This is a genomic window from Klebsiella sp. M041, assembly GCF_059759695.1.
Map to the genome: position 1 here is coordinate 1 of NZ_JCAXWU010000026.1, position 46,098 is coordinate 46,098.

A 46,098-nucleotide genomic window follows, 5' to 3' on the forward strand; every position below is an offset into this window, starting at 1 on the left:
CACGGTTGATGAGGGCTTTATTGTAGGTGGGCCAGTTGGTGATTTTGAACTTTTGCTTTGCCACGGAACGGTCTGCGTTGTCGGGAAGATGCGTGATCTGATCCTTCAACTTAGCAAAAGTTCGATTTATTCAACAAAGCCATGTTAATGGCCAGTTTTTACTGATTACCTGAGGTGAATGAGTAGCAATTATAACTTTTTCATACTCATTTATTTTTTGAATTTTCTTCAAAGAATCCAAAAATGTTTGCTGCCAAGCGACGTGCAAAGATATTTCGGGCTCATCGATTAGAATCACTTTTTGAGTGGCTAGATCAAAAATCAAATTGAATAGAAGAACTATTTGGTTTTGTTCACCTGATGAAAGCGAGTTTCGCTCAACCACATCTCCACTTAAGCTTCTAAAATAAAAACCGTTTTCTCTATCAATAACAACATTTTTAAAAGCAAGTATTTTCTCTTTAAGAATTGATTCAAAAAGATCAATTTTCTGATGCAAAATTTGAAAAGGCGAAAGCTTACCTAATGCATCTTCTATATAAAGATCAAGAACCCCTAAGTATTCATTGCTACTATTTAGCGAAGTGCTTTTATCTGGCATTAAATTATCTTCAGAATGAATCAATCCATAATGCATATAATTACGCCGTTTATCTTGAATACCGCTCAAACGTGCTTGAATATTTGTAGAGGAAAATCTTTTTTGTTGTTCCAGACGTTCAAAAAGTCTAATGGGGAATGTAGCGTCTAATTTTTGACTTAATGCTGCAGATTCATCCTGAGCAGTTTCCATTAGATTTTTAAGTTTAGAGGCACATGAATCTATAACACTGTCATTCCCTTCTTCCGCCTGGAGTCTATCAGCACGGATAAAAGAGACAATTTCATCTGATGTTAAAAAACTTAAAATTTCAGAACTTAGTTGCTTTTCTTTTACGTTTTTATAGGTCCGTTTAGTCTCTTCAGAGCTCCATTGAAAAATAACCAAATCATTATTTTTAACTAATTCTGTTTCCAACTCTAGATTTTCAACAGCGAAAACATTTGAATCACTATCGTAATGTTCTAAATTCAGGGCATTATCCTTATCACCATGCTGAATAGATACACCACCTCCCTGAAAATGTAAAAAAATACTTTCGAACTTTAACTTACATAATATATTAAGCTTATTTGACAAAATACTGTTAATAATCTTAAGAATCATTGTCTTACCATAACCGTTAGGACCGGTAAGCATGGTTATTTCATCTTTATCCAATGGGAGTTCATAATCAAGAAGCCCAAAAAGTTTATGTATTTCCAATTTAATTAAATTCATTTGCTTCCCTTAAAAGGATGATCATTAAAGAATTATAGTATTTCAGAAGCTACCATGGAAGAGTTTTAGTGGGACAGTAAGTTGCTCATGCCAAACTCGGCTCTCCCCTTTACAGCATCGAACAAGCTGTTCCGATATCTCAACATCATTCACAATCACTTTTTATAAGCCCTTGGAAGACTGAGGACAGTTATTGCCACAAGTCCAAGGGCGACGGGGTCGCCCTTGGCGGCGCTTTCAGCGCCTAGGTTAGCGAGAGCCTTTTTCGCCATCTTCCATGTGTGAACGTGGTTGCATATTTTGTTTTCCTTGCCGGTGATTGGTGACCAAATGCAATAAATACAGATCCCGTGCTCACCATAGGTTCCTGGTTTCATTGTCGACTCGTCGGCGGTATGAATGAGGTAATTAGTACAACGCTCTGCTTCATGATGTAGGTTGCAAAACAGCCAACATCAGCGGCAAGCACAGCATCCAGTTTTGGAGCCATAAGTACCGGAGCACCCGGTTTGCTGGTTTTCGTTGCACGAGTAGCCTGCGATGCGAACAATCGTAACTCGCGGTACGCCTGGCGGCCTGGAACCCTAAAAAACGGAATTGTTAAACACGGTGCAACGATGCCCACGCAGTGACGTTCTCGGCACTATAGCGTAGTGATTTCCTTGTCTCCTTACTGACGGTGCCACCCAGTCCACGCCCATCGATGTTTTGACTGACGTGCTTTGCAATATAGCTGGCCGGAGTCCCCTTTCGCGGGTCTATCAGCTTTGATTTGAAACGAGCGCCAGTGTTATTACCTAGTTCGGCGCGATCTTCTAGGATAGCGAAACGACGCAGCATCTCTGTGATTGCACGTCGATGTTTTTTGCGCAAAAAACACAACAAACGCCAGTGCACGGTACCGTCATGGTACGGCTCAGCGACACGAACGCCATACAGCGCAGCTCCTTTTATGCATCGCTATGCGGAAAGTGGCTAACATATCAATCCGATAACCGCTACTCTCCCTGACCGTCGAGTGATTCCATAATACTGGCCATCATCTCATTACAGCGTTGTGCTGGGTTGCTACGACACCACAGTTCGCGGCGCATTTTATAATTAATGGGGGAAGCATCATTATCATCACGTTGAAATCCACGGTTTCCTGAGTGATCTCCCTTCGACGGGGCTTTTTTTCCCGCCGTGTCGACAAGTATTCCCCAGACAGATGTGATAAATTTAAAAATATCACTGTTTACTCGACGCTGATGTCCGTTTGCAGCCCAATATGCTGGGGTGACGTTTGGCGTGCTGGAGCTGTATTATTCATGTCAGATTTTATTCTTGCCCGGGTGTCGCAAACCCTCGCTACGGAACAGTCCCTGGAAACCCTGGTGCGCCAGCTGCTGGAGATGCTGGAGGCGGTGACGCGAATGGAGTCCACCTACCTTACCCGCATCGATATTAACGCCCAGCGGCAGCAGATCATGTTCGCCCACAACAGCAGCGAAATGCAGATCCCGGAAGGATTTTCCGTCCCCTGGGATGAATCTCTGTGCAAACGCGCCCTTGAGGATCAGTGTACGTTTAGCAATGACGTCGCCCGTCGCTGGCACTCCTGCATCGCCGCCCAGGAGCTGGGGATCGCCACCTTTTTAAGCATTCCTGTGCGCCTGGCCGACGGCTCTCTGTTCGGCACCCTCTGCGCCACCAGCCGGCAACAACAGCCTTATAATCTTGAAGGTGAACAGGTCATGGGCCTGTTCGCGAAGCTCATTTCCCACTACGTGGAAAAAGACACCCTGGTGCAACAGCTGCAGGCGGCAAACGTCGCGCTGGAGCTGCACTCATCTACCGATGAGCTCACCCAGCTCCCTAATCGCCGCGCGCTGTTTAAGCAGCTGGCGCTACGCTTTGCCTCCGCCCGCGCTCAGCAGCAACAGGTCGCGCTCATTTTTATCGATCTCGACGGTTTCAAAGCCATTAACGATCGGTTCGGCCATCCGTGCGGCGACAGCTTTCTGGTGCAGGTCGGCGAACGACTCACCGCCGTCGCGCGCCGTGAAGATATCGTTGGCCGCCTTGGCGGCGATGAGTTTTTGATCGTCGGTAGCGCCCAGCCGCCCGCGGCGCAGCAGGCGTATGTCACCACCCTGCGCCAGGCCCTGTGCGGCGTCTTCTTCCTCGGCGAACAGCGTATCAACTATGAGGGCGCCAGCTTCGGGGTGGTCATCTGCGATCCGCAGAGTATCGATGTTGAAGCGGCCTTACGCGCTGCCGATGAGGCGATGTATCAGGATAAGAAGTCTCGCCGGCAGGAGAATTTTATTCATATTGACTAAAGTCACGCGATATCCAGTATCATGCTGGGCATCATTCGTGGGTACAGGGACACTATCATGAAATTGGGTATTCTTTTCCCGGTGGCGATCTTTATCGTCGCCGTCGTCTTTCTCAGCTGGTTTTTTGTCGGCGGCTATGCGGCGCCGGGCGGGGCATAATGAAAAAAAGCACCATTATTATGCTGGTTGTCGCCATCGTGGCGGTGGCCGGCGCCCAGTTCGGCTGGTGGTGATCGCCGCGGCGATATTGCGGAGTTGTCCTATCCCATCAATAAGTTAACGCTTTACACTCACGTTATCCGCCGCGGCATTCTCGGCCCCGGGGAAAGAAAAATAGCGGGAGAAGTAAGGATGAAAAAACCGATCGTGTTACCGTTGATCATTGCGCTGTGCACGCTGTTATCGGGATGCATTGTTGACGATGGCCATCACCACCATCGCCATCACCACCATCATCACTATCATGACGATGATTAATGCTTCACGCTGTTGATGAGCCGATAAAACAGGGCGAACTTTGGTTCGCCCATTGACGCTTAATCCTGACGCTCGTCGCCGAGGAAAATAAAGCCGAGCGGAATAGCGAAGAGCGCGGTAAAGACGATGCTGTAAACCGTCACCATCGCCCCCTGCAGGAAGAACATGGACGTCGTCCACTCCGAGTACGGCATATTGTACTCGCTCACCACGCCGCCAAAGGTCGCCCGTCCTACCACCGCCAGCGCGATAGCAAACACCGTCGCGAGCGACAGACAGTATTTTTTGCAGTTTTTATTGCTGAGGAGTTTTTGCAGAATCATCCGGGCTTCCTTTTTGCTGAGCGATAAACGGCTGTATATGTAACACCAATGCAATAAAAAATGAAGGGTTTTTGTTACAGAGCAGAATAAGAGGCGGCGGGCCGGTCTGTGGGTAACCGGCCCGTGGGGATCAGGACTGCAGGGTAGCCAAGCGCGCGGCGAACCCAACGAAAACCAGGCCAATCAGGCTGTTGCCAAGTTTGGCCAGCTTCTTGCGGGTTTTGACGTAGCGGGTGACAAACGAGCCGGAGAGGATCAAAAAGCTCATATAGCAGAAGCTTATCACCTCGAGGGTCAGCGCCAGAATAAAGAACGCCACCCCGGGAGCTTTGGCGTTGACGTCGATAAACTGCACGAAAAACGACACATAAAACAGAATCGCTTTCGGGTTGGTCAGGCTCAGGGTCAGGGAGCGTTTGAGGATCGCGCTCGCCGGCTCTGCGCTGGCGTCGGCCTGGCCGTCACGCTGGGTCAGCACCGCATAGAGCATTTTGCCCCCCAGCCACAACAGGTAAATCGCCCCGAGGTAACGGACGACGTTAAACAGCACCGGCGTGGTCTTAATCAGCGTCGCCACGCCGGCAAAGGCCAGAAACATCAGCACCGCGTCGCCAATAAAGACGCCCGCCGCCGCCAGATAGCCTTTCTTTACGCCGTGGGCAATGCCCGTCTTCAGCACAAAAAACGTATTAGGGCCAGGGACGAGGATGATAAACACCGCCCCGACCAGGTAGGTCAAATAATTCAGAACACCAAACTCAGCGAACACTCTGCACTCCTTCGCGCACGACTAAAACATGATCCGGCTCACGTTACCCCAACTGTCGGGATTTTGAAAGCGCAGCCTGTGCGGGAAGGTTAATAGACGGAGGGTTCACCCAGCGGGCGGGTTTTAAAACGGCGATGCACCCACAGATACTGCTCGGGGGCACGCAGGATCTCGCGCTCAATCACCTTGTTGATATAGCCGGCGGCAATCTGCTTATCCTCACCCGGATAGTCATTCATCACTTCGCTAATGTGCAGGCTGTAGCCCTGGCGATCCAGCTTGCGCACCATGCTGATGCTCAGCATTTTCGCCCCTGATAAACGGGAAAGCACATAGGTGCCGTTGGTGGTAGCCGCCTGCGGGACGGAGAAAAACGGCGCAAACACGCTGCCCTTGGGGCCGTAATCCTGGTCCGGAGCAAACCATACCGCTTCGCCTGATTTTAAGGCATGTACCAGGCCAGTCAGATTGTTGCGATCGATCATCGCTTTGTTCGAGCGCAGGCGACCGCGGGTTTGCACCCACTCCATCAGCGGACTGTTGTGCGGACGATAGGTGGCCATCATTGGACGACACAGCCCCATGGCGCGTCCGCCCAGCTCCAGCGACATAAAGTGTACGCCGACGACCATCACCCCTTTCCCGCCGCTAAGCGCATGATTAAGGTTGGCAAAGCCCTCGACATCAAACCATTTTTTAACCCGCTCATCGCTCCAGAACCAGGCCATGCCGGTTTCAATCAGTCCCATTCCCAGCGACATAAAGTTTTGATCGATGAGGGTCTCGCGCGCCGCCGGCGACATCTCCGGGAAGCAGAGCTCAATATTGCGCCGGGCGATATGTTCGCGGCGTTTGAGAAAGCGTCGGGAAAGACGACCCGCGCTGGTGCCGATAAAATGCAGCAGCGGATAAGGCAGTTGCACGATCAACCAGAGAATGCCGAGCCCGAACCAGGTCAGCCAGTTGCGCGGGTGTAAAAGTTGTTTATGAAATACGCAGGCCATGATTTTTCCTGTAAACATTAATTATGTGGTAACGCTTAAGGAAAACAGAGTCCATTTATCATCATTAGGCGGTACGTACAGCAAGTTCGACAATACTAATCCGGCGAAATTCCTTCCGGCAAGTAAAAAACTGCGTGCTGACAAAAAAACATAATTGCGGCACAAATGTTACTAAATGTAAACTTAAATCTTGCGGCCCTTTTAATATATTCATCATGTATATCATTTTCACGCTAATCATCCGCGTTACTAGCAGAAAAAACCGAATTCTTCATCGGGAGCGCCCTGCCTGCGGGGAGATGTCGTCCGCTAAGCCGCGCGGCCAGCGGCGTGGCGCATCGCGTCGCATCGTCATTTGTGGGCGTGATAATTAAAGCGCGCGCGCCGTGGAATGCATCATGTTTAATCTATCAGCATAAGGAAGATTAAATTCGCCTTAAGACAATAATTAAGAATAGGCTTATTTAAGCCTGCTTTAAAAATACTCGTCTTTCCCTGCGGAGGCATTTTAATGGCGCCCTCGCCGGCTGCTAAAAAAATATTTCTTTACGCCTCGCGCATAAAAACAGGCGGGGGTGAATGACGGACAATGATCCGCCGCCGGTTTGCACTCGCGTCGGGTCATTGAGAGAACAACGCGGCCAGGGCGCGAACCACGCCCTGGACGTAGAGGATCAATAGGTGTGGAAGTATTGCTGGATCAGCTGCGGATTTTTCGTCTGCGTCAGCGCCGTCATCAGCAGAATACGCGCTTTCGCCGGGTTGAGGGAATCGGCCACCAGCCCTGGCTGGCTGTCGTCCGGGGGCACCACGCCGCTGCCGGTGCGGGAGGCGCGCACCACTACAATGCCCGCCTGCTGCGCTTTTTTAATACCAGCAGCGCTACGTACCGATACAGAACCCGCCCCCGTGCCGGCGTAAATAATACCGTCGGCATGATGGGCGATCGCCGCATCGTACATATACTCCGGGTCGTCCTGGTAACCATAGATGATCACCACTTTCGGCAGAGCCTTCAGCTGACGCACATCGAAGACCGAGCGCAGGGTATGAATTTTATCCACCCGCGTTTCAAACTGGGGTTTTCCCCCCACCACGACGCCAAGATAACCCTCCTCCGGCGCCCGGAAAGTATCCAGCGAGGTGGCATTGGTTTTGGTGACGAAGCGCGCCGCGCCGATGCGGTCGTTAAGCACCACCATGACCCCGCGCCCACGGGCATCCGGGTCGGCGGCGACGGTGACGGCTTCCAGCAGGTTCATCGGCCCGTCGGCGCTGATCGCCGTCGCCGGACGCATCGCGGCGGTAAAGACCACCGGTTTATTGCTTTTCACCGTCAGATTGAGGAAATAAGGGGTTTCATCGAGGGTGTCGGTGCCATGAGTGATCACCACGCCATCGACATCATCCCGGGCTAATAACGCATTCACCCGCTTCGAGAGCTGCAGAATAATATCGCTGGTCATATTCTCACTGCCGATATTCGCCACCTGCTCACCTTCGACGTGGGCGATTTTACTTATTTCCGGCACGGCGCTAATCAGCGTCTGCACGCCAATTGCCCCGGCCTTATAGCCCGTCGTCTGGGTATTGCTGGCCGCCGAGCCGGCAATCGTCCCGCCGGTGGCTAAAATGACAATATGCGGTAAGCGCGTCTCGCTAAACGCCAGGCTGCTCATCGTCAGTAACGCAATGGCAAGTAATGCTCTAAAATTCATACAAGTCACTCCCTTCATAGACATTAATCAAACTTACGCTTGCTTAATGCAAAGGGCTTGCCAGAATTGATATCTTTTACGGGGGGTAAATGGTTAACTATCAGACAATAATAAGGTTCTCGCATCAACATCGCCCAAATCTGGTGCATGACTGGATCTGAACCGGGCAGGCGCCATGAACCCATACATTATGAGTTTTTACCCTTTCAGCAACACACAACACGCATTGGGATCAGATTATCGACACTTCCGGCACCCCCGAGGTCATTTATGCCCGCCGGGTGACGCGAACGGAGAACAGAAATGCGTATTGCCCTGAAGTCGGCCCTGATGCTGACCACCAACGTCATTCAGATCATTAACCCTGATCTGCACCGGCATATGCAACGAACGGCCTTAATCGCCCTGACGCTGGCGCAAAGGCTGGGCTTGCCTGCCGAGCGGCAGCAGACCATCTTTTGCGCCGCGCTGCTGCACGATATCGGCGTACTGGGTGATAGACGCACCATTCATTCGCTGGATGCCATCGATAATATCCATGATCCGCATCAGCGCCAGGGGGCGGCGATGCTCGAGGGGTTAGCAACCTTCCGGCCCATCGTCCCCTTGATTCGCGACCACCACTTTAGCCCGGAGCACCGCGGCAGCCGCGAACAGCATATTGTCTATTTCGCCGATGCCTTTGAACGGCTGCTGCCGGCGGATAGCCGCGTGACCGCCTGGCCCACGCGGGCAGTGGTGGAGCAGTTCGTCACCCTGCACCGGGAGATCGATCCGTTACTCTGCGATACCCTGTGCGAGGTCGCTGAAAATGCGAACTTCTGGCAGCACCTGCATCCCGGGCATATTCAACGGCTGCTGGAAATTATTGCCCCCATCAACACGCTGTATCTGGATATTGACGGTCTGAAAGATGTCTGCCTGCTGATTGCCAAAATTGTCGACACCTACAGCAGCTTTACCGCCAGCCACAGTATTATGGTGGGGGAAATCGCCCGCCAGCTTGCCCACTGGATGCAGCTGCCGGAGCCCATCTGCCAGCAAATACAGGTTGCCGGCTATCTGCACGACATTGGTAAGGTTTATATCCCTCTTTCTATTCTGGAAAAAGAGGGGGAGCTGGATGACGACGAGCTGAGCCAGGTACGCGAGCACAGCTACATGACCGGGGATCTCCTTAGCGACTACAGCGAGCTTGGCGACATTATCAACTGGGCCTCGAATCATCATGAAAAACTGGACGGCAGCGGCTACCCTCTGCATCTCGAAAAGGATCACCTGACCCTCGCCGACCGCATTATCTCCATCGCCGATATTTTCACCGCCCTGACCGAAGATCGCCCTTATCGTAAAGGGATGGCCTGGCAGGAGGCCTTACAGATTATGGAAACGGATGTTATAAATGGCGCTCTGGATCGCGATGTCTTTCTCGTTTTGCGCCACCATGCGGAAACGCTACACGCCATCATTCTTCAGACCCTCGAACACCCCCGCAGCGAGCACCGTCCCTGAAGCGGACCACCGTCGTGACGGGGACGGGTTCTATAAATTAAAACAGCTTCATCTGCATGCAAGGAAACACAGGGTGAGAATCGCCACCATCACCAACTGGGCCTACGGGATCACCGTCGGCCTGACGCTGGCCTCCGGGAGCGCCATGCTCATGGCCTCCAGCGCAGACCGCGTCGAACGCCAGGCGGTACAGCAGCGCCAGGTCTTTGATACCCTCTCCGACAAGGTGGAAAACGACGCCTGGGCGCTGTCAGACCTCGCCCGGCTATACGTGGTTAAGCCCTCGCCGGAGACGCTGGAGCAGTACCAGCAGCTGCAGCGGACCGACAAAAGTATTGAGCTGCGGCTGGCCAGATTGAAAGATAACGGCGCCAGCCGCGAGGAGCTGGCGCTGCTGCACGATGGCCTGCAGATTGCCGCTGAACTGCAGGATGAACAACAGGCCGCCCTGGCGCATGTCGCCCACGGCGATGCGCCAGCGGCCATCGCGGTGCTGTACGGTAATGCATACGAGACCGAGCTGGAACGCATGCAGACGCAGATCGATCGCTTCCGCCAGATGCTCGAAAATCGCGCCGCCGTCGCCATTGACCAGGCCACCGAACGCTCGCGGATCTGGCGCACCCTGTCGGAAATCATGGTCGGCCTGACCGCGCTGATGTTTTTGTTCGTCCTCGGCTTTATTCTCAAACGTCGGGTGCTCTATCCGGTGGTTCGCCTGAGCGACGTGGTGCAGCGTCTCGCCTCCCAGGACTATGCGGTGGAGACGCCGCAGTTCACTCAGGTGGATGAGATTGGCGATATGGCCCAGGCCATCCGCATTTTTCGCGAGAACGGCCTGGCCCGCCAGCAGCTGGAGCAGCAGCGCGACGCTGACTGGGCGATCCGCGAACTGCTGGCGCGCATGACCCAGCGTCTGCAGGGCTGTGAAACCATTGAGGATGTGATTAAGGTGGCGGAACTGTTTGCGCCGAATATCGCCCCGACGATCCCCGGGAAACTGTATATTCTGGATACCGACCCCTGGCAGATGCGCTGCGTGGCGCAGTGGCTGGCGCCCGCCGGGGAGACGACGCCCTTTTCACCCGACGACTGTTGGGCGATACGTCGGGGACTCAGCCATCCGCCGGTGCAGGGCGAACCCGATATCACCTGCTATCATCTGCCGGAGGCGCACGCCGGCCAGTCGCTCTGCGTACCGCTCATCGCCCAGGGCGAAGCCATCGGGCTGCTGACCTTTCAGAACGTTACCGCCAGTGACGCCCCTTCCCGGGCCTACCTTGAGCTGATGGCGGAAGCGCTGGGCCTGGCGCTGGCCAATCAGCGCTTACGCAGCGCCCTGCTGGAAAAAGCGCTGTTCGATTCCCTGACCGGCCTGCGTAATCGCCATCATCTTGACGAAGCGCTGCATTCACAGATGGCGCTGGCGGTCCATACCCACACCCCGCTGAGCTGTCTGATGATCGACATCGATCATTTTAAAGCCATCAATGACCGCTACGGCCACGAGGCCGGCGATCTGGTGATTAAGAGCGTCGCCACCATCGTGCAGCGCGCGGTGCGCGATATCGGCACGGCTTTCCGCTACGGCGGCGAAGAGTTTCTGGTGCTGCTCCCCGGCCTTGACGAAGCCGAGGCGCACCAGTGCGCCAGCGAGATCTATACCCAGGTGCACGCGATGACGCTGCGCGATGGTCTGACCGAGATAGGCCAGGTGGATGTGTCGATTGGCATCGCCAGCTACCCGCAGCACACCCAAAGCGACAGCCTGCTGCGCGCGGCGGACGCCGCGCTGTACCGGGCGAAAGAGCTGGGCCGCTCAAGGATTGTCAGCTTTGGCCGCCTGAAGACCAGCTAACCGGGTGATTGCTCGGTCGCATTGAGTAGCGAGATAACTTTCCGCACCACCGCCGAACGGATATGGCGGTGGTAAACCATGCTCAGCTCACTCTCCGCCAGCCGGTCCTGAAGATCGATATACACCACGTTATCGAGGCGTAAGGCCCGCGCCGAGACCGGAACCAGGGCCACCCCGACCCCGGCGGAGACCAGGCTAATCATCGAGGTGACGTCGTTAATCCGCTGCGCCACCTGCGGCGTAAAGCCCGCGACGCGGCAGGCGTCAATAAACACCTGCTCCAGCCCGGTGCCCTGCGGATCGTCAAGCGAGATCCAGTTATCCGCGCGCAATGAGGCCAGATTGAGCGCCCCCACGCCCGCCAGCGGATGCTGTTGATAGAGCGCCAGGCAGAGCTTTTCCCGCACAAACGGCCTGACCACCAGCGCCTCCGGCGGCGAGGCCAGCGGCGCGCGGATGATGGCGATATCCAGGCGCAGATCCAGCAGCGCTTCGTAGAGCATTTGCACATCGCCATGCACCAGCGACAGCTCAATCCCCGGCCAGTCGGCGCGCAGCTCGCGCAGCAGCCCCGGCAGTTTACTGTCGTACATCGCGCTGGAGACATACCCCAGATGCAGCCTTCCCTGCTCGCCCCGCGCGGTGCGCTGGGCGTCCAGTGCCGCCTGGTCGACCATCTCCAGCGCCAGCCGCGTCTTCTGCCAAAAGACCTCGCCCGCGGCGGTCAGGGTCAGACGGCGGTTGGCGCGGGAGAAGAGCACCACCCCCAGACGCTGCTCGAGCTGTTTAATCTGCTGGCTGAGGGCGGGCTGGGCGATATGTAACCGCTCCGCCGCCCGGTGCATATGTAACTCTTCGGCAACGACCACAAAATGGCGTAACGCTCGCAAGGACATGGCCGGACTCCATGGGTTTTATTGATAATAAAAATCTTATCAATAACGCATAAATGATGCAATTGATAACCATTAGCCTGCGAAGCATACTGTGCGCATCGACACGCTAAGGAGAACATCATGACCGCACCGATTCAGGATCTGCGCGACGCCATCGCGCTGCTGCAACAGCATGACAATCAATACCTCGAAACCAATCATCCGGTGGACCCTAACGCCGAGCTGGCCGGCGTATATCGTCATATCGGCGCCGGCGGCACCGTGAAGCGCCCCACCCGCATTGGCCCGGCGATGATGTTTAACAATATTAAAGGCTATCCGCATTCACGCATTCTGGTGGGCATGCACGCCAGCCGCCAGCGGGCGGCGCTGCTGCTGGGCTGCGAAGCTTCGCAGCTGGCGCTGGAGGTGGGTAAAGCGGTGAAAACACCGGTCGCGCCGGTGGTGGTTCCGGCCGGCAGCGCCCCCTGTCAGGAGCAGGTTTTTTTGGCCGACGATCCGGACTTTGATTTGCGCACCCTGCTCCCGGCGCCCACCAACACCCCGATCGACGCCGGCCCCTTCTTCTGCCTGGGCCTGGCGCTGGCCAGCGATCCTGACGACGCCTCGCTCACCGACGTCACCATCCACCGCTTGTGCGTGCAGGGCCGGGATGAGCTGTCGATGTTTCTTGCCGCCGGCCGCCATATCGAAGTGTTTCGCCAGAAAGCCGAGGCTGCCGGCAAACCGCTGCCGATAACCATCAACATGGGTCTCGATCCGGCCATCTATATTGGCGCCTGCTTCGAAGCCCCCACCACGCCGTTTGGCTATAACGAACTGGGCGTCGCCGGCGCGCTGCGTCAGCGCCCGGTGGAGCTGGTGCAGGGCGTCAGCGTCCCGGAGAAAGCCATCGCCCACGCCGAGATCGTCATTGAAGGCGAACTGCTGCCCGGCGTGCGCGTCAGGGAAGATCAACACACCAACAGCGGCCACGCGATGCCGGAATTTCCCGGCTACTGCGGCGGCGCCAACCCGTCGCTGCCGGTGATCAAAGTCAAAGCGGTAACCATGCGGCACAATGCCATCCTGCAGACGCTGGTGGGACCGGGGGAAGAACATACCACCCTCGCCGGGCTGCCGACCGAAGCCAGTATCTGGAATGCCGTCGAGGCCGCCATCCCGGGCTTTTTACAAAACGTCTACGCCCACACCGCGGGCGGCGGTAAATTTCTGGGGATCCTGCAGGTGAAAAAACGTCAGCCCGCCGACGAAGGACGTCAGGGACAGGCTGCGCTACTGGCGCTGGCGACCTATTCCGAACTGAAAAACATCATTCTGGTTGATGAGGATGTCGATATCTTTGACAGCGACGATATCCTGTGGGCGATGACCACCCGCATGCAGGGGGATGTCAGCATCACCACCCTCCCCGGTATCCGCGGTCACCAGCTCGATCCTTCCCAGACGCCGGAATACAGTCCGTCGATCCGCGGGGAAGGTATCAGCTGCAAGACGATTTTTGACTGCACGGTCCCCTGGGCGCTGAAAGCGCACTTTGAGCGTGCGCCGTTTGCCGATGTCGACCCGCGTCCGTTTGCCCCGGAGTATTTTGCCCGTCTGGAAAACGGCCACGGCCAGTAAGTCAGTCAAGCGGGGCGACAGGCGCCGGACACACGGCGTCTGTCGCCCGATGCAGCGCCATCCGGAGCGGATGGCGAAGGCGGGTTAGTTGATCGCCGCGGCGAGGTCTTTTTTCACCTGCTCACGCTGCTCGGCGGTCAGCAGCTGGCTGACGTCGAAGTAGTATTTCACGCGATAATAGCGCACCTGCTGATCCAGTTGGCTAAAGGCAGCCAGCTGCTGTTTGACTTTGGCTTCATCCCATTTCCCGGAATGAATCACGTCGGCCAGGGCACCGTCCTGATAGCCGCTGATTTTAATCTGGCTCACACTGTTTTCGAAGCCCTTACGCAGCGCCTGGATTTTGGCGACCTGATCCTCACTCAGCTTCAGGTGCTGGACGACCGGGTCCTGCGAGACAGACGGCACGTCAGCCGAGGTCGACGCCTGGCTGGCGGCGGTGAAGCAGGTGGTCAGCGCAATGGCGATCAGGGTGTTACGCAAGCGTGTATTCACAATGAGTTATCCTTCAGGCAAGTAAAAGAGACTGGATTATCATCGCGGGAATAAAGACTATCTGTAACAAAGCATTCGTTTAAAACTGGATAAGAAAAGCATGGCAGGTAACCGAACCTGGCCCCGGCGGGCGCTCAGCAGCAAAGAAAGATATATTCATCCTTCCAGTAACGGCCCTGACCAATGATATCCCCGGCCGCATTGATGAGCCGTTTTTGCTTTTCGGTTTCGATCCCCTCCACAATCACATGCCCGGTCAGGGTATGAATAGCCTGTAACAGCCCGGGCAAAGCGGGATCGTTTTCTTTGTCCCAGAAATAGTCTTTATCCACTTTGACGCAATCAAAGCGAAATCGCTCCAGCAGCCGGAACGTCGTTCGTCCGCGACCAAAGTCATCCAGCCAGACCGGGCAAAGCGCCGCCAGCGTGCTCAGCGCCGTCAGTTCACGACCGGCGATAAATTCATGAAAATTCTCATTTATTTCCAGAGCAATGTTTTTACAGGAGCGCAGAAAATCACAGAGATAGCGGTCAGTCAGAATAAAATGGCTTAATAAATCATCAATATTCAGAGAGATCGGCTTATTATCGACCTGGGAAAAATCAAATACGGAAAGCAACTCGATTTGTCGGGTAAATAGTGCAAGCTTATCGCTTTCGGTGAGCGTGGAGAAAGAAAACGTGGGCGCTGAGGTGTTATTTTGTGCGGGTGCTATAATGTCTTTAGTGAGCAATTCCCACGAGTGGTAACCGCCACCATCGCTAATAGCGGGCTCCAGAACGAAGCGATAAGAGGTATTTTTCACGTTTTCTTTAACCATTTAAAAAATACCAGAAATAAGAAAGGGTTAAAGCATGTCATATATTTCCCGCTAACAAAAATAGTTTAAAATGATCGATAAGAAACATTCGATAGCTAAAAGCTATCAAGATATAATTTATTGATCGGTAAAGTGAATTAATATAAATTTGCCACCGCTGTCAGACCCGCGTAAATCACAATTAAAATATCGTTTCAAACCAGCCAGTTACAAGATAACCCCTTCGCCAGGCATGGCGACTTCATGCTTTTCCCTGCAGGATAAAAAACATGGTGTAATAAAAACGAAAAAAACAAGCCGCCAGTTTTGTCATATTGTTATGCCGAAGATGAATAACGCATCACCCGGCACGCCCCGCCGGCCATGCCTTCTGCGGGCGATAAATCAGGCAGCCGGGTCAACGAAACGTCATATTTTCCCGCTACCTTACTGGCAGAAAAGGCGAAGCGGGAACAGGGTAGTGAAAAGAATATACGTGGTTCCGCTGGCGCTGATGCTGATCATGCTCAGCGTCAGCGCGTGGCGGGAACCGGCTCCGCGGCATGCTGCCAGAGGGCTGTGCGTCTGGTTTGATGGCGCAATGGTCGACTGCCTGCAGAGGCAGCGGCTGGGCGAAGCGAGGCCCGCTCACGCGCTGGTCAGACGATAAACCGGTACCCGCCGGGTGGTATTGAACAGATTGTCGCTGACCTCCACCTCCTCAGTGACAATAGCCATCCCGGACCGGCGCAGCTGGGCAATGTCCGCCGCCACCCGCTGACTGCCGAACCAGAACAGAGCATCAAGCGTGGTAACCGGCAGGCCGGCGATTAATGCCTGGCGGAGTCGATCCCGGGCAGGTTTAATCTCCCGGGCGATCTGCTGGTACGGCGCCGCCGTCAGGCCCGTCGCTTCGACGCGACGAATGCGGTTTGTCAGGTGGTAATGAAAGCTCTCCGGTACAGCCTGTAAATCCTGCTTCAAACTGTAGACGCAGCCGTAACGTTTGCCGTTGAACACGGCGGCTTTACGGCTGAGCTGCAGCGTCTCGCGGACGTCGGCGATCAGCTGCGGCGCGCGCACTAGCAGCAGGCGAAAAGGCAGCTCGAAGCTGGTGACATAGTCGACGTTCAGTAACGCAATGCGCAGGCGCTCCTCTGCCCCGGCCTGCAGCTGACGGCACTCCTGATAGACTTCGCGCCACTGCTCCCGCAGCCGCGACGTTTCACCGGCTTCGGTAAACTGGTATTTTTCAATATCGTAATCAACTCTCCCGGCCACCGCGCATTCCTTCCTGAATCAGTCCCGGCGTTATACTATCATCCTCCGGCGCTGTACCCTACGCCGAGCGCCGTCGCCGCTGTCGGTTATTTACGATAAAGATAACGGGTGATGACCACATCAAGAACAAACAGCAGGAAAATAACGCTGCTTAACCACAATAAGCCTGCGAATAAATCAAGTAATTGCATCGTTGTTCCCTCGCCGTTGGCCATAAAAAATAAAGCCCCATCACCATAAAGTAGTTAAGAACTACCTTAACAGCCACAGAATAAAAATTATTTAGCGATATGAAATCCCGAGCCCTTGCAGGTTCATTTTACTGACATCAAATTGTCATCAAACAATGTCTATCATCAGCCGACGCCACAGGATTGTTCCTGCCGTCATGGTATCGCCGGCAAACGCGCGACCGCACGGTTTAACAACACGGAATAATATCGCCCTACCCCACTCTTACTGTCATTGCATAATCTTATATCAGGCCCCATTGCCATTCTGCTGAATAATCCGGAAAGCGCGATAAGTCATAAACGCCCTGCTGATTGGTTGACCATGGAGAAATACGATGCCCAGCGAAAAAGCCCGCAGCCTTGACCATTTCTATGAATTACTAGCGACAGGACAACATCAGAAAATTGAACTCGATTTCGACGTCGCCGCGGACGATTTTTTTAAAATCGCCACCGAGTTTGGCGACATTGGCGCGAGGATCACCCGGCTGAATGAGCGATTTATTATTAAGATCAAGTCGCCGAAAGCCTAAGCCCCTACCCGCCCTCTCTGGCGGGCGTCAGGCCAGCGGTCGTCGCCCGTCCCTTTTTCTTAACGAGTGCCGGTCTGCCGTTCGGCAAAATAGTGCGCCGGCGTCGTCCCCATCGTTTTTTTAAACAGGGTAATGAAAGCATTCACCGACTCATACCCCAGCTTAGCCGCCACGTTTTGTACCGAAACGCCGCTGGCCAGCTCCTGCAGGGCAATAATCAGATGCAGCTGCTGGCGCCAGCGTCCGAAGGTGAGGCCGGTCTCCCGCTGCATCAGGCGCGCCAGGGAGCGTTCACTCAGCGCCAGACGTTTCGCCCACACCGGCAGGGTACTGCGATCGTCAGGATGACTCACCAGCCTGTCGGCCATGGCGCGTATTTTGGGGTGCGCTGAGACGGGCAGATTCAGGCGCTGCGCCGGCATGTTCGCCAGCTCGTCAAGGGTCACCCGGGTCAGTCTCCCGGCATGGCTATCCGCCGCGTAGTCCGCCCCTTCGCGGGTGAGCCGCCCCACCAGCTCATGGATCAGGGAAGAGAGCGCCAGCGCGCAGCAGCTGTCGGGCAGCGCCGCCGCCCCGGGTTCAATAAACAGGTAGTTGAGGCGCGCGTTCCAGGTGGCGGTCACACTGTGGGCAATACCGCCCGGGATCCATACCGCGCAGCGAGGCGGCACGATCCACAGGTTATTTTCCGCCCGACAACGCACCGCGCCATACAGCACGATAATCAGTTGTCCTTTGCGATGGCTATGCACCGGCACTTCGGCTTCATACTCGACAAAATCAAGATGACGCGCGACGGCCGGGCAGGAAGACGCGTCCGGATCGTACAGCGTATTGGCAAAGGGTGATGGCATACGGTTGGCAAGATTCAGGTATTTTTTGACAGAATAGAGTATTTCTCCGCAAGCGCAAGCCGGCAATAATCGGCGGCATGAACATCATCCTCTTTCGTCAGGCCCGCTGGCTGCGGGCCGCAGGCGCCGTCGCGCGCCGTTTCATGCCGCAAACACCCTCAGCCGCGCTGCGCAGCGATGGCCAGGCGGTGATCTATGCCGCGAAGAGTTTCGCCGCGGCGATGCTGGCTTACTATCTCGCGCTCTCCATCGGTCTGCAGCGGCCTTCCTGGGCCATCATCACCGTCTATATCGTCTCGCAGACCTCGGCGGGCGCCTCGTTGAGCCGTAGCGTCTATCGGCTGGTCGGGACCGTCGTCGGCGCGGCGGCCACCGTGATCATCGTGCCCACCTTCGTCAACCAGCCGATCCTGTGCAGCGTCGTGCTGGCCCTGTGGATCGCGGGTAGCCTCTGCCTGTCCCTGCTTGAACGCACGCCGCGCGGGTACGCCTTCCTGCTGGCGGGCTACACCGCGAGCCTGATTGGCTTTCCCGCCGTCTCCGCGCCCGGGACGATTTTTGACCTCGCCGTCACCCGGGTGGAAGAGATCGTCATCGGTATCTTATGCGCCGGCCTGATCCATCGCTTCGTGCTGCCGGTGCGCATCGCCGGGCGGTTTAACAGCACGCTGGCACAGACGCTGGCAACCGCCCGCCAGCGGATCGCCGATACGCTGGCAGGCAAGCCGGTGGCGGCGGAAACGCTGCGGCTGGCGCTGAGCCTGCAGTTTCTCCAGGGCATTAACCACCACCTGCCCTGGGATGACGGCCTGTCTGTCCCTCACCGCCAGGCGAGAAAAGCGATCCACGACCGGCTGGCGCGACTGTTGATCGTCAATGGCGAATTGTATGACCGTTTACAGCGGAGCGGGCCGCCACCTGACGACCTGCAGGCGCTGCTGGCGGAGGCAGAGGCCTGGCTGACAGGCCCGCAAGCCGCCAGGTCGGCGCCCTCGGCAGACGGACTTCTCTTCCGCTGCGAGCGGCTCATCGCCCGGTACGCTACTGACGCGCAGACCATGGACGAGGCGCTGCGGCTCAGCCTGGCGCGCCATCTGGCGGAAGCCATCCGCCTCCTGCAGGAGAGCGAGCGGCTGGCGAAGGCGGTTTATCGCCGGCGGTCGCCTGCCCTGCCCCCCGACGCCGGCGCGGCGAAGGGTTATGTTTTCCATCGCGATCCGCTCAGCGCCCTGCGGACTTCCTTCGGCGCCTTCGTCATCATCCTTAGCGGCTGCCTGATCTGGATAGGATCCGCCTGGCCCGATGGCGGCACCGCGGTCTCGATCCTCGGGGTCTGCTGTAGCCTGTTCGCCAGCTTCGACGCGCCGGCGGCGCATCTGGTGAAATACCTGATCGGCTGCGTGTGGGGCGTGCTGTTCAGCCTGCTCTACAGCTTCGTCCTGCTGCCGCAGGTGAACGAATTTGCGCTGCTGGCGGCGGTGCTCGCCCCGGTCTATCTGCTGGCCGGCTCGCTGCAGGCGCGGCCAGCCACCACCTTTATGGCGATGGGCATCACCCTGACGCTGCCGATATTGTGCGAGCTGGGGGCCAGCTACCGCGGCGACTTCGCGACGGCGATCAATACCGCGCTCGCGCTGTTTATCGCCGTCGGTTATGCGGCGTTTGGTATGCGCCTGCTGCAAACCGTGCAGGCGGAAACCGCTATCCGTCGTCTGCTGACGCTGTGCCAGCGCGATATCCGCCGCGCCGCTCGCGGCCGGCTGGCGCACAATGCCCACCGCTGGACCAACCTGATGATCGACCGAACCGCATTACTGCTGCCCCGCCTGCCGCAGAGCGGACCGGCAGCCGGTCAGTTGCTTGACACGATGCTGCGCGATATTCGTACCGGTCTCGCCGTGATCCATCTGCGCCGTCGCTATCAGCAGGCGGACAGTGCGTCGGCGGACGCAGTGCAAGCGCTCCTGGACGCGCTGAACCCGCAGCCGGACATGACGGCCCTGGAGCAACCGGTCAATGCGCTGCTGGCCCAGGCTTTACCGGCGACCGATGCCGCCTCGCGCGAACGTGCGGAAGCGCTCATCGCGCTGTATTGCGCCTTACACCTGCCTGAGGAGAGCCAGAACCATGCGTGACCTCGCGCTGGGCGGGGTATTTTTCCCCGGCCTGCTGATTGTCGGCCTTATCGCCCTGCTCGCTACACTGTTGCTGCAACCGCTTATCTTCTCCGCCCGCGGCCCGGGTCGCCTGCCGTGCCGGCCGCTGTGGGGGCTGTCCCTTTTTATCGCGCTTTTCTTCCTGCTCCTGCAGGGCGTTCACTCGCTGGGGTTATCCGTATGACACTGTATCTGACACTTCTGGGCCGCTATGCCCTGACTTTAGGCGCCGTCGCCGCCGCCGCGCTACTGGCTTTCATTTTCTGGAAACAGGAGGCGCAGACGCCCTGGACCCGCGATGGCCGGATGCGGGCCGACGTGGTGCAGATCGCCCCCAATGTCTCGGGGCCGGTGGCCAGCGTGGCGGTGAAAGACAACCAGTGGGTCAATCGGGGAGAGGTACTCTATACCATCGATCCGCGCTGGCTGAAGCTGGCGGTCAGCAGCGCTCAGGCGGAGGTGGAAGCCCGACGCCAGGAGATGGCGATGCGCCAGGATGCCGCCAGACGTCGGGCGCAGATCCAGGGCGTCATCTCCAGCGAAGATCTGAAACAGACCAACAGCGCGGCCAGCGTCGCGGCCGCTAACTACCAGGGCGCGCTGGCGGCACTGGCGCTGGCGCAGTTGAATGTAGCCCATGCCACCGTGCGGGCGCCGGTATCCGGCTACGTGACCCATCTCCGGCTGCGCCCCGGCGACTATGCCACCGCCGGGGTGACGACAGTCGCCATTATCGATGGTCAGAGCTTCTGGGTGGTGGGGTATTTTGAAGAGACCCGTCTGCGCCACATCCACATTGGCGATACCGCGCACATCACGCTGATGGGCTATGACCCGGTTATTACCGGCCATGTGGAGAGCATCGGGCACGGGATCGGCGATACCAATGATGAAACCGGCGCCCTGGGCCTGCCGCAGGTCGAGCCAACGTTCAGTTGGGTGCGGCTGGCGCAGCGTGTGCCGGTGCGTATCCATATCGATACCCTGCCCGCAGGGGTGGAGCGGGTCGCCGGTCTGTCCGCGACCATTTCGGTCATCCCTGACCGGACGGCGCGGCGCGCCGGCCAATCATCAGTAGCCGACTTGCTGTCCTCTCAGTGATAGCCTTCGCTACCGGACACTTTGCCGCGAAAGACGTAATAGCTCCAGGCGGTATACATCAGGATCACCGGGATGATCAGCAGCGCCCCCGGCAGCATAAATACCTGGCTGGAGGGCGGCGCGGCGGCATCCCACAGGGAGATGTGCGGCGGAATAATGTTCGGCCAGACGCTGATCCCCAGCCCGCTGAAGCCGAGGAATATCAGGCCCAGCGTCAGGATAAAGGGACGAGCGTGGCTGGCGGGGCGCGCGCTCAGGCGCCAGATCCACAGGCTCAGGGTCAGCACCAGGATCGGCACCGGCACGAACCAGAAGAAATTGGGCAGCGTAAACCAGCGTTCCGCCACGTAGCGCCAGCCCAACGGCGTCCAGACGCTGACCACCGCGATCACCGCCATCAGCGCCAGCAGCACCTTGCGAGTCAGTTCGCGCATCCGCTGCTGCAGCGCGCCTTCACTTTTCATGATGAGCCAAGTGGTGCCCAACAGCAGATAGGCCACCACCAGCCCCAGACCGCAGAATAGGTTAAAGGGGGTAAGCCAGTCCAGCGTCGAGCCCGCGAAGCGGCGGTCGGCTACCGCAAAGCCGTTGATAAAGGCGCCGACGACAATCCCCTGGCTGAAGGTCGCCAGCAGCGAGCCGCCGGCGAAGGCATAGTCCCAGAAGGTGCGATGCGAGGGAACCGCTTTAAAACGAAACTCAAACGCCACGCCGCGGAAAATCAGGCCGATGAGCATCGCCGTCAGCGGGATAACCAGCGCATCGGTGATCACCGCGTAAGCCAGCGGAAACGCGCCGAACAGCCCTGCCCCGCCGAGCACCAGCCAGGTCTCATTACCATCCCAGACGGGCGCCACGCTGTTAACCATCACATCGCGCTCTTCGGCGTCATGCACCACGCTGAACAGCATCCCGATGCCTAAATCGAAACCATCCATCACGATATACATCAACGTGGCGAAGACAATGATGACAAACCAAATCACCGAGATATCGATGCTCATGATGCGTTCTCCTCATCCCGCACCGGCTCTGCCGCCGAGAGCGGACGCGCCGGGGTGCCTGCGGTTTGCGAGGTCAGCTCCGTCACCGGCTGCGGCCCTTTTTTGATAAGCCGGAAGATATAGTAATACCCCACGCCAAACACCGCGCAGTAGACCACGATAAACACCAGCAGGCTGATAGCCATCTGCAGCGTACTGTGCAACGACACCGCGTCCCGGGTGCGCAGCAAACCGTAGATCACCCACGGCTGACGGCCCATCTCGGTGGTCACCCACCCGGCGACCAGCGCAATAAGACCGGCGGGCCCCATACAGAGCGCAAACCACTGGAAGGGACGCGAATGGTACAGCCGCCGACGATAGCGCAGCCAGGCGCTGCAGATCCCTAAGGCGATCATCAACACGCCCATCCCAACCATGATACGGAACGACCAGAACACGGCGGGCGAATAGGGCCGGTCCTCTTTCGGGAAATCTTTCAGGGCCGGCACCTGCTTATGCAGGCTGTGGGTGAGGATCAGGCTGCCCAGCGCCGGGATCTCCAGGCCATAGCGGGTCCGCTCCTCTTCCATATCCGGCAGGCCAAACAGTAACAGCGGGGTGGCCTCGCCCGGCCGGTTTTCCCAGTGTCCTTCAATCGCCGCAATCTTCGCCGGCTGATGCTCAAGGGTGTTAAGGCCATGCATATCCCCCACCACCGCCTGGATGGGCGCCACCAGCAGCGCCATCCACATCGCCATCGACAGCATTTTGCGGATGGCCGGCGAGTCGTTGCCGCGCAGCAGATGCCAGGCGGCGGAGGCCCCGACGAACATGGCGCTGCTAAGAAACGCGGCGATCGCCATATGGAACAAGCGATACGGGAATGAGGGGTTAAAGATAATCGCCAGCCAGTCCTGCGGGATAAGGTGGCCATTTTCGAGGGTAAAACCCTGCGGCGTCTGCATCCAGCTATTGGAGGCGAGGATCCAGAAGGTGGAGACCAGGGTGCCAAGGGCTACCATGCAGGTGGTAAAAAAATGCAGCGCCGGCGGCACCTTGCTCCAGCCGAACAGCATCACGCCGAGGAATCCCGCTTCGAGGAAGAAGGCGGTCAGCACTTCATACAGCAGCAGCGGGCCGGTAATACTGCCGGCAAACTGGGAGAATCCGCTCCAGTTGGTGCCGAACTGATAGGACATGACTAATCCGGAAACCACGCCCATGCCAAAATTGACGGCGAAAATTTTCAGCCAGAAGTTGTAGAGCGAGCGCCAGACGTTATCCCGGGTTCGCAGCCACATCCCTTCCAGCACCACAAGGTAGCTGGCAAGGCCGATGGTGATGGCCGGAAACAGAATATGGAAGGAAACGGTAAAGGCAAATTGCAGTCGGGCCAGATGAAACGCGTCAAATTCAAACATAATCCGCACCCATCATTATGAAACGCCCCGGCCGCAGCCGGGGCTTATGCGAACATCACTTAGCCGATGATGAGGTGTTTTGCTTACCGGCGCCCAGTTCAGCGCCGGTCAAAGGATCACCCTGCGGGTCAGACTCTGTTCGCTTCAGCATCGCTTTGCACAGCGCTTCCTGCTCCGGCGTCAGGCCGACAGAGGCGCTGCCATCTCCGCCATCCACGGCCGGCTGCGGATCCTTGACATAATCGAAGTGTTTGTCACTGTTCCAGCTGCCGCGTACTTCTCCACCTTCAGACATATTGTAGTAGGTGTTCGCGTACTCGCTAATGGGCGGCAGTTTGCCCGGCGGATAGTTGTTGCGAATTGACTGCAGCGCCTTCTCAAAAGAGAGCTGATGCGCCGCTTCGCGGGTCATCAGGAACGCCAGCGCGTCTTTTACGCCGGGATCGTCGGTCACGTTGATCAACCGTTCATAGACGATCTTCGCCCTCGCCTCCGCCGCGACGTTTGACCGCAGGTCGGCGGTGGGTTCGCCGATAGTATCAATGTAGGCCGCCGTCCACGGCACGCCCGCCGAATTGGTCAGCGGGGTACCGCCGCCGTACAGTAACGACGTAATATGGCTGTCGTTGCCGTTGGCGGTGAGCGAACGATAGAGTTCCGCCTCGCTTTCGGTGCCCTCCGCCAGCGCCCCTTTGGCGCCTTTATTTAGCATGCCGACCAGGGTGCCAATGATCTCCAGATGGCTCAGCTCCTCTGTCGCGATATCCATCAGCATGTCTTTGCGGCCGGGATCGTCATCGCTTAATCCCTGAGTGAAATAACGACACGCGGCGGCCAGCTCGCCCTGAGGGCCGCCAAACTGTTCGAGCAGTAAATTCGCGAGCCCCGGATTGGGTTCAGCAACGCGCACGGTATACTGCAGTTGTTTCACATGACGAAACATAGGCCTGCCTCCTGGTTATTTTTTCGCTTCTACGCCGTCAGCATCTGAACGCAGGAGAAATTGCTCCGTAGTCTGAGGAATATGTTTGATCAGCCAGTCGGCCATGGCCTGCTCTTCCGCCAGGATGGCCTCAATGGCCGGAATGGAGGCGGTATCGCCCGCTTTTTCAGCCGCCGCCAGCAGAGAGGTATAGCAGGCGATCTCAAACTGCTCGAAGACGTACCCGCTGATCGAGCCTTTGACTATTTCATCGGAAGGAAACATCCCGCCGATGGACTGGCCGAGAGCCGCCATTTTACTCATTGAATCTTTAATCACCGAGCGCGAAATCTCGTTGCGGTCGAGGATCTCTTCCAGCACGGTAATTTGCCGTTTGGTCTCATTAATATGCTGTTCGATTCTGGCACGGAGATCCGGATAATTATCGATACGGCCAGCCATTGATTCCAGCATGGATTCTGCCTGTTTTTCCATGGCATGCGCATCTCGTAGCCAGTCATGATAATGTTCAATGTGATTCATCGTGATTTCCTCGTGTCAGGGAGCGTTTATTTTTCTGCTTTTTTATTAATATTACCTACCGCCAGGTCGGTTAATTTCACATCGGTTTGTTTTTCTTCTTCCAGGGTTTCGGCCAGCAGTTTGACCGCTTTTTTATAACCCAGCTGTTCCGCCAGGGTCACCAGGGTACCGTAACTGGCAATTTCGTAATGCTCGACCTTTTGCGCAGCGGCAATTAACGCGGCATCACGTACTTCATTTTTTTCCGTGCTCTCAACGACTTCATTGGCCTCTTCAATTAATCCTTCCATGGCCACGCATTTCATGCGTTTGATTTTCAGACCGGATTCCTGCTCAACGATCTGGTCGATACGTTCAATCTGGCCCTGGGTTTCTTCAAGATGAGCATTGAACGCCGCGCTGAGTTTTTCACTGGACGCCGCTCTGGCCAGTTTAGCCAGCCCGCGGGTTAATTGTTTCTCTGCGCTGTAGGTATCTGAGAGCAGGTGAATAAATACATCTTCAATGCTTTTCATATTCATAGAAATACCTTCTGGAGTCAGAAAATAACTGCGAGCCCGTGACAGACTCGCAGGAGATACTTTCACTTCAGGGTGCAAGGAAAAGGATAATCAGGAATTATCAGACTTGCGGCCACCGCCGTGGCTGTTTTGTCCGCCTTTTTTACCCGCTTCGGACGCACGCTGCGGATCATTTTTAAAGTTCCCGCCGCTGTGCTGACCACCTTTACGACCTGCTTCAGAAGCTTTTTCACGGTCTTCAGCAAAATTACCGGAACCACCACGATGCTCTGCCATATTTTCACCTCATGTATATCGGTTATGTCAGTACGATACGAAAATATTCCGTATCACTCGTCGTTCGATATTTAAATCTAGCGGGTAATGCTGGTTAGTCAAATTATTATCCGGTGTTTCCGATACCTTTTAGCAGCAATTCGGAATAATTCTATAAAACACATCAAAAACAACCAGACGGCACATTTCGGCTAACCCCCTGTGTTCAGGGAAATAATGCGTACCCCCCCCCCGTGCGGCAAACAATTATTTATACCGGCGGGTTACTCCCGTTGGGTTATATAACGAAGCGGCAGTATTGCCTGTAGCCCGACCGAAATTAGGAATTTTTCTTGTTTTTAAGGCAAAAAAAAAGCCGCTGGGGAAGCGGCTGGAAAATAAAATGGAGCGAATATCATGCCCGATTAAGCCTGGCATATTCAGGGGAAACAGGCAAATAACGCCAATAAATAAGCGAAGCGTGGCATATATTCAGCGACTGGAATATCACGCAGTTCCATTATTAGTACTCTACGCTTTATTTTCACGGTGGTTTATCGGCGGCATTAGCGTCAGGTCACTTTGCCTTTGCGCCTGATGCGATCAGCCATTCTCTCCAGGAGAAGACTCTATGAAAGCACTCACTTATCATGGCCCCCATCATGTCAGCGTTGACACCATGCCTGACCCATCCCTTGAGGCGCCGGACGATATTATTCTGCGCGTCACGGCGACGGCGATCTGCGGTTCCGATCTGCACCTTTACCGCGGAAAGATCCCCGGCACGCACCATGGTGATATTTTCGGCCATGAATTTATGGGGGAAGTGGTGGACGCCGGTTCGGACGTCACCGCGGTTCGTAAAGGCGATCGGGTGGTTATCCCGTTTGTCATTGCCTGCGGAGACTGCTTCTTTTGTCGCCTGCAGCAATATGCCGCCTGCGAAAGCACCAATAGCGGCCAGGGGGCGACGCTCAATCGCAAAGGTATTTCGCCACCCGCGGCGCTGTTTGGCTATAGTGATTTGTACGGCGGGATCCCCGGCGGCCAGGCGGAATATGTGCGGGTTCCCAAAGCTAATACCGGCCCGTTTAAAGTGCCGGACACCTTACCCGATGAAAAGGTGCTGTTTCTGTCGGATATTCTGCCCACCGCCTGGCAGGCGGTAAAAAACGCCGAGGTCAAACCCGGCAGCAGCGTGGCTATTTTTGGCGCCGGCCCGGTTGGCCTGCTGTGCGCCTCCTGCGCCAGGCTCAATGGCGCAGAGCAGATATTCATCATCGATCATAACGATTACCGACTCGACTTCGCGCAGCAGCGCTATGGCGCGATCCCGATAAACTTCGACCACCATGACGACCCGGCGCAGTGGATTATCGACAACACCGCCGGCCATCGCGGCGTCGACGCGGTGATTGACGCCGTCGGCTTCGAGGCGAAAGGCAGCCTCACGGAAACCGTCCTCAGCACCCTGAAAATCGAGGGCAGCAGCGGGAAAGCGCTGCGCCAGTGCATCGCCGCCGTGCGCCGCGGCGGCATCGTCAGCGTGCCCGGGGTTTACGCCGGTTTCATTCACGGATTTATGTTTGGCGATGCCTTTGATAAGGGGCTGACCTTCAAAATGGGGCAAACCCACGTCCATGCCTGGTTGCCGGATCTGCTGGCGCTAATTGAGCAAGGGTTGCTCACCCCGGAGGAGATTATCACGCACCATATGCCGCTGGAGGAGGCCGCGCGCGGCTATCAGATCTTTGAGAAGCGTGAAGAGGCATGCCGCAAAGTGATCCTCGTGCCGGGGATGCAGCCCGGAAAGGCAACGCTTTGAGGCGGAGGTTAACGCAGCGAAACCCCTCGGCGGCCAGTGCGGGCCGTGATATAAAAACAGTATCCGCTGGCCCGCCGTGGCGGATACCGCCATTAACCACAGGAGAAGGTCATGCTCGAGTTACGCCCGAATTGCGAATGCTGTGATAAAGATCTGCCGCCAGACTCACCCGAAGCGTTTATCTGTTCGTTCGAGTGTACCTTTTGCCAGGACTGCATGACGGCCCGGCTGAACGGCCATTGCCCGAACTGCGGCGGCGAGCTGGTGCGGCGCCCGGTGCGTCCCGAAGAGGCGCTCCGGCGTCACCCCGCCTCCACCCTGCGTCGCCCTACGCAGTAAAACCGGATGAGCAGGCGTCGCGAACGGGAGCCCTCAGGCTCCCTTTCTTCACCCTTATTTCTCTGCCGAAAAGCGCCACTCTGCCGCGGTCGACAGCGTCACAAAGGGCCCCGCAAGGGTGACATTGTGATGGCCAATGATGTCAGGCGCTGATAAACGTTCGTTATCCATGGTTGAGTGCGCATCCGAGATTAACACCGTCCGTAATCCCAGCGCCGATGCCGCTCGGCAGGTCGTGTCCACGCAGAATTCGGTTTTCATCCCGGCAATAACCAGCTGTTTTACGCCGGCCTGGGCGAGCTGATGCTCAAGGTCAGTTTGCTGGAAACAGGAGGGGTATTTTTTAATCAAAACGATATCCCGCTCGCAGTTAACCCCCATCTCAGGCAGCAGTTGGGTTAATGGACTTTGCGCGGAGAACGGAGAGTCGTCAGGTCCGGTATGGCGGGCAAAGAAGACTGGCACCTCAGCCTGTCTCGCTTTTTCAATCAGCAGGCAAACGTTCGCCAGAAGCGCATCGGCCTGATACGGGGAAACCGGGCCACGGAAAAGCCCCTGCTGCATATCGATAATTAACAGGGCATGTTCAGATGAAATCATGATGGGTCTCCATTCAGTCTGTCACGAACGGAGAAGACGCTCCCCGTCCACATTGGCGGGGAGTGAGGATCTGTTTGTCAGGAGCCGGTCACAGATACGCCCACACCACCGCAGGTTACGGTCGTGGTGGTGACGGTGGTGGTTGGCTGCACTGACGTAATCATTATCTGACCTTCACTTATTTCTTTACAGATAAAACATAAGCGCCATTATAACGGCTCTTTTCTTATAGCATTGAGCTGAGACGGATTGCAATTTATGCCTGAACATCGCAGCCGCTTTACGCAACCATTAACGGCTTACAATATAGGCGCGAAGGGTTTCGCCTGCTGAAAGAATATGTTTCACGGTATATGCCCGAGCCTCCTGTGGATTATTTTGCTGGCAGGCCATCAGGATCTGCTGATGCTCATCCTGGAATTTCAGCGTATCCGACAGCAGTCTGTTCTGAAAAAGCTCATATCTTTCAATCTGCTCGCGCAATTCACCGATCATCTTCAACAGGCGCTGATTGTTACACTTCCGATACAGCAGTTCATGAAACTCCCGGTTATACCTCCCCTGCTGCTCGGGTTCAGAAGCGCTGCTCAGCAGCTGATGCACCAGCTCTGCCCGGGCAAGCGTTTCCGGGTCCATATTCTTCAGGCTATGAAAAATGGCTTCACCTTCCAGGAGTGCCCGCAGCTGATAAATTTCATCGACATCTGCGGCCGTCAGCGTTTTCACCACCGCGCCACGATTTCTGTAAATCTCAACCAGACCTTCGCGCTCAAGCTGCTGTATCGCTTCTCTCATTGGGATACGGCTGACAGAAAACTGGCAGGCCAGGTCGCGCTCCACAAGCCGGTCGCCATCTCGCAATGCCCCCTTGTTGATTAAGATTTTTAACTCACTGGCAAGGATGTCGGCGGTCGAACGGGTAGCAGCGTTCATTTGGCTCTCTTTACATCATTCATAAATGGTATACCATTATGCCATTCTAGCCAACGTCATGACAACCTTGCGATTCTACCTGCAGCTTCGTTCAGGCAATGCACCTGGACGATACCGCAGTGAAGAAATTCATCCCTCTATAGAGAAAGGCAAACCAATGGAACACGCTTATACCAGTCACATCACATGGACCGGCAATCAGGGCACGGGTACCTCGGGTTACAAGGCTTATGCCCGAACCTGGGATATCGCGGTAAAGGGAAAAGAACCTATTCATTGTTCAAATGATCCATTACTGGGCGGCGATCCCGGCAAAATGAACCCGGAAGATCTCCTGCTCTCTTCTCTCTCTGCCTGTCACATGCTGTGGTACTTACATCTGGCCTCAGATGCCGGCATTACGGTCATGGAATATCAGGACTCGCCGGTGGCAACGGGTGAAGTATTAAAAGGGGGCGCGGGTCGCTTTATTTCTGCTACCCTCAGGCCGAAAATCACCGTATTACCAGGTACCGATCTCGACGCCGCCGCGGCCATTCATCAGCAGATCCATCACGTCTGTTTTATCGCCCGCTCGGTCAATTTCCCGGTCAGCTACCAGCCTGAATTTATTATCTTTAACGCAGAGTAACTCGTTTCTGGCGCGGTCATCCGGCGCTCAGGAAATGTGGCTGGGGTATCCAACCTCAGCCACACTTCGCTGCACACCGAAGCATCCTGCTCTGGCCGTCATTAGACTGCAGGGAAATTCACCACGGAGCAGACTTATGATTGCGGTACTTTTTGAGGCCGACGCCTTACCGGAAGCACAGGAAAGATATCTTCAACTGGCGGCCGGGCTGACGCCTTTGCTTTCAGACACGCCGGGGTTTATCGCCATCGAGCGCTTTCAGAGCCTGAATTCGCCCGGCAAAATCCTTTCGTTATCCTGGTGGGAAGATGAAACATCGGTGGCCAACTGGCAGCAAAATGAGCGGCATCTGGCTGCCCAGCGCGAAGGCAAAGCATCGATTTTTTCATATTACAGAATACGCGTTGCCCGCGTGTTCCGGGATTACTCATCGGATCGGGGAGCACAGCCAGATGTATGATATTCACGTCATTCTCAGCAACACGCCGGGCTCGCTGGGCGCAATGGGTATAGCGCTGGGCAACAACGGTGTGGGTCTCGAAGGTGGTGGGGTATTCACCACGCCTGATGCCGGACATGCGCATTTTCTGGTGGAAGACGGTGAGACAGCCCGCAGGGTGCTGACCGAGGCCGGATTTACGGTCAGCGATGTATGCCGTCCTCTGATACGCAAGTTACCCCAGGAACGACCCGGGGAACTGGGGGACATTGCCGACACCCTGGCCCGCAACGGTATTAATATTCTGGTACAGTACAGCGACCACCGTAACCGGCTCATTCTCCTTACCGATGATGACACCCGGGCAGCGGAAGTGACCAAAAAATGGGCCATACTTTCTGAATGAATCTCCTCAAAACGCAGCAAGACAGTGAGCCAGAGGCGGCACTGGAAACCGCGATGGCGATGGTGGCCTCAGCCCTCTCCGACCCGTCAAGGGTCAGTATTCTCTGCGCGCTGATGGACGGGCGCGCATGGACGGCGACCGAGCTCAGCACGGTCGCCGAGGTCTCCGCCTCCACCACCAGCGGACATCTTGCCCGGCTGCTCAGCAACGGGCTGGTGGTGTGTCTCGCGCAGGGGCGCCACCGCTATTACCGCCTGGCGGGCCCGCATATCGCCGGGCTGCTGGAAAACCTGATGGGCGTCTCAATGCAGGCGCATAAGGCGCTGGCCACCAGCACGCCGGTTACGCTTCGCTACGCCCGCACCTGCTACGACCATCTGGCGGGCGAACTGGCGGTGAATATTTATGAGTTTATGCTGCGGGAAAAATGGCTGACGGCCGATGGGCAGTCCCTGACGTCAGCCGGTAAAACCCAGCTTGAAAGCCTGGGCGCAGTACTTAACGCTCGACCGCGACGTAAGCCTTGCTGCCCCTGTCTTGACTGGAGCGAAAGACGTTTTCATCTGGGAGGCGACGCCGGATCGGCGCTGTTGGCGCTGTTTGAGCAAAAAGGATGGATAACCCGCGCGCCGGGATATCGGGAAGTGCAAGTGACGGATAGCGGCAGAGCGGCGCTGTCCCGGCTGTTTAATCTCAAAGATAGCATCCGCGGATTAGACTATGTTGAGCCACCAGAAAACGTTAATCATAGTGAGCGCAACGCATAGATTACTCACATTTTTTCTGGCGTACCTGCAGAAAATGGTTTAGTTCCGGGCACCCTTTTTCAGCTCCAGCATATATTTATTGCCGACGCTGCCGAGCTCAAAATTAAACACTAGCTTCGTATTACCTGCTTTCTCCACTCGCGACACTGGAGGAAGCGGTGGTGTAAAAAAACCCGCCGCAGCGGGTCTTTTTTCCGGGCAGCCTATCGGCCGATAGTGCCGCCGGTATCGTTCGCATCGTTGAACCAAGTTCCTAGCTCATTACCGTGCGTGCTGGTGATGGAGAATTGTGCCTCCTGCACGGAAAACAGCAGCACGCCGTTGACGACCCGCGGGCGCTCCGCCAGGTGGCCGTTGTAACGCACCTCATGGGGCTTCACCACAATGATTTTGTTGCCAATGCGCTGACCATTCCGAAGGAAAACGGAGTAGGTACCAGCGAATTTCGAAAAGTTCTGGCTCTTCTTCGCTTCTGCGGCGTTTTGCGCTTTAGTTTTGTGGATGTCGCAGCCCTGCCCGGCGTTCATCTCATTGCATCCGGAGCGCTCCAGCTGTTCGCGATATTTAGCGTTAATGGCGTGTGCCGGTGCTGCAGCGACGGTCGCCAGGGTGATTGCTATCATCAATTTTTTCATTATTTTCTCTATTGTTGGATCTTGCCACTACACATGTACAGTTTTGACACTTCGCCTTTCAGGCAACCGCGGATGAATATATTCGTCTCGGAGCATTCAGTTTTGGCGAGTTCATCGACAGCCTCCGCGCCGGTGTACCCCCATTTTTTGCAGATTGCCGCCGCCTTCTCCTGCGCGCCGTTAAAGGTCGGCGTGAAGTTAGCAGGCTGGCTACCGTTTAGCAGGTACGAAAATTTAACGGTAGCGTCAGCGCGGCTCGGGTTAGTGACGCCCATTGGAGGGGGAACGGCACACCCGGCCAGCGCCGTCGTCAGTGCTACGCCAGAAAGCGTCTTCAGGATGTTCATCTTTTTGCCTCTTCATTAACGGCGTTGTTTTCTTGATGCAATTCAGCGCGGCGTTGCTCATAAAACGCATGAACATCGGCAGGTTGAGCATCCCACAATGCTCTCATTTTCCGGGCATAATTGTCAGCGCAGACACGGCGCTCTTTCTCATACCCGCGGGAGACCGCGACACGCGCTTCACCTTCAACCCGGACAGAGCCATACAACTGGCCATGATATTTCTTGTTAGCGATCTCCTCGCAGCGCAGTAGCGCTTTGTTGTAAAGGCTCCTGGTTTCGCGAAACTTCGCGACGTGCTTTTCCTGATCGTTTATTTGGTTTACGGTGCAACCAACCAGTGCGCAAGCTAACAGCAGCGCGGTGGGGGGGATTTTCTTCATCATATAGTTGTGTTTCCATGTGGTTATATTCAAATTTATAAATCAGTGCTTCAACGGTCGACTGTCGATCCAGGCTGATACGCTCTTCGTTCCAGTAGATGAATCACCAAGCAACAGACCCAGCACGTCTCCTGCCGCATACAGCGTTGCTTTCGACTATGAGCCCATGAATCAACTGCAGGCCTTGGTAGCAAATAACGTGAGCGGCCCCTGATATCTCATTTGCCTCACTTCTCATCTGCGCAATGACATCCCCAAAAGCAGGGCTAGCCAGGAATAACATCGTGACAACAATGAAGGTATTAATCCTTTTCCATTTATAATCCTGTATTTTTGATAAGGGTTGGATGTTTCAAGTGTCTGGCTTTTACTTTTCCCGTACTCGTAAGATCGGGCAATTGTCAGCAAAAAGAATGAGAACACAAAGTTATTAACTTGTGAAATGTGTTTTTTTATTGAGGTAATGTCAATACATCGCTTTATCGATGATTAATTTCTCGCCACGGGAAGATGCATAACTCTAGTATGTTTTGTTATCTCTATTCCTGCCACCCCAGTATAAGCTTCATCTTATCATATCGGAATGGGGCAAGACTTACAGATTAACCCCATGAAGCTCATTGCGTGTTTTATTGCCCACTGATAAATAATATGCATTCACATTAATTACCCCTGTGATAATTCATGATAACATAAGCAAGTTTTATCAAAATAATGATATAAAAAGCTAACCACCACCGGCTCAAGTACCGCCATGCCACACGTACTGTAAAAGGCAGCGACGGATGACCGACGGAGTCCTCAGGCTTGTTTTTCATTAGCGACACCCAGCGCATAAAATAATTCATCACTGATCTTTGCGAAGCTTTTTTGCAATTCAAAAAGGTTGTGTAATTCGGTGCAAATGGTTGGATTATATTTATTGTTAATAGCTATGATTAGATGTGTTAACTCACATTCAATAACAGCACACAAAAAATTAATATTTGCATTAAATTCTGACGGGCGTTCGACTGGAAACTGTGCGAGCGTGACCGATGGAACGGAAGCGCCTGTTGTATTATTCATGTTGTATCATCATTAATTATTTTCGAGAGGAAGACCCAATAAACATTTAATTATTTTGCAGCATAAAATAAGGCTAAACGACCTATTCTTCAAGAAATATCTCATTAATTTTTGTGTGGATTACAAAATATTCCACCAAATATCCGGCGATTCTTTTCTTCTTCAGGTTTAAATGCGCCCCGTTTATCCCCTTCCTCGTGCAACCATGTGTACAAAGTGTCGACTGAAGTTGCATGCTTGCGGCAGAGGTCTCTGGCAGAACTGACTGCTTCAACTGCGTGAAAAATAGGGATGATCGATTTATGGGAGCATTGCGTCTTCATTGGGTTGCCCTCATGTAATTTATAATGTTGTGGCTCACATCGCGGATGTATTAACCAATGGGGAGACCAGTCAATGTGCTCGTACATAAAACGCAATAGCAAAGGATAGGTCACCTGGTGATCGAGGTAAGGAGTGGAAAGAAGTGGCCTTATGAGGTTTTTCGGGAGGGGTTTTGATAACTTGTTTTGATAAAATTTTGTTAACCGTTCGAAAACTAATAATAAAAACGGGAACCACCAGGTTCCCGTTCTGACATAATCTGGGGGCCAGATTACATGTTCGCGATAATCGCGTCGCCAAACTCGCTACATTTCAGCAGTTTAGCGCCTTCCATCAGACGTTCGAAGTCATAGGTCACGGTCTTGGCGGCGATAGCGCCTTCCATGCCTTTGACGATCAGGTCTGCGGCTTCGAACCACTGCATGTGGCGCAGCATCATTTCTGCGGACAGGATGATGGAGCCCGGGTTCACTTTGTCCTGGCCTGCATACTTCGGAGCAGTACCGTGAGTCGCTTCGAACAGCGCGCACTCGTCGCCGATGTTGGCGCCCGGGGCGATACCGATACCGCCAACCTGTGCCGCCAGCGCGTCAGAGATGTAGTCGCCGTTGAGGTTCATACAGGCGATAACGTCGTATTCCGCCGGACGCAGCAGGATCTGCTGCAGGAAGGCATCGGCGATCACGTCTTTTACCACGATCTCTTTGCCGGTGTTCGGGTTCTTGATTTTCACCCACGGGCCGCCGTCGATCAGCTCGCCGCCGAACTCTTCGCGAGCCAGCTGGTAGCCCCAGTCTTTGAACGCGCCTTCGGTGAACTTCATGATGTTGCCTTTGTGAACGATGGTCACAGAGTCACGATCGTTGGTGATCGCATACTCAATGGCTGCACGAACCAGGCGTTTGGTGCCTTCTTCAGAGCACGGCTTGATGCCGATGCCGCAATGTTCCGGGAAGCGAATTTTCTTCACGCCCATCTCATCGCGCAGGAATTTGATCACTTTGTCTGCTTCTGCAGAGTCGGCTTTCCACTCGATGCCGGCATAGATATCTTCGGAGTTTTCACGGAAGATAACCATGTCGGTCAGTTCCGGGTGCTTAACCGGGCTCGGAGTGCCCTGGTAGTAACGTACCGGACGCAGGCAAACGTAGAGATCCAGCTCCTGACGCAGCGCCACGTTCAGGGAACGAATGCCGCCGCCGACTGGGGTCGTCAGAGGACCTTTGATAGCAACGCGGTAGTCACGAATCAGATCGAGGGTTTCAGCTGGCAGCCAGACATCCTGGCCATAGACGTGGGTCGATTTCTCACCGGTGTAAACTTCCATCCAGGAAATTTTACGCTCGCCCTTATAGGCTTTCTCAACGGCGGCATCAACCACTTTCAGCATCGCTGGGGTAACGTCAACGCCGATACCGTCACCTTCAATGAACGGGATAATCGGATTATGAGGGACGTTCAGTTTGCCGTTTTGCAGGGTGATTTTTTGACCTTCCGCCGGAACTACTACTTTGCTTTCCATTAACCTCTCCTTCGAGCGCTTCTGGTTCTGCTCTTCCCTCTTCACGCGAGCCTGGTGTTGGCTGAGTCGGCCAGCTTCGGAGTACCGGGTCTTCCCGCTAACCGGAGCTATCGCGTCCGTGTCGCCTTCCTGTCTGTGTTGCGAATCGGTTTGAGCAATTTTTTGTTAATAATTTGTAATGAGCATGTCAATACTACCTGAATGTTTGCGTCCATGAAAGGCATTCGTAATTAGGCTATAATGCGGCAATTGATAGAGCCTGAAAATACCATGCAGAAAACTTCATTTAGAAAACATCGCGTTGAGCGATTCAGCACACAACAAGTCACCAGACAACGCAAAGAACGCCAGCCAAAAACTGTGATCTTGTTCAATAAACCCTATGATGTGTTGCCACAATTTACCGACGAGGCCGGGCGCAGCACGCTGAAAGATTTTATTCCCGTAGCGGGCGTCTACGCCGCAGGTCGACTCGATCGCGACAGCGAAGGGCTGCTGGTGCTGACCAACGATGGCGCGCTGCAGGCGAAGCTGACCCAGCCGGGTAAACGCACCGGCAAGATCTACTACGTCCAGGTGGAAGGCGAACCCACCCCCGAGGCGCTGGCCGCTTTGCGCGACGGCGTCACCCTCAACGATGGCCCCACCCTGCCTGCCGGCGTAGAACTTGTGGAGGAGCCCGCCTGGCTGTGGCCGCGCAACCCGCCGATTCGTGAGCGCAAATCGATCCCCACCCGCTGGCTGAAGATCACGCTCTACGAGGGACGCAACCGTCAGGTGCGCCGGATGACCGCCCACGTCGGCTTCCCTACCCTGCGGCTGATCCGCTACGCCATGGGCGGCTACACCCTCGACGGGCTGGCCAACGGCGACTGGCGCAAAGCCGAATAACCGAAAAGGAAAAGCGATGTTTAAACCTCATGTCACTGTTGCCTGCGTGGTTCACGCTCAGGATAAATTTCTCATCGTCGAAGAGACCATTAACGGCAAAGCATTGTGGAACCAGCCGGCGGGCCATCTCGAGGCCAATGAAACGCTGCTGCAGGCCGCCGAACGTGAACTGTGGGAAGAGACCGGCATTCGCGCCACGCCGCAGCACTTCATCCGCATGCATCAGTGGCTGGCCCCCGATAACACCCCGTTTCTGCGCTTCCTGTTCGCCATCGAACTTAGCGATCTGTGCGCCACTGAACCGCACGACAGCGATATCGATCGCTGCCTGTGGCTCAGTGCTGAGGAAATTCTTAACGCGCCAAACCTGCGCTCGCCGCTGGTTGCCGAAAGCATTCGCTGCTACCTGCAGGACCCGCGCCAGCCGCTGTCGCTGATTGGCGCATTTAACTGGCCGTTCACAGGGGGTGAATGAACGGTGAGCGCGTGCTAGAATACGCCGCCTCGAAGTTCAATGTAGCGAGTATTTCCATGTCAGAAAGCCAGAAAAAAGTGATCGTCGGCATGTCCGGCGGCGTCGACTCCTCGGTCTCCGCGTACCTGCTGCTGCAGCAAGGGTATAAGGTGGAAGGCCTGTTCATGAAGAACTGGGAGGAAGACGACGGCGAGGAATACTGCACCGCCGCCGCCGACCTTGCCGATGCGCAAGCGGTCTGCGATAAGCTGGGCATTGAACTGCACACCGTTAACTTTGCCGCCGAATATTGGGATAACGTCTTTGAGCTCTTCCTGGAAGAGTACAAAGCCGGCCGCACGCCGAACCCGGATATTCTGTGCAATAAAGAGATCAAATTTAAAGCCTTCCTCGAGTTTGCCGCTGAAGACCTCGGCGCCGACTACATCGCCACCGGGCACTATGTGCGCCGCGCCGATGTCGACGGTAAAAGCCAGCTGCTGCGCGGTCTCGACGGCAACAAAGATCAGAGCTACTTCCTTTATACCCTCAGCCACGAGCAGATTGCCCAGAGCCTGTTCCCGGTGGGTGAGCTGGAAAAACCGCAGGTGCGTAAGATCGCAGAAGAGCTGGATCTGATCACCGCGAAGAAAAAAGATTCCACCGGCATCTGCTTTATCGGCGAGCGTAAATTCCGCGATTTCCTTGGCCGCTATCTGCCGGCGCAGCCGGGCAAAATCCTCACCGTCGACGGCGAGGAGATCGGCACCCATCAGGGGCTGATGTACCATACCCTGGGCCAGCGTAAAGGACTGGGTATCGGCGGCACCAAAGAGGGTAGCGAAGACCCATGGTATGTGGTCGATAAAGACGTGGAGAATAATATTCTTATCGTCGCCCAGGGCCATGACCACCCGCGCCTGATGTCCGTCGGCCTGATTGCCCAACAGCTGCACTGGGTTGACCGTGAACCGCTGCAGGGCACCCTGCGCTGCACGGTGAAAACCCGCTATCGCCAGACCGATATCCCCTGCACCGTTACCGCGCTGGATGAAGACCGTATCGAAGTCACCTTCGATGAGCCGGTCGCGGCGGTGACCCCGGGCCAGTCCGCGGTGTTCTATTTGGGTGAAGTGTGCCTCGGCGGCGGAATTATTGAACAACGACTGCCTCTGCAGTCCTGAACGCGCGTTATTTCCGCCGGGACGAACCGCCCCGGCGGCTGACAAGGAGTATGTGTGGCGAAGAATTACTATGACATCACCCTGGCGCTGGCTGGCGTTTGCCAGGCGGCGCGACTGGTTCAGCAACTGGCGCATCAGGGACATTGCGACAGCGATGCCCTGCATGTGTCGCTGAACAGCATCATCGACCTCGATCCCGAGTCGACGCTGGCGGTGTTCGGTGGCAGTGAAGCCAATCTTCGCCTCGGCCTTGAAACGCTGCTCGGGGTGCTCAATACCAGCAGCCGTCAGGGCCTCAATGCGGAACTCACCCGCTATACCCTGAGCCTGATGGTGCTGGAGCGCAAGCTCGCCGCCAGTAAAGGGGCGATGGACACGCTCGGCAACCGCATCGCCGGCCTGCACCGTCAGCTGGAGCACTTTGACCTGCAGTCCGAAACGCTGCTCAGCGCCATGGCGGGCATCTATGTCGATGTGATAAGCCCGCTGGGCCCGCGTATTCAGGTGACCGGCTCCCCTGCCGTGCTGCAAAGCCCGCAGGTGCAGGCGAAAGTTCGCTCAGCGCTGCTGGCGGGGATTCGCGCCGCGGTGCTCTGGCATCAGGTGGGCGGCGGACGTCTGCAGCTTATGTTTTCCCGTAATCGTCTGGTTAACCAGGCAAAGCAAATTCTTGCTCATTTAACCCCGGAGTTGTGATCTATGGAATTATCCTCACTGACCGCCGTTTCCCCTGTAGACGGCCGCTACGGCGATAAAGTCAGCGCGCTGCGCGGTATCTTCAGCGAATTCGGTTTGCTGAAATTCCGCGTTCAGGTGGAAGTACGTTGGCTGCAAAAACTGGCCGCCCACGCAGCGATCAAGGAAGTTCCTGCTTTTGCTGCCGACGCAAACGGTTTCCTTGACAAAATCGTCGCCGATTTCAGCGTTGAAGACGCCGAGCGCATCAAAACCATCGAGCGCACCACTAACCACGACGTGAAAGCGGTAGAGTACTTTCTGAAAGAGAAAGTCGCTGACGTCGCCGAACTGCACGCCGTGTCGGAGTTTATTCACTTCGCCTGTACGTCCGAAGATATCAATAACCTCTCCCACGCGCTGATGCTGAAAACCGCCCGCGACGAAGTGGTTCTGCCTTACTGGCGCAAGCTGATTGACGCGGTAAAAGATCTGGCGACCCAGTACCGCGATGTACCGCTGCTCTCCCGTACCCACGGCCAGCCGGCGACGCCGTCCACCATGGGTAAAGAGATGGCGAACGTCGCCTACCGTATGGAGCGCCAGTACCGTCAGCTGAACCAGGTGGAAATCCTCGGTAAAATCAACGGCGCGGTGGGTAACTACAACGCCCACATCGCTGCCTACCCGGAAGTCGACTGGCATCAGTTCAGCGAAGAGTTTGTCACTTCGCTGGGCATTCAGTGGAACCCGTACACCACGCAGATCGAGCCGCATGACTATATCGCTGAGCTGTTTGACTGCATCGCGCGCTTCAACACCATTCTGATCGACTTCGATCGCGACGTGTGGGGCTACATCGCGCTCAACCACTTCAAACAGAAGACCATCGCCGGGGAAATCGGCTCCTCCACCATGCCGCACAAGGTGAACCCGATTGACTTCGAAAACTCCGAAGGCAACCTCGGCCTGGCCAATGCGGTCATGCAGCACCTGGCCAGCAAACTGCCGGTTTCCCGCTGGCAGCGCGACCTGACCGACTCCACCGTCCTGCGTAATCTCGGCGTGGGCATCGGCTATGCGCTGATCGCCTATCAGTCCACCCTCAAAGGGATCAGCAAGCTGGAGCTGAACCAGGATCGCCTGCTGGACGAACTGGATCACAACTGGGAAGTACTGGCTGAGCCGATCCAGACCGTGATGCGTCGTTACGGTATCGAAAAACCGTACGAGAAGCTGAAAGAGCTGACCCGCGGCAAACGCGTTGACGCGGAAGGGATGAAGCAGTTTATTGACAGCCTCGCCCTGCCGGAAGAGGAAAAAGTGCGTCTCAAAGCGATGACCCCGGCCAACTATATCGGTCGGGCAACCACCATGGTTGACGAGCTGAAGTAAGCGCCCTGCCCCTCTTTCCGCCGGAAAGAGGGGCGTTTTATCGCCGGAAGGCGATCAGATCCAGACGTCGTTCACCGCCGTCCGCTCGCCCCCCTCGTGGCCGGTATTCAGCACCCCGCGCGGTTCAATCAGCAGCAGCTTCGCTTCCATCTCCGCCGAGGTCTTATGTTCCACCCCGCGCGGCACGACGATCATCTCCCCGGCCTTCACCAGCACATGTCCGTCGCGGAAGTCCACGCGCAATACCCCCTCCACCACCATCAGCGTCTCATCGGTTTCCGGATGGCTGTGCCAGATAAAGTCGCCGGCGATGCGCACGATCTTGAACTGATAGTCGTTCATTTCGGCCACCACTTTGGGCTGCCATTGTTCGCTGAACAGGGAAAATTTGTGAGCAAGATTAACGAGTTGATACATAGGCTGTCTCCTTGTGATAAAGGCAGTCAGCATAGTTCGCCGCGCCGCGGTCACGCTTGAACGATTGTGCAACCTGCGCCGCCTTAGCCGCGGATCGCCCGCAGCCAGCGCCCCGGAGAGAGGCCAAAGCGGCTGATAAACTGGCGCGTCATGTGGCTCTGGTCGGCAAAACCCGCCTCGGCGGCAATATCCACCAGACGCTCCCCGGCGCGCATCCGCTGGCGACAAAAATCGAGCCGGCGCATCATGACGTAACGCCACGGACTGGTGCCATACAGCGTTCTGAAATCGCGGCTCAGGCTCCAGCGGTCGCGGCCGCTGACCTGCGACAGGATGTCGAGGGTCATATCCTGCATAAAACAGGCATGGATATACTCCCGGGCCCTCTCCGCCGCCTGATAATCAAACGCCTGGCGACGGGAACGCTGCCCACCGACCACGGCCAGGGTCTGCGCCAGGTCGTACAGGGCGTCCTCTTCCTCCAGCGGCTCGAAGGTAGCCGTGACCGCTTTCAACAACGGTTGCGCGGCGCGACGTAGCCGTGGATCCGCCGACAGGCCGCCGGGGATAAACGGCAATGGCCTGCCGCCGAGTATCTTCTGGATCAACGCGGGTTCGATATAGGCCATGCGGTAGTGAAACCCCGCCTCGGTGCCCGCCTCGCCATCGTGTATTTCGTCCGGGTGAAGGACCATCGTCCCGCCGGGCAGACTGTGCTGTAGCCCGCCGCGATAGTGAAAGCTCTGCACGCCGGCGATCGTCTGGCCGATGGCGTAGGTGTCATGCCGGTGCGGCTCATAGCCGTGGCCGCCGAAGAAGGCTTCGATGCGCTCCGTCCGACTGGGCGACTGCGCCAGCCTGACCCAGTCCGCGCTCTGCTGCTGAGACATAATGGATAACCTGCGGCGTCATTGAGGGATAATTCCAGCACTATTACACAAAAAATTAACATCACCAACCCGCCGCTGCCCGCGCCCTGCCGCTGGGCGTTTGCTGAAATTACGCATAGAATGAAGGAGTTCCATACCCGTGCGCAAAAGGCGCCGCCCAACGCCAACCTGCCCGGCGATGCTGCACGCCGTTTGTATAAAAAGCTTTATTTAACAGCTGTTTATATTTTGCGTATATAATAAGCGTCAGACTACTTTCGAAATTGCAAGGGAGAACAGCCATGCGCGTACTCGTGGTTGAGGATAATGCCCTGCTGCGTCACCACCTCAAAGTTCAGCTACAGGAGCTGGGCCATCAGGTCGATGCCGCAGAGGATGCCAAGGAAGCGGATTACTATCTGGGCGAACATCTCCCGGATATCGCCATCGTCGATCTCGGTCTGCCGGACGAAGATGGATTATCGTTGATCCGCCGCTGGCGCAGCCACGACGTGTCACTGCCGGTGCTGGTGCTGACCGCCCGCGAAGGTTGGCAGGATAAAGTCGAAGTGCTGAGCGCCGGGGCGGATGATTACGTCACCAAGCCTTTCCATATTGAAGAGGTTGCCGCCCGCATGCAGGCGCTGCTGCGCCGCAACAGCGGCCTGGCCTCGCAGGTGATCTCTCTGCCGCCGTTCCAGGTCGACCTCTCCCGGCGCGAGCTGTCGGTGAACGACCAGCCGATCAAGCTGACGGCTTTTGAGTACACCATTATGGAAACCCTGATCCGCAATCGCGGCAAAGTGGTCAGTAAGGATTCCCTGATGCTCCAGCTTTACCCGGATGCCGAACTGCGTGAAAGCCATACCATCGACGTGCTGATGGGCCGGCTGCGTAAGAAAATTCAGGCTGAATACCCGCAGGACGTCATCACTACGGTGCGCGGCCAGGGCTATCTGTTCGAACTGCGCTGATGAAGGGACTGTTGCGGCATATTTTCCCGCTGTCGTTACGGGTTCGCTTCCTGCTGGCGACCGCCGGGGTGGTACTGGTGCTCTCCCTGGCTTATGGCATGGTGGCGCTGGTGGGCTACAGCGTCAGCTTCGATAAAACCACCTTCCGTCTGCTGCGCGGCGAGAGCAATCTCTTTTATATGCTGGCCAAATGGGAGAACGGCGCCATTGACGTCGATATCCCGGAAAATCTGAATATGGAAAGCCCGACGGTGACCCTTATTTACGATGAGAAGGGCAAACTGCTGTGGGCGCAGCGCGATGTCCCCTGGCTGACAAAACGCATTCAACCGGATTGGCTGAAACGCAATGGCTTTCATGAAATTGAAGCCGATGTCGACAGCAGCAGTATGCTGTTGCGCAATAACCATGAGGTTCAGGAACAGCTGGACGCCATCCGCGAACAGGGCGACGATTCGGAGATGACCCACTCGGTGGCGATCAACTTCTACCCGGCCACCAGCAAAATGCCCCAGCTCAGTATCGTGGTGGTCGACACCATCCCGGTGGAGCTCAAGCGCAGCTATATGGTGTGGAGCTGGTTTATCTACGTGCTGGCCGCCAACCTGTTGCTGGTGATCCCCCTCCTGTGGGTCGCCGCCTGGTGGAGCCTGCGCCCCATCGAGTCGCTGGCCAAAGAGGTGCGCGAGCTGGAGGAACATCACCGCGAGAAGCTCAATCCCAACACCACCCGCGAGCTGACCCGGCTGGTCAGCAACCTTAACCGGCTGGTTCGCAGCGAGCGTGAACGCTATGACAAATACCGCACCACCCTCACCGATCTCACCCACAGCCTGAAAACGCCGCTGGCGGTGATGCAGAGCACGTTGCGCTCGCTGCGCGGCGAGAAGATCAGCGTCGACGAGGCGGAGCCGGTGATGCTGGAGCAGATCAGCCGTATTTCGCAGCAGATTGGTTACTATCTGCATCGCGCCAGCATGCGCAGCGGCGGCACCTTGCTGAGCCGGGAGCTGCACCCGATCGCCCCCCTGCTCGACAGCCTGACCTCCGCCCTCAATAAGGTTTATCAGCGCAAGGGGGTCAATATCTCGCTCGACATCTCGCCGGAGATCAGTTTTGTCGGCGAGCAGAACGATTTTATGGAAGTGATGGGGAACGTTCTCGATAACGCCTGTAAGTACTGTCTGGAGTTCGTGGAGGTTTCCGTGCGCCAGACCACCGACAGCCATCTGCACATTCTGGTGGAAGACGATGGGCCGGGGATCCCGCCGAGCCAGCGCCGCGCTGTCTTCGACCGCGGTCAGCGGGCGGATACTCTGCGTCCCGGCCAGGGGGTGGGGCTCTCCGTCGCCCGGGAAATCGTCGAACAATATGACGGGGAGATCATCGCCGGCGAGAGCCTGCTCGGCGGCGCCTGCATGGAGGTGGTGTTTGGCCGCCAGCTGATGGAAGATAAAGAGAGTTAATCGTTGAGTTTTTTCACGGCGCCTGCATCGCCGGGGCGCCGCATCCGTTATAATCCCTGTCAGACACCTGCAGTGGAATATCAATATGGATTATCAATTAACGCTTAACTGGCCCGACTTTATCGAACGCTACTGGCAAAAACGGCCGGTGGTACTGAAGCGCGGCTTCGCCAATTTTATCGACCCGCTGAGCCCGGACGAACTGGCTGGACTGGCCATGGAGAGCGAGGTCGATAGCCGCCTTGTCAGCCATCAGGATGGAAAATGGCAGGTCAGTCACGGTCCCTTCGAAAGCTACGATCACCTGAGCGAAAACAACTGGTCCCTGCTGGTACAGGCGGTCAACCACTGGCATGAGCCGTCGGCGGCGCTGATGCACCCGTTCCGCGCCCTGCCGGACTGGCGTATCGACGACCTGATGATCTCCTTCTCTGTACCGGGCGGCGGCGTCGGCCCGCATCTGGATCAGTATGATGTGTTTATCATCCAGGGCACTGGCCGTCGGCGCTGGCGCGTCGGGGAAAAAGTGCCGATGAAACAGCACTGCCCGCATCCGGACCTGCTGCAGGTTGACCCCTTCGAGGCGATCATCGATGAAGAGATGGAGCCGGGCGATATTCTCTATATTCCGCCAGGATTCCCGCATGAGGGATATTCGCTGGAAAATTCGCTGAACTATTCGGTCGGCTATCGCGCGCCGAATGCCCGCGAGCTGTTCAGCGGCTTTGCCGACTACGTTCTCCAGCGCGAACTGGGCAGCCAGCGCTACGCCGATCCGGACGTGCCCTCCCGCGACCATCCGGCGGATATTTTACCGGCCGAACTCGACCGCCTGCGCGAGATGATGCTGGGGCTGATTAACCAACCGGAGCACTTTAAGCAGTGGTTCGGCGAGTTTATCACTCAGTCGCGTCATGAGCTCGACGTCGCGCCGCCGGAGCCGCCGTATCAGCCCGATGAAATTTACGATGCCCTGCAGCAGGGCGATACCCTGGAACGCTTGGGCGGCCTGCGGGTGCTGCGCATTGACGGCGAGGTGTTCGTCAATGGCGAGAAGATCAACTCTCCGCACCGCCCGGCGCTGGACGCCTTAGCCACCCACCTGACGCTGCGCGCCGACCATTTTGGCGATGCGCTGGAAGATCCCTCTTTCCTCGCCATGCTGGCGGCGCTGGTCAACAGCGGCTACTGGTTCTTTGGCGACTGAGTGCCATCCTGCCCGGCGGCGCTGCGCTTGCCGGGCCTACGGGTTCCGCGGTCACCTGTTGGACCCCAGGCCGGATAAGGCGTTAGCCGCCATCCGGCACGAAGACAGGCACCCGCTCTGCTGTTGACCGCCCGGCGGCGCTGCGCTTGCCGGGCCTACGGGGTCAGCAGTCACCGGTTGGACCGTAGGCCGGATAAGGCGCAGCCGCCATCCGGCATAAAGACGAGTACCCGCTCTGCTGTTGACCGCCCGGCGGCGCTGCGCTTGCCGGGCCTACGGGGTCCGCGGTCACCGGTTGGACCGTAGGCCGGATAAGGCGTTAGCCGCCATCCGGCATAAAGACGAGTACCCGCTCTGCTGTTGACCGCCCGGCGGCGCTGCGCTTGCCGGGCCTACGGGTTCCGCGGCCACCGGTTGGACCGTA

52 protein-coding genes and 2 pseudogenes are annotated in these 46,098 nt (G+C 56.2%); 26 read left to right on the forward strand and 28 right to left on the reverse strand.

What is annotated here, in order from left to right:
- The 3 genes and pseudogenes from AC6CWS_RS23730 to AC6CWS_RS23740 all read right to left on the reverse strand — a co-directional run.
- Positions 1-109, reverse strand: a pseudogene (locus tag AC6CWS_RS23730) (IS5/IS1182 family transposase); the annotation flags it as partial.
- 21 nt (positions 110-130) lie between these two features.
- Positions 131-1,321, reverse strand: coding sequence for an AAA family ATPase (locus AC6CWS_RS23735; protein WP_323109741.1), 1,191 nt, complete (start codon positions 1,319-1,321; stop codon positions 131-133).
- Between the two features lie 162 nt (positions 1,322-1,483).
- A pseudogene (locus AC6CWS_RS23740) lies at positions 1,484-2,348 on the reverse strand (replication endonuclease); the annotation flags it as partial.
- Positions 2,349-2,631: 283 nt separating this feature from the next.
- On the opposite strand from AC6CWS_RS23740, the gene AC6CWS_RS23745 reads away from it, so the two are divergent.
- From AC6CWS_RS23745 to AC6CWS_RS23760, 4 genes are all read left to right on the forward strand, one after another.
- A complete protein-coding gene (locus AC6CWS_RS23745; RefSeq protein ID WP_065883893.1) occupies positions 2,632-3,645 on the forward strand; it encodes a sensor domain-containing diguanylate cyclase in 1,014 nt (337 codons plus the stop codon).
- 57 nt (positions 3,646-3,702) lie between these two features.
- Positions 3,703-3,804, forward strand: a complete 102-nt coding sequence (locus AC6CWS_RS23750; protein WP_065883891.1) for a YoaK family small membrane protein — start codon at positions 3,703-3,705, stop codon at positions 3,802-3,804.
- Positions 3,804-3,878 carry a protein YoaJ gene (gene yoaJ, locus AC6CWS_RS23755; RefSeq protein WP_137910537.1) on the forward strand — a complete coding sequence of 25 codons (75 nt, stop codon included), beginning with the start codon at positions 3,804-3,806 and terminating at the stop codon, positions 3,876-3,878. The genes AC6CWS_RS23750 and yoaJ overlap by 1 nt, the downstream gene beginning before the upstream one ends.
- A gap of 118 nt (positions 3,879-3,996) precedes the next feature.
- Positions 3,997-4,122 carry a hypothetical protein gene (locus tag AC6CWS_RS23760; protein WP_065883889.1) on the forward strand — a complete coding sequence of 42 codons (126 nt, stop codon included), beginning with the start codon at positions 3,997-3,999 and terminating at the stop codon, positions 4,120-4,122.
- A 59-nt stretch (positions 4,123-4,181) separates the two neighbouring features.
- On the opposite strand, the gene AC6CWS_RS23765 is transcribed toward AC6CWS_RS23760, so the two are convergent.
- From AC6CWS_RS23765 to fraE, 4 genes are all read right to left on the reverse strand, one after another.
- Entirely contained in the window at positions 4,182-4,445 is a 264-nt protein-coding gene (locus tag AC6CWS_RS23765) for a DUF2534 family protein (RefSeq protein ID WP_065883887.1), read from the reverse strand.
- 130 nt (positions 4,446-4,575) lie between these two features.
- Positions 4,576-5,214, reverse strand: coding sequence for a leucine efflux protein LeuE (gene leuE / locus AC6CWS_RS23770; RefSeq protein WP_004203730.1), 639 nt, complete (start codon positions 5,212-5,214; stop codon positions 4,576-4,578).
- Between the two features lie 89 nt (positions 5,215-5,303).
- The gene (gene lpxP, locus AC6CWS_RS23775; protein WP_023289231.1) at positions 5,304-6,218 is read right to left on the reverse strand and encodes a kdo(2)-lipid IV(A) palmitoleoyltransferase; all 915 of its coding nucleotides are present in this window, start codon (positions 6,216-6,218) and stop codon (positions 5,304-5,306) included.
- Between the two features lie 674 nt (positions 6,219-6,892).
- The gene (fraE, locus tag AC6CWS_RS23780) at positions 6,893-7,936 is read right to left on the reverse strand and encodes a fructose-asparagine asparaginase (protein WP_065883885.1); all 1,044 of its coding nucleotides are present in this window, start codon (positions 7,934-7,936) and stop codon (positions 6,893-6,895) included.
- Between the two features lie 303 nt (positions 7,937-8,239).
- Between fraE and AC6CWS_RS23785 the strand changes: the two genes are divergently transcribed.
- Together AC6CWS_RS23785 and AC6CWS_RS23790 are read left to right on the forward strand one after the other, a co-directional pair.
- A complete protein-coding gene (locus AC6CWS_RS23785) occupies positions 8,240-9,448 on the forward strand; it encodes an HD domain-containing phosphohydrolase (protein WP_065883883.1) in 1,209 nt (402 codons plus the stop codon).
- Between the two features lie 73 nt (positions 9,449-9,521).
- Complete coding sequence (locus AC6CWS_RS23790; RefSeq protein WP_065883881.1) at positions 9,522-11,306, forward strand: diguanylate cyclase; 1,785 nt, start codon at positions 9,522-9,524, stop codon at positions 11,304-11,306.
- Here AC6CWS_RS23790 and AC6CWS_RS23795 read toward each other — a convergent pair.
- Positions 11,303-12,202: a LysR substrate-binding domain-containing protein gene (locus tag AC6CWS_RS23795; protein ID WP_065883879.1), complete on the reverse strand. Its 900-nt coding sequence runs from the start codon at positions 12,200-12,202 to the stop codon at positions 11,303-11,305. The two genes, AC6CWS_RS23790 and AC6CWS_RS23795, sit on opposite strands and share 4 nt — an antisense overlap.
- Positions 12,203-12,322: 120 nt before the next feature.
- On the opposite strand from AC6CWS_RS23795, the gene AC6CWS_RS23800 reads away from it, so the two are divergent.
- Positions 12,323-13,825 carry a UbiD family decarboxylase gene (locus tag AC6CWS_RS23800; RefSeq protein WP_065883877.1) on the forward strand — a complete coding sequence of 501 codons (1,503 nt, stop codon included), beginning with the start codon at positions 12,323-12,325 and terminating at the stop codon, positions 13,823-13,825.
- An 84-nt stretch (positions 13,826-13,909) separates the two neighbouring features.
- On the opposite strand, the gene AC6CWS_RS23805 is transcribed toward AC6CWS_RS23800, so the two are convergent.
- From AC6CWS_RS23805 to AC6CWS_RS23820, 4 genes are all read right to left on the reverse strand, one after another.
- The gene (locus AC6CWS_RS23805) at positions 13,910-14,320 is read right to left on the reverse strand and encodes a Spy/CpxP family protein refolding chaperone (RefSeq protein WP_074442690.1); all 411 of its coding nucleotides are present in this window, start codon (positions 14,318-14,320) and stop codon (positions 13,910-13,912) included.
- 134 nt (positions 14,321-14,454) lie between these two features.
- Positions 14,455-15,141, reverse strand: coding sequence for a KPN_01159 family EAL domain c-di-GMP phosphodiesterase (locus AC6CWS_RS23810; protein WP_065883873.1), 687 nt, complete (start codon positions 15,139-15,141; stop codon positions 14,455-14,457).
- A 426-nt stretch (positions 15,142-15,567) separates the two neighbouring features.
- Positions 15,568-15,723, reverse strand: coding sequence for a hypothetical protein (locus tag AC6CWS_RS23815; protein WP_032429125.1), 156 nt, complete (start codon positions 15,721-15,723; stop codon positions 15,568-15,570).
- A gap of 45 nt (positions 15,724-15,768) precedes the next feature.
- Positions 15,769-16,401 carry an ECs1377 family protein gene (locus AC6CWS_RS23820; RefSeq protein WP_498256448.1) on the reverse strand — a complete coding sequence of 211 codons (633 nt, stop codon included), beginning with the start codon at positions 16,399-16,401 and terminating at the stop codon, positions 15,769-15,771.
- A gap of 568 nt (positions 16,402-16,969) precedes the next feature.
- Between AC6CWS_RS23820 and AC6CWS_RS23825 the strand changes: the two genes are divergently transcribed.
- Positions 16,970-17,167 (forward strand): hypothetical protein, encoded by a 198-nt coding sequence (locus AC6CWS_RS23825; protein ID WP_023289222.1) that lies wholly within the window; start codon positions 16,970-16,972, stop codon positions 17,165-17,167.
- A gap of 59 nt (positions 17,168-17,226) precedes the next feature.
- On the opposite strand, the gene AC6CWS_RS23830 is transcribed toward AC6CWS_RS23825, so the two are convergent.
- Positions 17,227-18,021, reverse strand: coding sequence for an AraC family transcriptional regulator (locus AC6CWS_RS23830; protein WP_065883871.1), 795 nt, complete (start codon positions 18,019-18,021; stop codon positions 17,227-17,229).
- Positions 18,022-18,098: 77 nt separating this feature from the next.
- On the opposite strand from AC6CWS_RS23830, the gene AC6CWS_RS23835 reads away from it, so the two are divergent.
- The 3 genes from AC6CWS_RS23835 to AC6CWS_RS23845 are packed head-to-tail and all read left to right on the forward strand — an operon-like array spanning position 18,099 to position 21,278.
- Positions 18,099-20,156 (forward strand): FUSC family protein, encoded by a 2,058-nt coding sequence (locus AC6CWS_RS23835; RefSeq protein WP_065883869.1) that lies wholly within the window; start codon positions 18,099-18,101, stop codon positions 20,154-20,156.
- Positions 20,149-20,361: a DUF1656 domain-containing protein gene (locus tag AC6CWS_RS23840; RefSeq protein ID WP_049014926.1), complete on the forward strand. Its 213-nt coding sequence runs from the start codon at positions 20,149-20,151 to the stop codon at positions 20,359-20,361. Before AC6CWS_RS23835 ends, AC6CWS_RS23840 begins: the two co-directional genes overlap by 8 nt.
- A complete protein-coding gene (locus tag AC6CWS_RS23845; protein WP_023289218.1) occupies positions 20,358-21,278 on the forward strand; it encodes an efflux RND transporter periplasmic adaptor subunit in 921 nt (306 codons plus the stop codon). The genes AC6CWS_RS23840 and AC6CWS_RS23845 overlap by 4 nt, the downstream gene beginning before the upstream one ends.
- Here the strand turns inward: AC6CWS_RS23845 and cydB are convergent.
- The 6 genes from cydB to AC6CWS_RS23875 all read right to left on the reverse strand — a co-directional run bounded on the left by cydB (position 21,272) and on the right by AC6CWS_RS23875 (position 25,947).
- Complete coding sequence (gene cydB, locus AC6CWS_RS23850; protein ID WP_048297273.1) at positions 21,272-22,282, reverse strand: cytochrome d ubiquinol oxidase subunit II; 1,011 nt, start codon at positions 22,280-22,282, stop codon at positions 21,272-21,274. The genes AC6CWS_RS23845 and cydB overlap by 7 nt on opposite strands.
- Positions 22,279-23,685 carry a cytochrome ubiquinol oxidase subunit I gene (locus AC6CWS_RS23855; protein WP_023289216.1) on the reverse strand — a complete coding sequence of 469 codons (1,407 nt, stop codon included), beginning with the start codon at positions 23,683-23,685 and terminating at the stop codon, positions 22,279-22,281. Before AC6CWS_RS23855 ends, cydB begins: the two co-directional genes overlap by 4 nt.
- A 55-nt stretch (positions 23,686-23,740) precedes the next feature.
- Entirely contained in the window at positions 23,741-24,628 is an 888-nt protein-coding gene (locus AC6CWS_RS23860) for a manganese catalase family protein (protein WP_023289215.1), read from the reverse strand.
- Between the two features lie 15 nt (positions 24,629-24,643).
- A complete protein-coding gene (locus AC6CWS_RS23865) occupies positions 24,644-25,150 on the reverse strand; it encodes a ferritin-like domain-containing protein (protein ID WP_023289214.1) in 507 nt (168 codons plus the stop codon).
- Positions 25,151-25,176: 26 nt separating this feature from the next.
- A complete protein-coding gene (locus tag AC6CWS_RS23870; protein ID WP_023289213.1) occupies positions 25,177-25,671 on the reverse strand; it encodes a YciE/YciF ferroxidase family protein in 495 nt (164 codons plus the stop codon).
- A 90-nt stretch (positions 25,672-25,761) separates the two neighbouring features.
- On the reverse strand, positions 25,762-25,947 hold the full coding sequence (locus tag AC6CWS_RS23875) for a con-10 family general stress protein (RefSeq protein WP_004150795.1): 186 nt from the start codon (positions 25,945-25,947) through the stop codon (positions 25,762-25,764).
- A 610-nt stretch (positions 25,948-26,557) separates the two neighbouring features.
- Between AC6CWS_RS23875 and AC6CWS_RS23880 the strand changes: the two genes are divergently transcribed.
- Complete coding sequence (locus AC6CWS_RS23880) at positions 26,558-27,751, forward strand: zinc-dependent alcohol dehydrogenase (RefSeq protein ID WP_048297271.1); 1,194 nt, start codon at positions 26,558-26,560, stop codon at positions 27,749-27,751.
- Positions 27,752-27,862: 111 nt separating this feature from the next.
- Positions 27,863-28,090, forward strand: coding sequence for a DUF1272 domain-containing protein (locus AC6CWS_RS23885; protein WP_044522234.1), 228 nt, complete (start codon positions 27,863-27,865; stop codon positions 28,088-28,090).
- A gap of 54 nt (positions 28,091-28,144) precedes the next feature.
- Here AC6CWS_RS23885 and AC6CWS_RS23890 read toward each other — a convergent pair whose 3' ends face one another.
- Together AC6CWS_RS23890 and AC6CWS_RS23895 are read right to left on the reverse strand one after the other, a co-directional pair.
- Complete coding sequence (locus AC6CWS_RS23890; protein ID WP_023289210.1) at positions 28,145-28,690, reverse strand: cysteine hydrolase family protein; 546 nt, start codon at positions 28,688-28,690, stop codon at positions 28,145-28,147.
- 291 nt (positions 28,691-28,981) lie between these two features.
- Entirely contained in the window at positions 28,982-29,623 is a 642-nt protein-coding gene (locus AC6CWS_RS23895; protein ID WP_064154847.1) for a GntR family transcriptional regulator, read from the reverse strand.
- Positions 29,624-29,780: 157 nt separating this feature from the next.
- On the opposite strand from AC6CWS_RS23895, the gene AC6CWS_RS23900 reads away from it, so the two are divergent.
- The 4 genes from AC6CWS_RS23900 to AC6CWS_RS23915 all read left to right on the forward strand — a co-directional run bounded on the left by AC6CWS_RS23900 (position 29,781) and on the right by AC6CWS_RS23915 (position 31,866).
- Positions 29,781-30,254, forward strand: coding sequence for an OsmC family protein (locus tag AC6CWS_RS23900; RefSeq protein WP_023289207.1), 474 nt, complete (start codon positions 29,781-29,783; stop codon positions 30,252-30,254).
- 136 nt (positions 30,255-30,390) lie between these two features.
- Positions 30,391-30,714, forward strand: coding sequence for an antibiotic biosynthesis monooxygenase family protein (locus tag AC6CWS_RS23905; RefSeq protein ID WP_065883865.1), 324 nt, complete (start codon positions 30,391-30,393; stop codon positions 30,712-30,714).
- Complete coding sequence (locus AC6CWS_RS23910; RefSeq protein ID WP_017899009.1) at positions 30,707-31,099, forward strand: amino acid-binding protein; 393 nt, start codon at positions 30,707-30,709, stop codon at positions 31,097-31,099. Before AC6CWS_RS23905 ends, AC6CWS_RS23910 begins: the two co-directional genes overlap by 8 nt.
- On the forward strand, positions 31,096-31,866 hold the full coding sequence (locus AC6CWS_RS23915; RefSeq protein WP_065883863.1) for an ArsR/SmtB family transcription factor: 771 nt from the start codon (positions 31,096-31,098) through the stop codon (positions 31,864-31,866). The genes AC6CWS_RS23910 and AC6CWS_RS23915 overlap by 4 nt, the downstream gene beginning before the upstream one ends.
- A gap of 203 nt (positions 31,867-32,069) precedes the next feature.
- On the opposite strand, the gene AC6CWS_RS23920 is transcribed toward AC6CWS_RS23915, so the two are convergent.
- From AC6CWS_RS23920 to icd, 5 genes are all read right to left on the reverse strand, one after another.
- Entirely contained in the window at positions 32,070-32,501 is a 432-nt protein-coding gene (locus tag AC6CWS_RS23920; RefSeq protein ID WP_050442631.1) for a hypothetical protein, read from the reverse strand.
- Positions 32,502-32,509: 8 nt separating this feature from the next.
- Complete coding sequence (gene yecR / locus AC6CWS_RS23925; protein ID WP_065883859.1) at positions 32,510-32,848, reverse strand: YecR family lipoprotein; 339 nt, start codon at positions 32,846-32,848, stop codon at positions 32,510-32,512.
- Positions 32,845-33,231: a hypothetical protein gene (locus tag AC6CWS_RS23930; protein ID WP_065883857.1), complete on the reverse strand. Its 387-nt coding sequence runs from the start codon at positions 33,229-33,231 to the stop codon at positions 32,845-32,847. The genes yecR and AC6CWS_RS23930 overlap by 4 nt, the downstream gene beginning before the upstream one ends.
- 798 nt (positions 33,232-34,029) lie before the next feature.
- A complete protein-coding gene (locus AC6CWS_RS23935) occupies positions 34,030-34,296 on the reverse strand; it encodes a hypothetical protein (protein WP_130941825.1) in 267 nt (88 codons plus the stop codon).
- A 595-nt stretch (positions 34,297-34,891) separates the two neighbouring features.
- Positions 34,892-36,142: an NADP-dependent isocitrate dehydrogenase gene (gene icd / locus AC6CWS_RS23940; protein ID WP_023289166.1), complete on the reverse strand. Its 1,251-nt coding sequence runs from the start codon at positions 36,140-36,142 to the stop codon at positions 34,892-34,894.
- A 240-nt stretch (positions 36,143-36,382) separates the two neighbouring features.
- Here icd and rluE point away from each other — a divergent pair, with 240 nt between their 5' ends.
- Genes rluE through purB form a run of 5 tightly spaced genes read left to right on the forward strand, consistent with a single transcriptional unit; the run spans position 36,383 to position 40,741 of the window.
- On the forward strand, positions 36,383-37,033 hold the full coding sequence (gene rluE, locus AC6CWS_RS23945) for a 23S rRNA pseudouridine(2457) synthase RluE (RefSeq protein ID WP_032452457.1): 651 nt from the start codon (positions 36,383-36,385) through the stop codon (positions 37,031-37,033).
- A 16-nt stretch (positions 37,034-37,049) separates the two neighbouring features.
- A complete protein-coding gene (locus tag AC6CWS_RS23950) occupies positions 37,050-37,508 on the forward strand; it encodes an NUDIX hydrolase (RefSeq protein WP_004150802.1) in 459 nt (152 codons plus the stop codon).
- A 56-nt stretch (positions 37,509-37,564) separates the two neighbouring features.
- Complete coding sequence (gene mnmA / locus AC6CWS_RS23955) at positions 37,565-38,671, forward strand: tRNA 2-thiouridine(34) synthase MnmA (protein WP_065883900.1); 1,107 nt, start codon at positions 37,565-37,567, stop codon at positions 38,669-38,671.
- 54 nt (positions 38,672-38,725) lie between these two features.
- A complete protein-coding gene (hflD, locus tag AC6CWS_RS23960; RefSeq protein WP_004140557.1) occupies positions 38,726-39,367 on the forward strand; it encodes a high frequency lysogenization protein HflD in 642 nt (213 codons plus the stop codon).
- Between the two features lie 3 nt (positions 39,368-39,370).
- The gene (gene purB / locus AC6CWS_RS23965) at positions 39,371-40,741 is read left to right on the forward strand and encodes an adenylosuccinate lyase (protein WP_004176557.1); all 1,371 of its coding nucleotides are present in this window, start codon (positions 39,371-39,373) and stop codon (positions 40,739-40,741) included.
- A gap of 54 nt (positions 40,742-40,795) precedes the next feature.
- Here the strand turns inward: purB and AC6CWS_RS23970 are convergent, their stop codons facing one another.
- A complete protein-coding gene (locus AC6CWS_RS23970) occupies positions 40,796-41,158 on the reverse strand; it encodes a cupin domain-containing protein (RefSeq protein WP_032452456.1) in 363 nt (120 codons plus the stop codon).
- 83 nt (positions 41,159-41,241) lie between these two features.
- Positions 41,242-42,048, reverse strand: coding sequence for an AraC family transcriptional regulator (locus AC6CWS_RS23975; RefSeq protein ID WP_023289162.1), 807 nt, complete (start codon positions 42,046-42,048; stop codon positions 41,242-41,244).
- A gap of 21 nt (positions 42,049-42,069) precedes the next feature.
- Here AC6CWS_RS23975 and AC6CWS_RS23980 point away from each other — a divergent pair, with 21 nt between their 5' ends.
- The 4 genes from AC6CWS_RS23980 (at position 42,070) to AC6CWS_RS23995 (ending at position 45,674) form a co-directional block, all read left to right on the forward strand.
- Entirely contained in the window at positions 42,070-42,288 is a 219-nt protein-coding gene (locus AC6CWS_RS23980) for a hypothetical protein (RefSeq protein WP_130941824.1), read from the forward strand.
- Between the two features lie 41 nt (positions 42,289-42,329).
- Positions 42,330-43,001 carry a two-component system response regulator PhoP gene (phoP, locus tag AC6CWS_RS23985; protein ID WP_004206636.1) on the forward strand — a complete coding sequence of 224 codons (672 nt, stop codon included), beginning with the start codon at positions 42,330-42,332 and terminating at the stop codon, positions 42,999-43,001.
- Entirely contained in the window at positions 43,001-44,467 is a 1,467-nt protein-coding gene (gene phoQ / locus AC6CWS_RS23990) for a two-component system sensor histidine kinase PhoQ (RefSeq protein ID WP_004206635.1), read from the forward strand. The genes phoP and phoQ overlap by 1 nt, the downstream gene beginning before the upstream one ends.
- Before the next feature lie 85 nt (positions 44,468-44,552).
- Positions 44,553-45,674: a ribosomal protein uL16 3-hydroxylase gene (locus AC6CWS_RS23995; RefSeq protein WP_004206634.1), complete on the forward strand. Its 1,122-nt coding sequence runs from the start codon at positions 44,553-44,555 to the stop codon at positions 45,672-45,674.
- Positions 45,675-46,098: the final 424 nt, after the last annotated feature.

Excerpts from the sequence above, each read along its gene's own strand:
- rluE (WP_032452457.1), top strand. The coding sequence starts at position 36,383 with ATGCGGCAATTGATAGAGCCTGAAAATACCATGCAGAAAACTTCATTT.
- AC6CWS_RS23845 (WP_023289218.1), top strand. The coding sequence starts at position 20,358 with ATGACACTGTATCTGACACTTCTGGGCCGCTATGCCCTGACTTTAGGC.
- AC6CWS_RS23785 (WP_065883883.1), top strand. The coding sequence starts at position 8,240 with ATGCGTATTGCCCTGAAGTCGGCCCTGATGCTGACCACCAACGTCATT.
- AC6CWS_RS23880 (WP_048297271.1), top strand. The coding sequence starts at position 26,558 with ATGAAAGCACTCACTTATCATGGCCCCCATCATGTCAGCGTTGACACC.
- AC6CWS_RS23970 (WP_032452456.1), bottom strand. The coding sequence starts at position 41,158 with ATGTATCAACTCGTTAATCTTGCTCACAAATTTTCCCTGTTCAGCGAA.
- AC6CWS_RS23950 (WP_004150802.1), top strand. The coding sequence starts at position 37,050 with ATGTTTAAACCTCATGTCACTGTTGCCTGCGTGGTTCACGCTCAGGAT.
- AC6CWS_RS23910 (WP_017899009.1), top strand. The coding sequence starts at position 30,707 with ATGTATGATATTCACGTCATTCTCAGCAACACGCCGGGCTCGCTGGGC.
- AC6CWS_RS23870 (WP_023289213.1), bottom strand. The coding sequence starts at position 25,671 with ATGAATATGAAAAGCATTGAAGATGTATTTATTCACCTGCTCTCAGAT.
- AC6CWS_RS23860 (WP_023289215.1), bottom strand. The coding sequence starts at position 24,628 with ATGTTTCGTCATGTGAAACAACTGCAGTATACCGTGCGCGTTGCTGAA.
- AC6CWS_RS23735 (WP_323109741.1), bottom strand. The coding sequence starts at position 1,321 with ATGAATTTAATTAAATTGGAAATACATAAACTTTTTGGGCTTCTTGAT.
- AC6CWS_RS23885 (WP_044522234.1), top strand. The coding sequence starts at position 27,863 with ATGCTCGAGTTACGCCCGAATTGCGAATGCTGTGATAAAGATCTGCCG.
- AC6CWS_RS23835 (WP_065883869.1), top strand. The coding sequence starts at position 18,099 with ATGAACATCATCCTCTTTCGTCAGGCCCGCTGGCTGCGGGCCGCAGGC.
- lpxP (WP_023289231.1), bottom strand. The coding sequence starts at position 6,218 with ATGGCCTGCGTATTTCATAAACAACTTTTACACCCGCGCAACTGGCTG.
- AC6CWS_RS23855 (WP_023289216.1), bottom strand. The coding sequence starts at position 23,685 with ATGTTTGAATTTGACGCGTTTCATCTGGCCCGACTGCAATTTGCCTTT.
- icd (WP_023289166.1), bottom strand. The coding sequence starts at position 36,142 with ATGGAAAGCAAAGTAGTAGTTCCGGCGGAAGGTCAAAAAATCACCCTG.
- phoP (WP_004206636.1), top strand. The coding sequence starts at position 42,330 with ATGCGCGTACTCGTGGTTGAGGATAATGCCCTGCTGCGTCACCACCTC.
- AC6CWS_RS23865 (WP_023289214.1), bottom strand. The coding sequence starts at position 25,150 with ATGAATCACATTGAACATTATCATGACTGGCTACGAGATGCGCATGCC.
- AC6CWS_RS23905 (WP_065883865.1), top strand. The coding sequence starts at position 30,391 with ATGATTGCGGTACTTTTTGAGGCCGACGCCTTACCGGAAGCACAGGAA.
- phoQ (WP_004206635.1), top strand. The coding sequence starts at position 43,001 with ATGAAGGGACTGTTGCGGCATATTTTCCCGCTGTCGTTACGGGTTCGC.
- purB (WP_004176557.1), top strand. The coding sequence starts at position 39,371 with ATGGAATTATCCTCACTGACCGCCGTTTCCCCTGTAGACGGCCGCTAC.
- AC6CWS_RS23895 (WP_064154847.1), bottom strand. The coding sequence starts at position 29,623 with ATGAACGCTGCTACCCGTTCGACCGCCGACATCCTTGCCAGTGAGTTA.
- AC6CWS_RS23750 (WP_065883891.1), top strand. The coding sequence starts at position 3,703 with ATGAAATTGGGTATTCTTTTCCCGGTGGCGATCTTTATCGTCGCCGTC.
- AC6CWS_RS23825 (WP_023289222.1), top strand. The coding sequence starts at position 16,970 with ATGCCCAGCGAAAAAGCCCGCAGCCTTGACCATTTCTATGAATTACTA.
- AC6CWS_RS23745 (WP_065883893.1), top strand. The coding sequence starts at position 2,632 with ATGTCAGATTTTATTCTTGCCCGGGTGTCGCAAACCCTCGCTACGGAA.
- AC6CWS_RS23935 (WP_130941825.1), bottom strand. The coding sequence starts at position 34,296 with ATGAATAATACAACAGGCGCTTCCGTTCCATCGGTCACGCTCGCACAG.
- AC6CWS_RS23760 (WP_065883889.1), top strand. The coding sequence starts at position 3,997 with ATGAAAAAACCGATCGTGTTACCGTTGATCATTGCGCTGTGCACGCTG.
- AC6CWS_RS23930 (WP_065883857.1), bottom strand. The coding sequence starts at position 33,231 with ATGATGAAGAAAATCCCCCCCACCGCGCTGCTGTTAGCTTGCGCACTG.
- AC6CWS_RS23975 (WP_023289162.1), bottom strand. The coding sequence starts at position 42,048 with ATGTCTCAGCAGCAGAGCGCGGACTGGGTCAGGCTGGCGCAGTCGCCC.
- AC6CWS_RS23890 (WP_023289210.1), bottom strand. The coding sequence starts at position 28,690 with ATGATTTCATCTGAACATGCCCTGTTAATTATCGATATGCAGCAGGGG.
- yecR (WP_065883859.1), bottom strand. The coding sequence starts at position 32,848 with ATGAACATCCTGAAGACGCTTTCTGGCGTAGCACTGACGACGGCGCTG.
- mnmA (WP_065883900.1), top strand. The coding sequence starts at position 37,565 with ATGTCAGAAAGCCAGAAAAAAGTGATCGTCGGCATGTCCGGCGGCGTC.
- fraE (WP_065883885.1), bottom strand. The coding sequence starts at position 7,936 with ATGAATTTTAGAGCATTACTTGCCATTGCGTTACTGACGATGAGCAGC.
- AC6CWS_RS23915 (WP_065883863.1), top strand. The coding sequence starts at position 31,096 with ATGAATCTCCTCAAAACGCAGCAAGACAGTGAGCCAGAGGCGGCACTG.
- AC6CWS_RS23840 (WP_049014926.1), top strand. The coding sequence starts at position 20,149 with ATGCGTGACCTCGCGCTGGGCGGGGTATTTTTCCCCGGCCTGCTGATT.
- AC6CWS_RS23765 (WP_065883887.1), bottom strand. The coding sequence starts at position 4,445 with ATGATTCTGCAAAAACTCCTCAGCAATAAAAACTGCAAAAAATACTGT.
- AC6CWS_RS23920 (WP_050442631.1), bottom strand. The coding sequence starts at position 32,501 with ATGAAAAAATTGATGATAGCAATCACCCTGGCGACCGTCGCTGCAGCA.
- AC6CWS_RS23800 (WP_065883877.1), top strand. The coding sequence starts at position 12,323 with ATGACCGCACCGATTCAGGATCTGCGCGACGCCATCGCGCTGCTGCAA.
- AC6CWS_RS23995 (WP_004206634.1), top strand. The coding sequence starts at position 44,553 with ATGGATTATCAATTAACGCTTAACTGGCCCGACTTTATCGAACGCTAC.
- AC6CWS_RS23900 (WP_023289207.1), top strand. The coding sequence starts at position 29,781 with ATGGAACACGCTTATACCAGTCACATCACATGGACCGGCAATCAGGGC.
- cydB (WP_048297273.1), bottom strand. The coding sequence starts at position 22,282 with ATGAGCATCGATATCTCGGTGATTTGGTTTGTCATCATTGTCTTCGCC.
- AC6CWS_RS23810 (WP_065883873.1), bottom strand. The coding sequence starts at position 15,141 with ATGGTTAAAGAAAACGTGAAAAATACCTCTTATCGCTTCGTTCTGGAG.
- AC6CWS_RS23830 (WP_065883871.1), bottom strand. The coding sequence starts at position 18,021 with ATGCCATCACCCTTTGCCAATACGCTGTACGATCCGGACGCGTCTTCC.
- AC6CWS_RS23875 (WP_004150795.1), bottom strand. The coding sequence starts at position 25,947 with ATGGCAGAGCATCGTGGTGGTTCCGGTAATTTTGCTGAAGACCGTGAA.
- AC6CWS_RS23795 (WP_065883879.1), bottom strand. The coding sequence starts at position 12,202 with ATGTCCTTGCGAGCGTTACGCCATTTTGTGGTCGTTGCCGAAGAGTTA.